Origin of the sequence: Ensifer sp. ENS02, assembly GCF_014851885.1 — a bacterium.
In the GTDB taxonomy this organism is placed as follows: domain Bacteria; phylum Pseudomonadota; class Alphaproteobacteria; order Rhizobiales; family Rhizobiaceae; genus Ensifer; species Ensifer adhaerens.
The window spans coordinates 334,884-391,519 of sequence record NZ_JACVAO010000009.1; the positions used below are offsets into that span (position 1 = coordinate 334,884).

52 protein-coding genes and 1 tRNA gene (2 of these 53 cut by a window edge) are annotated in these 56,636 nt (G+C 61.8%); 24 read left to right on the forward strand and 29 right to left on the reverse strand.

Annotated features, from left to right (window positions below):
- Nucleotides 1–287, forward strand: the final stretch of a protein-coding gene (locus IB262_RS21235; RefSeq protein ID WP_192493758.1) for a phage tail length tape measure family protein. It extends 1,897 nt beyond the left edge of the window; only the last 287 of its 2,184 coding nucleotides appear in the window; its start codon lies beyond the left edge, outside the window; it ends in the stop codon at nt 285–287.
- A 54-nt stretch (nt 288–341) separates the two neighbouring features.
- Here IB262_RS21235 and IB262_RS21240 read toward each other — a convergent pair whose 3' ends face one another.
- From IB262_RS21240 to IB262_RS21250, 3 genes are all read right to left on the reverse strand, one after another.
- Nucleotides 342–557, reverse strand: coding sequence for a hypothetical protein (locus IB262_RS21240; RefSeq protein ID WP_192493759.1), 216 nt, complete (start codon nt 555–557; stop codon nt 342–344).
- Nucleotides 554–745 carry a hypothetical protein gene (locus IB262_RS21245; RefSeq protein ID WP_192493760.1) on the reverse strand — a complete coding sequence of 64 codons (192 nt, stop codon included), beginning with the start codon at nt 743–745 and terminating at the stop codon, nt 554–556. Before IB262_RS21245 ends, IB262_RS21240 begins: the two co-directional genes overlap by 4 nt.
- A 382-nt stretch (nt 746–1,127) precedes the next feature.
- Nucleotides 1,128–1,203: transfer RNA gene (locus tag IB262_RS21250), tRNA-Ala, on the reverse strand.
- A gap of 377 nt (nt 1,204–1,580) precedes the next feature.
- Here IB262_RS21250 and adhP point away from each other — a divergent pair.
- The gene (gene adhP / locus IB262_RS21255) at nt 1,581–2,606 is read left to right on the forward strand and encodes an alcohol dehydrogenase AdhP (protein WP_034791206.1); all 1,026 of its coding nucleotides are present in this window, start codon (nt 1,581–1,583) and stop codon (nt 2,604–2,606) included.
- A 161-nt stretch (nt 2,607–2,767) separates the two neighbouring features.
- Nucleotides 2,768–5,116 (forward strand): ethanolamine ammonia-lyase, encoded by a 2,349-nt coding sequence (locus IB262_RS21260; protein WP_060517121.1) that lies wholly within the window; start codon nt 2,768–2,770, stop codon nt 5,114–5,116.
- 237 nt (nt 5,117–5,353) lie between these two features.
- Here IB262_RS21260 and IB262_RS21265 read toward each other — a convergent pair whose 3' ends face one another.
- From IB262_RS21265 to uvrA, 5 genes are all read right to left on the reverse strand, one after another.
- Nucleotides 5,354–6,016, reverse strand: a complete 663-nt coding sequence (locus tag IB262_RS21265; protein ID WP_112975398.1) for a hypothetical protein — start codon at nt 6,014–6,016, stop codon at nt 5,354–5,356.
- A 367-nt stretch (nt 6,017–6,383) separates the two neighbouring features.
- Nucleotides 6,384–10,181 carry a vitamin B12-dependent ribonucleotide reductase gene (locus IB262_RS21270; protein ID WP_112975397.1) on the reverse strand — a complete coding sequence of 1,266 codons (3,798 nt, stop codon included), beginning with the start codon at nt 10,179–10,181 and terminating at the stop codon, nt 6,384–6,386.
- Nucleotides 10,182–10,967: 786 nt separating this feature from the next.
- Nucleotides 10,968–11,771, reverse strand: a complete 804-nt coding sequence (locus IB262_RS21275) for a DUF72 domain-containing protein (RefSeq protein ID WP_034791394.1) — start codon at nt 11,769–11,771, stop codon at nt 10,968–10,970.
- 42 nt (nt 11,772–11,813) lie between these two features.
- A complete protein-coding gene (locus tag IB262_RS21280) occupies nt 11,814–12,266 on the reverse strand; it encodes a GNAT family N-acetyltransferase (protein WP_112975428.1) in 453 nt (150 codons plus the stop codon).
- Nucleotides 12,267–12,310: 44 nt separating this feature from the next.
- Nucleotides 12,311–15,232: an excinuclease ABC subunit UvrA gene (gene uvrA, locus IB262_RS21285; RefSeq protein WP_034791261.1), complete on the reverse strand. Its 2,922-nt coding sequence runs from the start codon at nt 15,230–15,232 to the stop codon at nt 12,311–12,313.
- 279 nt (nt 15,233–15,511) lie between these two features.
- On the opposite strand from uvrA, the gene IB262_RS21290 reads away from it, so the two are divergent.
- Entirely contained in the window at nt 15,512–16,072 is a 561-nt protein-coding gene (locus IB262_RS21290; protein WP_034791264.1) for a single-stranded DNA-binding protein, read from the forward strand.
- 113 nt (nt 16,073–16,185) lie between these two features.
- Here the strand turns inward: IB262_RS21290 and IB262_RS21295 are convergent, their stop codons facing one another.
- Entirely contained in the window at nt 16,186–16,815 is a 630-nt protein-coding gene (locus IB262_RS21295) for a MarC family protein (protein ID WP_034791266.1), read from the reverse strand.
- Nucleotides 16,816–17,237: 422 nt separating this feature from the next.
- Between IB262_RS21295 and gyrA the strand changes: the two genes are divergently transcribed.
- The gene (gene gyrA / locus IB262_RS21300) at nt 17,238–20,018 is read left to right on the forward strand and encodes a DNA gyrase subunit A (protein WP_034791267.1); all 2,781 of its coding nucleotides are present in this window, start codon (nt 17,238–17,240) and stop codon (nt 20,016–20,018) included.
- Nucleotides 20,019–20,118: 100 nt separating this feature from the next.
- Here the strand turns inward: gyrA and IB262_RS21305 are convergent, their stop codons facing one another.
- Entirely contained in the window at nt 20,119–21,042 is a 924-nt protein-coding gene (locus IB262_RS21305) for a LysR family transcriptional regulator (protein ID WP_112975396.1), read from the reverse strand.
- A gap of 92 nt (nt 21,043–21,134) precedes the next feature.
- Here IB262_RS21305 and IB262_RS21310 point away from each other — a divergent pair, with 92 nt between their 5' ends.
- Nucleotides 21,135–22,142, forward strand: a complete 1,008-nt coding sequence (locus tag IB262_RS21310; protein ID WP_192493761.1) for an NAD-dependent epimerase/dehydratase family protein — start codon at nt 21,135–21,137, stop codon at nt 22,140–22,142.
- A gap of 44 nt (nt 22,143–22,186) precedes the next feature.
- On the opposite strand, the gene IB262_RS21315 is transcribed toward IB262_RS21310, so the two are convergent.
- Both IB262_RS21315 and IB262_RS21320 read right to left on the reverse strand, forming a co-directional pair.
- Nucleotides 22,187–23,059 carry a lytic transglycosylase domain-containing protein gene (locus IB262_RS21315; protein WP_112975394.1) on the reverse strand — a complete coding sequence of 291 codons (873 nt, stop codon included), beginning with the start codon at nt 23,057–23,059 and terminating at the stop codon, nt 22,187–22,189.
- Between the two features lie 178 nt (nt 23,060–23,237).
- Nucleotides 23,238–23,747 carry a GNAT family N-acetyltransferase gene (locus IB262_RS21320; RefSeq protein ID WP_112975393.1) on the reverse strand — a complete coding sequence of 170 codons (510 nt, stop codon included), beginning with the start codon at nt 23,745–23,747 and terminating at the stop codon, nt 23,238–23,240.
- 37 nt (nt 23,748–23,784) lie between these two features.
- Between IB262_RS21320 and IB262_RS21325 the strand changes: the two genes are divergently transcribed.
- A complete protein-coding gene (locus tag IB262_RS21325) occupies nt 23,785–24,354 on the forward strand; it encodes an XRE family transcriptional regulator (protein WP_112975392.1) in 570 nt (189 codons plus the stop codon).
- A gap of 2 nt (nt 24,355–24,356) precedes the next feature.
- Here the strand turns inward: IB262_RS21325 and IB262_RS21330 are convergent, their stop codons facing one another.
- The 5 genes from IB262_RS21330 to trxB form a co-directional block, all read right to left on the reverse strand.
- On the reverse strand, nt 24,357–25,160 hold the full coding sequence (locus tag IB262_RS21330) for an aminoglycoside phosphotransferase family protein (RefSeq protein WP_112975391.1): 804 nt from the start codon (nt 25,158–25,160) through the stop codon (nt 24,357–24,359).
- A 63-nt stretch (nt 25,161–25,223) separates the two neighbouring features.
- Entirely contained in the window at nt 25,224–26,345 is a 1,122-nt protein-coding gene (locus tag IB262_RS21335; RefSeq protein WP_112975390.1) for an alkene reductase, read from the reverse strand.
- A gap of 44 nt (nt 26,346–26,389) precedes the next feature.
- Nucleotides 26,390–26,680, reverse strand: a complete 291-nt coding sequence (locus IB262_RS21340; RefSeq protein ID WP_034791288.1) for a metalloregulator ArsR/SmtB family transcription factor — start codon at nt 26,678–26,680, stop codon at nt 26,390–26,392.
- 614 nt (nt 26,681–27,294) lie between these two features.
- On the reverse strand, nt 27,295–28,191 hold the full coding sequence (locus tag IB262_RS21345) for a LysR family transcriptional regulator VtlR (RefSeq protein ID WP_034791460.1): 897 nt from the start codon (nt 28,189–28,191) through the stop codon (nt 27,295–27,297).
- A 116-nt stretch (nt 28,192–28,307) separates the two neighbouring features.
- Nucleotides 28,308–29,282, reverse strand: a complete 975-nt coding sequence (gene trxB, locus IB262_RS21350; protein ID WP_112975389.1) for a thioredoxin-disulfide reductase — start codon at nt 29,280–29,282, stop codon at nt 28,308–28,310.
- Between the two features lie 375 nt (nt 29,283–29,657).
- Between trxB and IB262_RS21355 the strand changes: the two genes are divergently transcribed.
- From IB262_RS21355 to IB262_RS21370, 4 genes are all read left to right on the forward strand, one after another.
- Complete coding sequence (locus IB262_RS21355; protein WP_162744842.1) at nt 29,658–29,798, forward strand: hypothetical protein; 141 nt, start codon at nt 29,658–29,660, stop codon at nt 29,796–29,798.
- 108 nt (nt 29,799–29,906) lie between these two features.
- Nucleotides 29,907–30,377: an Lrp/AsnC family transcriptional regulator gene (locus tag IB262_RS21360; RefSeq protein WP_034791292.1), complete on the forward strand. Its 471-nt coding sequence runs from the start codon at nt 29,907–29,909 to the stop codon at nt 30,375–30,377.
- 9 nt (nt 30,378–30,386) lie between these two features.
- Entirely contained in the window at nt 30,387–31,208 is an 822-nt protein-coding gene (locus tag IB262_RS21365; protein WP_034791294.1) for a glycosyltransferase family 2 protein, read from the forward strand.
- 7 nt (nt 31,209–31,215) lie between these two features.
- Nucleotides 31,216–32,238 (forward strand): glycosyltransferase, encoded by a 1,023-nt coding sequence (locus IB262_RS21370; RefSeq protein WP_112975427.1) that lies wholly within the window; start codon nt 31,216–31,218, stop codon nt 32,236–32,238.
- A 38-nt stretch (nt 32,239–32,276) separates the two neighbouring features.
- Here the strand turns inward: IB262_RS21370 and IB262_RS21375 are convergent, their stop codons facing one another.
- Both IB262_RS21375 and greA read right to left on the reverse strand, forming a co-directional pair.
- A complete protein-coding gene (locus tag IB262_RS21375) occupies nt 32,277–33,335 on the reverse strand; it encodes a glycosyltransferase family 4 protein (protein WP_112975388.1) in 1,059 nt (352 codons plus the stop codon).
- 87 nt (nt 33,336–33,422) lie between these two features.
- Nucleotides 33,423–33,899 carry a transcription elongation factor GreA gene (gene greA, locus IB262_RS21380; protein ID WP_034791305.1) on the reverse strand — a complete coding sequence of 159 codons (477 nt, stop codon included), beginning with the start codon at nt 33,897–33,899 and terminating at the stop codon, nt 33,423–33,425.
- A 293-nt stretch (nt 33,900–34,192) separates the two neighbouring features.
- On the opposite strand from greA, the gene IB262_RS21385 reads away from it, so the two are divergent.
- Nucleotides 34,193–35,686 carry an MFS transporter gene (locus IB262_RS21385; RefSeq protein ID WP_192357261.1) on the forward strand — a complete coding sequence of 498 codons (1,494 nt, stop codon included), beginning with the start codon at nt 34,193–34,195 and terminating at the stop codon, nt 35,684–35,686.
- A gap of 53 nt (nt 35,687–35,739) precedes the next feature.
- On the opposite strand, the gene IB262_RS21390 is transcribed toward IB262_RS21385, so the two are convergent.
- From IB262_RS21390 to IB262_RS21400, 3 genes are all read right to left on the reverse strand, one after another.
- The gene (locus IB262_RS21390) at nt 35,740–36,075 is read right to left on the reverse strand and encodes a hypothetical protein (protein WP_051659217.1); all 336 of its coding nucleotides are present in this window, start codon (nt 36,073–36,075) and stop codon (nt 35,740–35,742) included.
- Nucleotides 36,076–36,209: 134 nt separating this feature from the next.
- A complete protein-coding gene (gene carB / locus IB262_RS21395) occupies nt 36,210–39,701 on the reverse strand; it encodes a carbamoyl-phosphate synthase large subunit (RefSeq protein ID WP_034791307.1) in 3,492 nt (1,163 codons plus the stop codon).
- A gap of 218 nt (nt 39,702–39,919) precedes the next feature.
- A complete protein-coding gene (locus IB262_RS21400; protein ID WP_192493762.1) occupies nt 39,920–40,948 on the reverse strand; it encodes a zinc-dependent alcohol dehydrogenase family protein in 1,029 nt (342 codons plus the stop codon).
- 263 nt (nt 40,949–41,211) lie between these two features.
- Between IB262_RS21400 and IB262_RS21405 the strand changes: the two genes are divergently transcribed.
- Nucleotides 41,212–42,150 (forward strand): neutral zinc metallopeptidase, encoded by a 939-nt coding sequence (locus IB262_RS21405; RefSeq protein ID WP_034791344.1) that lies wholly within the window; start codon nt 41,212–41,214, stop codon nt 42,148–42,150.
- Between the two features lie 61 nt (nt 42,151–42,211).
- Here the strand turns inward: IB262_RS21405 and IB262_RS21410 are convergent, their stop codons facing one another.
- Nucleotides 42,212–43,204, reverse strand: a complete 993-nt coding sequence (locus tag IB262_RS21410; RefSeq protein WP_112975385.1) for an aldo/keto reductase — start codon at nt 43,202–43,204, stop codon at nt 42,212–42,214.
- Between the two features lie 121 nt (nt 43,205–43,325).
- Here IB262_RS21410 and IB262_RS21415 point away from each other — a divergent pair, with 121 nt between their 5' ends.
- The 3 genes from IB262_RS21415 to IB262_RS21425 all read left to right on the forward strand — a co-directional run bounded on the left by IB262_RS21415 (nt 43,326) and on the right by IB262_RS21425 (nt 47,263).
- Nucleotides 43,326–44,234 (forward strand): LysR family transcriptional regulator, encoded by a 909-nt coding sequence (locus IB262_RS21415; RefSeq protein ID WP_112975384.1) that lies wholly within the window; start codon nt 43,326–43,328, stop codon nt 44,232–44,234.
- Between the two features lie 163 nt (nt 44,235–44,397).
- On the forward strand, nt 44,398–45,711 hold the full coding sequence (locus tag IB262_RS21420; protein ID WP_112975383.1) for a TCR/Tet family MFS transporter: 1,314 nt from the start codon (nt 44,398–44,400) through the stop codon (nt 45,709–45,711).
- 142 nt (nt 45,712–45,853) lie between these two features.
- The gene (locus IB262_RS21425; RefSeq protein ID WP_112975382.1) at nt 45,854–47,263 is read left to right on the forward strand and encodes an MATE family efflux transporter; all 1,410 of its coding nucleotides are present in this window, start codon (nt 45,854–45,856) and stop codon (nt 47,261–47,263) included.
- Nucleotides 47,264–47,396: 133 nt separating this feature from the next.
- On the opposite strand, the gene IB262_RS36490 is transcribed toward IB262_RS21425, so the two are convergent.
- The gene (locus tag IB262_RS36490; protein WP_255380878.1) at nt 47,397–47,525 is read right to left on the reverse strand and encodes a hypothetical protein; all 129 of its coding nucleotides are present in this window, start codon (nt 47,523–47,525) and stop codon (nt 47,397–47,399) included.
- 11 nt (nt 47,526–47,536) lie between these two features.
- The gene (locus IB262_RS36495) at nt 47,537–47,659 is read right to left on the reverse strand and encodes a hypothetical protein (RefSeq protein WP_255380879.1); all 123 of its coding nucleotides are present in this window, start codon (nt 47,657–47,659) and stop codon (nt 47,537–47,539) included.
- Between the two features lie 226 nt (nt 47,660–47,885).
- On the opposite strand from IB262_RS36495, the gene coaD reads away from it, so the two are divergent.
- The 5 genes from coaD to tgt all read left to right on the forward strand — a co-directional run bounded on the left by coaD (nt 47,886) and on the right by tgt (nt 51,807).
- Nucleotides 47,886–48,380, forward strand: a complete 495-nt coding sequence (coaD, locus tag IB262_RS21430; RefSeq protein ID WP_060517145.1) for a pantetheine-phosphate adenylyltransferase — start codon at nt 47,886–47,888, stop codon at nt 48,378–48,380.
- Between the two features lie 35 nt (nt 48,381–48,415).
- Nucleotides 48,416–48,988: a peptidylprolyl isomerase gene (locus IB262_RS21435; protein ID WP_034791360.1), complete on the forward strand. Its 573-nt coding sequence runs from the start codon at nt 48,416–48,418 to the stop codon at nt 48,986–48,988.
- A 22-nt stretch (nt 48,989–49,010) separates the two neighbouring features.
- On the forward strand, nt 49,011–49,520 hold the full coding sequence (locus tag IB262_RS21440) for a peptidylprolyl isomerase (protein WP_034791362.1): 510 nt from the start codon (nt 49,011–49,013) through the stop codon (nt 49,518–49,520).
- A 73-nt stretch (nt 49,521–49,593) separates the two neighbouring features.
- On the forward strand, nt 49,594–50,676 hold the full coding sequence (gene queA / locus IB262_RS21445; protein WP_113294533.1) for a tRNA preQ1(34) S-adenosylmethionine ribosyltransferase-isomerase QueA: 1,083 nt from the start codon (nt 49,594–49,596) through the stop codon (nt 50,674–50,676).
- Nucleotides 50,677–51,807, forward strand: a complete 1,131-nt coding sequence (tgt, locus tag IB262_RS21450; RefSeq protein WP_034791366.1) for a tRNA guanosine(34) transglycosylase Tgt — start codon at nt 50,677–50,679, stop codon at nt 51,805–51,807.
- Nucleotides 51,808–51,829: 22 nt separating this feature from the next.
- Here tgt and IB262_RS21455 read toward each other — a convergent pair whose 3' ends face one another.
- From IB262_RS21455 to IB262_RS21465, 3 genes are all read right to left on the reverse strand, one after another.
- Nucleotides 51,830–52,252, reverse strand: a complete 423-nt coding sequence (locus IB262_RS21455) for a DUF4864 domain-containing protein (protein ID WP_034791369.1) — start codon at nt 52,250–52,252, stop codon at nt 51,830–51,832.
- Nucleotides 52,253–52,461: 209 nt separating this feature from the next.
- Nucleotides 52,462–53,259 (reverse strand): SRPBCC domain-containing protein, encoded by a 798-nt coding sequence (locus IB262_RS21460; RefSeq protein ID WP_192493763.1) that lies wholly within the window; start codon nt 53,257–53,259, stop codon nt 52,462–52,464.
- 11 nt (nt 53,260–53,270) lie between these two features.
- Nucleotides 53,271–53,891, reverse strand: a complete 621-nt coding sequence (locus tag IB262_RS21465; protein ID WP_112975378.1) for a helix-turn-helix domain-containing protein — start codon at nt 53,889–53,891, stop codon at nt 53,271–53,273.
- 298 nt (nt 53,892–54,189) lie between these two features.
- Here IB262_RS21465 and IB262_RS35710 point away from each other — a divergent pair, with 298 nt between their 5' ends.
- From IB262_RS35710 to IB262_RS21475, 3 genes are all read left to right on the forward strand, one after another.
- Nucleotides 54,190–54,345: a hypothetical protein gene (locus tag IB262_RS35710; protein WP_210337649.1), complete on the forward strand. Its 156-nt coding sequence runs from the start codon at nt 54,190–54,192 to the stop codon at nt 54,343–54,345.
- An 18-nt stretch (nt 54,346–54,363) separates the two neighbouring features.
- Nucleotides 54,364–54,660, forward strand: a complete 297-nt coding sequence (locus tag IB262_RS35715; protein ID WP_210209364.1) for a hypothetical protein — start codon at nt 54,364–54,366, stop codon at nt 54,658–54,660.
- A gap of 250 nt (nt 54,661–54,910) precedes the next feature.
- On the forward strand, nt 54,911–55,858 hold the full coding sequence (locus tag IB262_RS21475; RefSeq protein ID WP_192493768.1) for a phosphoribosylaminoimidazolesuccinocarboxamide synthase: 948 nt from the start codon (nt 54,911–54,913) through the stop codon (nt 55,856–55,858).
- 32 nt (nt 55,859–55,890) lie between these two features.
- Here IB262_RS21475 and IB262_RS21480 read toward each other — a convergent pair whose 3' ends face one another.
- Nucleotides 55,891–56,636: the 3' portion of an MBL fold metallo-hydrolase gene (locus IB262_RS21480; protein WP_192493764.1), read on the reverse strand. Its footprint extends 88 nt past the window's final position; 746 of the gene's 834 nt are visible here — the last part of the coding sequence; its start codon lies off the right edge, out of view; its stop codon occupies nt 55,891–55,893.

Here is a 56,636-nt window from a genome sequence, read left to right on the forward strand (position 1 = left end):
TTTTCGCTGGCGCGCCGCGTTTGCACAGCGGCTTACAGCCCGGCGAGTTCCCGGCGATCCTTCAAAAGGGTGAGGCGGTCATTCCGCGCTCGACCGTGCGGCGTGGCGGGGCTGGGGCTGGTAACACCTACAACCAGAACGGCGACGTCCACGTCGATGTCTCGACCGGGCTCGTGACGGCCAGCAACGAGGATGCGCGCGATCTCGGCAACCGGATCAACGTCGCGGTGCAAGCGGTTCTTGTGCAGGAGAGCCGACCGGGCGGTCTGCTCCGGCAGCGAGGGTGAGACCTGACTGGCTTATTAGCGTATCCACCAGTCAGAAGGGGATGGCCGGACGATTTATGGCTTGCGTCCGGCCATCGCCCTTTCATGGAAGTTCTTGAGGCGGGAATAGGTATTCCAGAGCGGATGCGTCGCCATCCCGCTCGACGCGCGCCAGATCGTCGAATGCGCAACACCGCTTTGCTTCGCGATCTCCCGGCAGGAATAGCCCAGCTTCTGAAGGTCACCGACCAGAGATTCCATCAGTTCTTGCGGACTCGGTTCGCGGCTCATGCGAGATTCCTGACCGTCAGCGCCCAGCTGACGAGGCGCACCCGGCGCGATGGGCTGGCAAGGATCATGTCGAGCGTGTTGCGATTGGTGAGACCTAACCGGCGCTGAATGTCGGCGGCGCTGTAGTAATTCTTCAGCAATTCATAAGCCTCTTGGGCTTCGGCGACGGATGGGGCGTGGTCGGACATGCGGCAAAGATACCGCTTTTGCTCATGACGTGCAAAAGGGCGGGCGGCATGGCGAGCGCGTCGGTCTACAGCCACTCGCAAAGCATGGCGGCGCAAGGCAAGTTGATAATATCAACTTGAAAGTCGATGGCGGAACCGGGGCCGCATACACCGTCCGACGCCTGATGCGGGCAAGCAAAAGGCCGGGCTGTTGGGAAACCCGGCCTTCTCTGCATCCACCACCATCAACCCACTCAACAAGAGGATGATGACGAAGTATTCCATGGATCGAACGGGCGGGCAATGATGGGGAATCGAACTTCGGTCGACAATATGGCAATGCCCATGGCATTGATTTAGTTATTTCCTATCTATTTGATTTTATTGCATAAATTTGACGATTTGGTGGAGCCGAAGGGAGTCGAACCCTCGACCTCCGCAGTGCGATTGCGGCGCTCTCCCAACTGAGCTACGGCCCCGTAGCATTCAGTCAACACGACCGGCGCCGATCCTGTCAATACGCGCGCCAGCGCGCCCGCTCGAACGCCGTTGCACGATATGCGTTGTTCGATCCGGCCGGGCGCCGAAGGCGGTCGGTCTCTGAACCGCTTCTGCACTCCACCCATTGTCGAACTCTGCCGGCGGGTTTACGCTGCAACCTGACGATGGCGCTACGTGAACCACGTTGAAGTGTTGGCGGTATACGCCAAGCAGGAAATGACGTCCGGGCACTGGCTGTGAGCGCCATGATGCTCGAGCCAATTACACGATTTTCGTATGTGAGATAGGCCCCTGCCGGCCCACTGTTCCCATAAGAAACCTCTCCGTGGCCCGGCGATTGGAGGAGGATTGGCAAATGGCTCAGGCGATGAAGGCAGCCGTCGTTCGGCAATTCGGCGCGCCCCTGACGATCGAAGAAGTGGCGGTGCCCACGCCGCAGCCGGGACAGATCCTCGTGAAGTACGAAGCAACGGGCGTTTGCCATACCGATCTCCATGCTGCAAATGGCGACTGGCCGGTGAAGCCCAGCCCACCGTTCATTCCCGGGCACGAGGGGGTCGGCTATGTCTCGGCGGTCGGCGCCGGTGTCAAAAGAGTGAAAGAGGGCGACAGGGTCGGCGTTCCCTGGCTTCACAGCGCCTGCGGCTACTGTCCGCATTGCCGCACCGGTTGGGAGACGTTGTGTGCGGCCCAGTCGAACACGGGATACTCGGTCAACGGGACGTTCGCCGAATATGGCCTGGCGGATCCTGATTTCGTCGGCAGCCTGCCCAATGGGCTGGAGTTCGGTCCTGCCGCGCCGGTTCTGTGTGCCGGGGTCACCGTTTACAAGGGGTTGAAGGAAACGGAAGTCCGTCCCGGTGAATGGGTTGCCATCTCCGGCATCGGGGGGCTTGGCCACATGGCCGTGCAGTACGCAAAGGCGATGGGCATGCATGTCGTCGCGGCGGACATCTTCGACGACAAGCTGGCACTTGCAAAGCAATTGGGCGCCGACCTGACAGTCAACGGCAAGGCCAAGGATGCGGTCGAGCAGGTGATCAAGGCCACCGGCGGCGTGCATGGAGCGCTTGTGACTGCAGTCTCGCCCGCTGCGATGGAACAGGCGTTCGGTTTCCTGCGTTCGCGCGGCACCATGGCGCTCGTCGGCCTGCCCCCAGGTATGATCTCAGTGCCGGTCTTTGAGACTGTTCTTAAGCGCATCACCGTGCGTGGATCGATCGTCGGCACCCGCCAGGACCTGGAAGAGTCGCTCCAGTTCGCCGCTGAAGGCAAAGTCGCGCCGCATTTCTCGTGGGATAGCCTCGAGAATATCAATGAGATCTTCCGCCGCATGGAAGCCGGGAAGATCGACGGTCGCATCGTGATGAGCCTGCAGTAATCGACTTTGACAGGCCCGGCTGGTCGAGGCTCGCCGGGTCCGTGTCGATGCCCAAGGGACACGTGTCGAGCATTTACTCTTATGCGCCTTCCTTAGATCGCCGGTCACCAGAGGGCCGTCGGGCGAGATGCCGATAGACCTTTTGCAGAAAGGAAATGGCAATGAGCAAAGGCATGTTCTCAGACCAGCATGCACTGTCCAGGCGCGATCTCCTGCTGGTGGCGGGAACTGCGGCGGCCACGCTTACAGCCTACAGTCATGCTGCCCGTGCCGCGCCAGGCCCAAGCAACCTCGTGATCGACGACGTGAAGCAGGATGAGGACATCTTTGCCTATATCAGCAGGATCAAGGGCGGCTTTGACGAGACGACCTATCGGCAAGTTCTGGGATGCGCGAATGCGTTCAAGGAAGGAGACCAGACGATCGCTGTGGCTGCGGAAAATGATACGTCCCGAACGAACGCCCGAGCCCTCCTGGCAAGAACGAAGATCGCAGACCTCGATCAGCACCCGCTGTTTGAGGATGATCTGCAACGACTGATTTGGCAGACCACCGACAGGGCTCAACAAGAAAAGCTGAAAGACTGGACGATGGGCCAGCTGAAGGAATTTCTTCTGACCAAATCGGAAGATGAGATCAAAGGCGTCATGCATGGCCTGACCAGCGATACCATCGGCTGCGTGCCGAAGCTGATGAGCAATGAAGAGTTGATCGCCGTCAGCCAGAAGATTTTCAATGTCATGCCCGGCACCAAGTTGGGGGCCAAGGGATACATGGGCGCACGTATCCAGCCGAATTCGCCGACCGACCACCCCGACGACATCATGTGGCAGGTCTTCGATGCGTTTTCCTATGCGACCGGCGACATCGTCATCGGCACCAACCCGGTGGACAGCACCGTCGACAGCGTCGTCACGGTGGAGCGGGCGCTCAAGGACATCGTGGATACGTTCAAGCTGGTCGACGTCATTCCGTGGTGCGTGCTTGCTCACATCGACGTCCAAGGTGAGGTAAGCGAAGACTTCCCCGGCACAGTTTCCACCGTGTTCCAGAGCCTTGCCGGTACGGATGATTGCAACAAGATCTTCGACATCACCAATGAGAAGATCCTGAAGTACGCACGCGCCAAGGCAGGGGAGCGGTACGGCCTTTACTTCGAAACCGGACAGGGCTCGGAATTCACCAACGGCGCGGCAAACGGCGTCGACATGATGGTGCTTGAGTCCCGGAAGTACGGGTTCAGCCGGGCTGTCGGCATGGAGCTTGCGAAAGTGCAGCCGAAAGGCGCATGGCTGCATGTCAACGATGTTGCCGGCTTCATTGGGCCGGAGGTCTTCAAGAGCCGAGAACAACTCGTTCGGTGCTGCCTCGAGGACATGGTCATGGGCAAGCTCCATGGGCTGACCATCGGTCTCGATATATGCACGACCCTGCACATGACCGTCAGCCTGGACGATCTGGATTGGTGCCAGGATCAGATCATGCCGGCCAATCCGGCCTATCTGATTGCTCTGCCGACCAAGAACGACCCGATGTTGAGCTATCTCACGACCGCATTTCAGGACCACGTACGCGTGAGGGATAAGTTCGGCTTCAAGGTCAACGATGCGATGTGGGATTTCTACAAACGCCTTGGAATTGTCGGCAAAGACAACAGCTACACGTCAAAATACGGCGATCCTCTTTGGGTCTATTATCAGTACCGCCTCGCCAAGGGGGACAAGCGCTCCAAGGACGCCGTTTACGCCGAGGGCAGGCGGATGATGACGGAGGTCGAGGCAAGAGGCGTCGACCTGGCCACGGGCCACGGTGAGAAGATATGGGATCTCAACCCGACGCTCGCGACGAAAGTGAGGGGTCTTTATGACGACGCCAAACTCTCTCTTTGGGCCGAGCTTACGCCGGAGTTCATAGCGGCGGTGCCCAGCGTCGTTCCGGTTCGCACCCTGTCCAAGGACCGGAACGACTACATCGCGCATCCGACGACCGGTGAAACGCTGAGCCCGGACTCAATCAGGGCGATTGACGCGATCAGGACGTCCTGGAAAGGCGATATGCCCAAGGGCCAGATTGTCATCTCAGATGGTCTGAACGCCAAGGCCATCATGGATGACGGCCATCTTTCGCCCTATCTGGAGGAGATGCGCAGGCTGCTCGGCGATGCCGGCGTGTCGGTGAGCGACAAGAATATCCTGGTCACCAGCGGCAGAGTGCGGGCCGGCTACCGGATTGGCGAGATGCTGTTTGCCGACGCCGATCCCAATACGTTTCGCGGAATTCTCCACATCATCGGCGAGCGGCCCGGAACCATGCACCACGCCTACTCGGTCTACATCACGGTTGCGAAGGGCAAGCGTTGGGCTGAGAAGGATATCGATCACGATATGACGAAGCTGGTAAGCAACGTCGCCGATACCGCACTCGCACCCAAGGAGGCGGCGAAGGAAACCCTGACCATTATCCGGGAGATCATCGGCAAGGACGTAAACGGCAGCCGGCGATTCGGGTGAGCGCCCGATGGCGAGCATCAACCGCCGTTCGTTCCGCATTAAAGGCCTCTCGGAACGAAGTGCATCGAAACGCCATCAGTAAATGGCCCTGGCGCAAACATCCACGCCAGGGAAATATGTTGCCCTAAAATCTACCTAGCGGTCCGCAGATAAGCGGCCTACCGGCAGAGTCGTGACAATAAGGTTCATCTCCCTTGTGCGTTGCGAGCAATTGCAGGGCTGAGGAGGCATTGCCACCTATGGACGGGGCCTCGGAGTCTCAGTGCCCGTGGCTGCCGGAAGACCGAGCTCAAAGCGAGCGAGCTCGCATTGCCTGTCGATAAGCTCAAGCAACTTCTCGCCTAAGGCAGCGGTAGGCTTGTCGGAGTCTGACCAACGATACATGGAACCGTCTTGTAGGGATAAAACAGCGAAATCGTCAGGGCGGTTTTCGACCGGATAACGCGTCGCAACGGTGGACAGAGCCGCGAGCACTAGTGTTGCTGTGAGCGAATGCTTCGTATTCCAGACATGTACCGCAGTGCGTCGCCCGTTGATTTCTAACAGAAAGTCCGGAGTAAAGTTGACCTTAAACAAGCCTCTTGGGCTGTTGTAAATCAACCCATCGCAAGCGCTTAGGGGGCCTGGATTAACGTCGCGCCATTGGAAGAAGCGCAGCAGGCCGCGCTTCGCCGACTCGCGTTCAGACGATTTTTTGATCTGTGTGACGGAAGCCAACGCCGCCGTCGGCGAAATTCCCTCAAAGGCGATTTGACGAATACGTTGCCTCAAGCTCTTGTGGTAGTCATAGCCACCTTCGCTCGGAACATACCGTTCACGAACTATGCGTTTTTGAGGCTTCGGGTTGGAGTTGATGATTTTCAGGAAGGCCGAGAAGCCGATCGTCGGAGTCTGAGACATTGCTCATCCTTTTCGTTGATAACCTCTGAAGCCCAACTCGACTTTTAGATCCGACTCTCCGTATAATGCCTTTGCTACAGGGTGGAGAGCTTCTCGTCTTCGCCCCACGAGGGCCTCAGTGCTTGTTCGTGGTATCAAAAGCCGAACCCTGACAGGGGTTCGGCTTTTGTATTTCAAATTTGTCTACCAGTCGGTTGTCATCGAGGACGGAGTTAGTTTCCTATTTGTTCCTCAACAACTTTCCGGGCAGTTGCCTGCCCGGAAGTGCTCTGGGAGCGATTGTTTCGAGCCGTACACCCAACCTGCCCGTGAGCAGCGTTCGGATGGACAGGACAACAAACTCACCAACTCGGTGGTGGAGAGCCGCTTAGCTGCAGCCGCTCGTCGCGCCGCAGGTGTCGCACTTCTCGCAGGTACCGTTGCGCACCATCGTGAAGTTTTGGCATTCGGTGCACATGTTGCCGGTGTAGCCCTGCATGATCGAGCGGGCGCGGCGCTCAGCTTCCACCTTCTTGGCGTCCGACTTGGCCGATGCCGCTTCGGCGGCCGCCTTGTCAGAGAAGAGGGCGGTTACTTCCTGCTCGACTTCGTCGGCGATCTCTTCTGCCAGTTCAGCAGCGCGCTCTTCATAGTCGCGCTTGAAGGCGACGATTTCGGAGGTTGCGATCGCCGTCGTCGTCTCGATCTTGCGCACCGTGTTTCCGGCGATCGCCGTTACGGTTGCGCCAGAGGAGGCGCGGGCAGGGGCTGCCGTCGACGAGCCCTTCGGCTCGCTGGAGGCCCGGTCACCGGTGCCGCCGACGATCGTCGGCTTGTAGCCGCGGGTCCAGCCGGTCGAGATCAGGTTGGTCTTGCCTTCCTGAATGCCCTTGCCGAGCGCGGTGTTGCCGAAGTCTGACGTGTCGACATGGGCGAGGTCGTGACGGCCGAGATAGGAAACCGCCAGTTCGCGGAAGACGTAGTCGAGGATCGACGTCGCGTTCTTGATCGCGTCGTTGCCCTGGACCATGCCGGCCGGCTCGAACTTGGTGAAGGTGAAGGCCTCCACATATTCTTCGAGCGGCACGCCGTACTGGAGGCCGAGCGAGATGGCGATGGCGAAGTTGTTCATCATCGCCCGGAAGGCGGCCCCTTCCTTGTGCATGTCGATGAAGATCTCGCCGAGGCGGCCGTCACCGAATTCGCCGGTGCGCAGGTAGACCTTGTGACCACCGACGACGGCCTTCTGGGTGTAGCCCTGGCGGCGGTTCGGCAGCTTTTCGCGGGCGCGGATCACCTTCTCGATGACGCGCTCGACGATCTTCTCGGTGATGGTGACAGCCTGGGCGGCGGCGGGCGCCTGGATCAGATCCTCCAGTGCATCCTCGTCCTTGTCGTCCTCGATCAGCGAGGCGTTCAGCGGCTGCGACAGCTTGGAGCCGTCACGGTAGAGCGCGTTTGCCTTCAGCGCCAGCTTCCACGAAAGCATGTAGGCGTTCTTGCAGTCCTCGACGGTCGCCTCGTTCGGCATGTTGATCGTCTTGGAGATCGCGCCCGAGATGAACGGCTGGGCGGCCGCCATCATGCGGATGTGGCTTTCGACCGAGAGATAACGCTTGCCGATCTTGCCGCAGGGGTTGGCGCAATCGAAGACGGGCAGGTGCTCGTTCTTCAGGAACGGTGCACCTTCGAGTGTCATCGCGCCGCAGACGTGAATGTTCGCCGCTTCGATGTCCTTCTTGGAGAAGCCCATGTGGTCGAGCAGGTTGAAGTCCATCGCAGCGAGCTGTTCGTCGGAGACCTTCAGCGTGCCCTTGAGGAAGTCGGCGCCGAGCGTCCACTGGTTGAAGACGAACTTGATGTCGAAAGCGGACTTCAGGGCGGCGTTGACGGCTTCCACCTTCTCGTCGGTGAAGCCCTTGGCCTTCAGCGTCGACGGGTTGATCGCCGGAGCCTGGTTCAGGTTGCCGTGACCGACTGCGTAAGCTTCGATTTCGGCGATCTGGCTTTCGCTGTAGCCGAGAGAGCGCAGCGCTTCCGGAACGGCGCGGTTGATGATCTTGAAGTAGCCGCCGCCGGCGAGCTTCTTGAACTTGACCAGCGCGAAGTCAGGTTCGATGCCGGTCGTGTCGCAGTCCATGACGAGGCCGATCGTGCCGGTCGGCGCGATAACCGTTGCCTGGGCGTTGCGATAGCCGTGCTTTTCGCCGAGTTCCAGTGCCTTGTCCCAGGCGCTCATGGCGTGGATGACGAGGTCCTGGTCCGGATTGTCGGCATGGATGAGCGCGACCGGGTTGACCGAAAGCGCTTCGTAACCGGTCGTCTCGCCATAGGCGGCGCGGCGATGGTTGCGGATGACGCGCAGCATGTTGTCGCGGTTTGGCGCAAAGCCCGGGAACGGACCCAGCTTTTCGGCCATCTCGGCCGAGGTGGCATAGGAGACACCGGTCATGATCGCCGTCAGCGCACCGGCGATGGCGCGGCCTTCGGTCGAGTCATAGGGAATGCCCGAGGACATCAAGAGGCCGCCGATGTTGGCGTAGCCAAGGCCGAGCGTGCGGTATTCGTAGGAAAGCTCGGCAATCTCGCGGGACGGGAACTGCGCCATCATGACCGAGACTTCGAGAACGATCGTCCACAGGCGGACGGCGTGCTCGTAGTCTGCGATGTTGATGCGCTTGGTCGCCGCATCCTTGAACATCATCAGGTTCAGGGAGGCGAGGTTGCAGGCGGTGTCGTCGAGGAACATGTATTCCGAGCACGGGTTCGATGCGCGGATCGGGCCGGCAGCGGGGCTCGTGTGCCAGTCGTTCATCGTCGTGTTGAAGTGCAGGCCCGGATCGGCCGACGCCCAGGCGGCGTAGGAGATCGATTCCCAGAGGTCGCGTGCCTTCAGCGTCTTCATGACGCGGCCGTCCTTGCGGGCGGTCAGGTGCCAGTCGCCATCGGTTTCGACGGCGCGCAGGAAGTCGTCCTTGATCGAGACCGAGTTGTTGGAGTTCTGGCCCGAAACCGTGAGGTAAGCTTCCGAATCCCAGTCGGTGTCGTAGGTCTTGAACTCAAGGTCCTTGTAGCCTTGCTTCGCGAACTGGATAACGCGCTGGACATAGTTTTCCGGAACCAGCGCCTGCTTGGCGGCGCGGATCTCGCGCTTCAGCGCCGGGTTCTGCTTCGGGTCATAGCAGGCGTCGTCGGTGCCTTCGCAGTTGACGCAGGCCTTCATGATCGCCTTCAGATGCTTGGCGACGACCTTGGAACCGGTGACGAGGGCGGCAACCTTCTGCTCCTCCTTGACCTTCCAGTTGATGTATTCCTCGATATCCGGATGGTCGATGTCGACAACGACCATCTTGGCGGCGCGGCGGGTGGTGCCGCCCGACTTGATGGCACCGGCAGCACGGTCGCCGATCTTCAGGAACGACATCAGGCCGGAGGACTTGCCGCCGCCCGAGAGCTTTTCGCCTTCGCTGCGCAGATAAGAGAAGTTGGAGCCGGTGCCAGAACCGTACTTGAACAGGCGCGCTTCACGCACCCAGAGATCCATGATGCCGCCTTCGTTGACGAGATCGTCACCGACCGACTGGATGAAGCAAGCATGCGGTTGCGGATGCTCATAGGCCGACTTGGACTTGGTCAGCTTGCCGGTAAAGGGGTCGACATAGAAGTGGCCCTGGCCGGGGCCGTCGATGCCATAGGCCCAGTGGAGGCCGGTGTTGAACCATTGCGGCGAGTTCGGCGCGACGCGCTGGGTCGCGAGCATGTAAGCAAGTTCGTCCTGGAAGGCCGAAGCGTCTTCCTCGGTGTCGAAGTAGCCGCCCTTCCAGCCCCAATAGGCCCAGGTGCCGGCCAGGCGATCGAAGACCTGACGGGCATCGGTTTCGGAACCGTACTGCTCATCCTTCGGCAGCGCCTTCAGCGCATCCGTGTCGGGAACCGCGCGCCAGAGGAAGGAGGGGACATCGTTCTCCTCGACGCGCTTCATCTTGGCGGGAACGCCGGCCTTGCGGAAATACTTCTGGGCGAGAATGTCGGCGGCAACCTGGCTGAACTGAGCCGGCACGTCGATATCGGCAAGGCGGAAAACGATCGAACCATCGGGGTTCTTGATTTCACTCGTAGCCTTGCGGAATTCGATCTCCGCATAGGCGGATTGCCCGGCTTTTGTGAAACGACGTTCGATCTTCATTGTCCCTGGTCCTTCGTGTTGCCTAGCGCCCGCCACAGGCGCAATTGTCCCCGCCCGGCCGCGAGGGCATCCCGCAGCCAGTCTCAGCTTCCGTCCTTGGAGAGAAACCCATAACTGGGTGACCCTGTATCTTGTGAGATAGGCTGTCTGCAAATACTAAATATAGTATCAACAACTTCTTGATGCCAGCCAAATATCGCCCCGGTGGACCCGAAAAATCGCACAGAAATCCTCAGGGCGACCCCATGGTGAAATCCATGACCGCCGCCTTTCAGAACCGCCGATTTGGGGAGAGGAACCGGGACTTGAACAATCCGGTCCGCCGCCGTTGCAACGTGAAATCCATTAACCGTGAATCGTCCGGAGGCGTCAAGGGGTGGTTTGTGACGGAAGTTTGAGCCCTAGATGTTGTGTGGACCGGCTGTGGAAAACGGGGACATCGGTCAACGCCATGAAAATCAGGCACTTCCGGAGGTTGCCTGTGAGACTGACGCAACGGTCGGCACGCAATCGAAATTTTGACGGGTAAAAACCCGCATAAAAAGTGTCCCTTACGGCAGGCTCGGTTGCATCGGTGAAAGCGATATGGGGTGGGGCAGTGATTCGTTTTTTGGCGGTCCCGTAAGCACCGGCATTTGGTACGCAGCCGACGTCGGCGCGGCCTCGGCACGCCTGAACATCAACGCCTTGCGACAGGCCCGAGACTCCAAGCGTGGTGGGGCTCTCGGGCGCGGATGCGCCCTAGGCGGGCCAGACGCGTCTGCGCGCGGTCTGGCCCTGCTGATCTCAATCGACGCGCTTTTGCAGCTCGCGTGCGCCGTTCGGCGCATTCACCTTGCCCTCGGTGATGAAGTACGCAAACACGTCACGCGGCTCCTTCTTGGCCGTGCGATCAGGCGCGCTTTTTTCAAGCCCACTCGGCTCGTCGCCCGCCGCAAACGCCTTGGCGCGCTCGGCCCAGAGGTCGAGCTTGTCGGCAGCATAGCAAGTCTTGATGTCGTCGCTGCCCTTTTGCAGGCGCAGATAGACAAAATCGGCTGTGACATCGGCGATCATCGGATAGTCCGCATGCTCGGCGAGCACCACGGCGACGCCGTATTTCTCCAACAGGGAGACAAAATCCGGAGACTGAAAGGTCGGGTTGCGGACCTCGACCACATGGCGCAGCGGCAAGCCGTCCTGCTTATCCGGCAGAAGCTTCAAAAAGCCCTCGAAATCGTCGGGCTCGAACTTCTTCGTCGGCGCGAACTGCCAGAGGATGGGGCCGAGATGGGGCCCAAGCTCGGTCAGTCCCTGCGTCAGGAATCGCTCCATGGATTCACCGGCTTCCGAGAGAACCTTGCGGTTGGTGACGAAGCGGCTCGCCTTCAGGGAAAAGATGAAATCATCGGGCACTTCCGACGCCCACTTGGCGAAGGTCTCCGGCTTCTGCGACGAATAGTAGGTGCCGTTCACCTCGATTGCCCGCAACTGCTTGCCGGCATATTCGAGCTGCCGCTTCTTTGCCAGCGTGTCGGGATAGAAGGTGCCTTCCCAGGGCTCGAAGGTCCAGCCGCCGATACCAACGCGGATCTTTCCGGATTTTGCCATGCCATCCTCCTCAACAACGGCCATCGCTTGACCGCGTGCTTTTCAGTCTTTGATCGATTTCGTCATGTCCACGAGTGTCCACCCTGGACGATAGGGATTGGGTCGGCGACCCGTTTCTTGAAATCCATAGGCGCGATAGAGCGCGATGTTTCGCTCCATGCGTGAATTGGTGTAGAGCCGCACCTCCGGCAAGCCCCACTCGGCTGCTTTGGCATCCACGAAGCGCAGCAATTCGATGCCGAACCCCTGGCGCTGATAGGCCGGGGCAACCGCAAGGCTGAAGATCATAAGGTGATCGGCGTGCCGTTCGAAAACGGCAAGCGCCGAGACAACCTCATTTCGCTCCCGAAGCCAGACCTCGTCGCGAAGGATGCGAGGCGCGTAGTCCTCGGTGACCGGGAGCGGCGGCCCACCAAAGAGCGCCCGATAGGGCTCATAGGCCGCCTCCGTCACGCTTTGCACGGCGGCCAGATCTTCCAGACGAGCAGGCCGCATCATGCCGTGATCACTCCTAAAGCGCGCCGACCAGATCGGCAGAGTTACTCTGCTGCTTCGACCTTCTTCATCGGCCGGCGCTCCAGCAGCTCCTTCAGGAACTGGCCGGTATAGGACCGCTTTTCCTTGACCACGTCTTCCGGCGTGCCCTTGGCGATGACTTCGCCGCCGCCGTCGCCGCCTTCAGGGCCGAAGTCGATCACCCAGTCGGCCGTCTTGATGACTTCGAGATTGTGCTCGATGACGACGACCGAATTGCCCTGGTTGACGAGCTCATGCAGAACTTCAAGAAGCTTGGCGACATCGTGGAAATGCAAGCCGGTGGTCGGCTCGTCGAGAATGTAGAGCGTGCGACCGGTCGAGCGCTTCGACAGTTCCTTGGCGAGCTTGACGCGCTGGGCCTCACCGCCCGAGAGCGTGTTGGCCTGCTGGCCGACCTTGATATAGCCTAGGCCGACCTGGTTGAGCGTGACGAGCTTGTCGCGCACCGAGGGAACGGCGGCGAAAAAGTCGACGCCTTCCTCGACGGTCATGTCGAGCACGTCGGCGATCGACTTGCCCTTGAAATGCACGTCGAGCGTTTCGCGGTTGTAGCGCTTGCCGTGGCAGACGTCGCAGGTGACGTAGACATCCGGCAGGAAGTGCATCTCGATCTTGATGACGCCGTCGCCTTGGCAGGCCTCGCAGCGGCCGCCCTTGACGTTGAAGGAGAATCGGCCCGGCTGATATCCGCGTGCCTTGGCTTCCGGCAGGCCGGCGAACCAGTCACGGATCGGCGTGAAGGCGCCGGTATAGGTTGCCGGGTTCGAGCGCGGGGTACGACCGATCGGCGACTGGTCGATGTCGATCACCTTGTCGATATGCTCGAAGCCATCGATGCGGTCGTGCTCGGCCGGGTTTTCGCGCGCGCCCATGATGCGGCGGGCGGCGGCCTTGTAGAGCGTCTCGATCAGGAAGGTCGACTTGCCGCCGCCGGAGACACCGGTAACGGCGGTGAAGACGCCGAGCGGGATCGAGGCGGTGACGTTCTTCAGGTTGTTGGCGCGGGCGCCGACGACGGTGATTTCCTTTTTCTTCTTCGGCTTGCGGCGTTCGGAGGGAACGGCAACGGAAAGCTCGCCGGACAGATACTTGCCGGTCAGCGATTTCGGATTGGCCATGATGTCCGACGGCGACCCTTGCGCGATGACTTCGCCGCCATGGATGCCGGCAGCCGGGCCGATATCGACGACATAGTCGGACGTCAGGATCGCGTCTTCGTCATGTTCGACGACGATCACCGTGTTGCCGATGTCGCGCAGATGCCGAAGCGTGTCCAGCAGGCGGGCGTTGTCGCGCTGGTGCAAGCCGATCGACGGCTCGTCGAGCACGTAGAGAACGCCGGTGAGGCCGGAGCCGATCTGCGAGGCCAGCCGAATGCGCTGGCTTTCACCGCCTGAGAGCGTTCCGGAATTGCGCGACAGGCTCAGATATTCGAGACCGACGTCGTTGAGGAAGCGCAGTCGGTCACGGATTTCCTTCAGGATGCGGACGGCGATTTCGTTCTGCTTGGCATTCAGATGCTCCGGCAGGACCTCGAACCAGTCGCGTGCAACGCGGATCGACATTTCGGTCACCTGACCGATATGCAGCTTGTCGATCTTGACCGCCAGCGCTTCCGGCTTCAGGCGGAAACCGGCGCAAGCCGGGCAGGGCGCAGCCGACATGTAGCGCTCGATCTCCTCGCGCGCCCAGGCGCTGTCGGTTTCCTTCCAGCGGCGCTCGAGGTTGGGCACGATGCCCTCGAAGTTCTTGGTGGTGTTGTAGGAGCGGGCACCGTCCTCGTAATGGAAGACGATCTTCTCTTCCGTTCCGTGCAGGATCGCGTTCTGCGCCGCAGTCGACAGCTCGTTCCAGCGGCTGCCGAGTTTGAAGCCAAAGACCTTGCCGAGCGCTTCCAGCGTCTGGTTGTAGTATGGAGAGGAGGATTTCGCCCAGGGCGCAATTGCGCCGTCGCGCAGCGTCCGGTGCTCTTCCGGCACGATCAGCGCCGTGTCGATCTTCTGCTGGCTGCCGAGACCGTCGCAGGTCGGGCACGCGCCGAAGGGGTTGTTGAACGAGAACAGCCGCGGCTCGATCTCGGAAATGGTGAAGCCGGAAACCGGGCAGGCGAACTTTTCCGAAAACAGCACGCGCTCGTGGGTTTCGTTCAGCGACTTGTTGGCCGAGCCGCCGGCAGCGGTCTCCTCGGGTGGCAGCGGCTTGTCGGCGAATTCGGCGACTGCGAGGCCATCGGCGAGCGTCAGGCAGGTCTCAAGGCTGTCGGCAAGGCGCGAGGCGAGGTCGGGCCGCACCACCACGCGGTCGACGACGACGTCGATGTCATGCTTGTACTTCTTGTCGAGTGCGGGCACCTCGGCGATCTCGTAGAAGGTGCCGTCGACCTTGACGCGCTGAAAGCCCTTCTTCATCAGCTCGGCGAGTTCTTTCTTGTACTCGCCCTTGCGGCCGCGCACGAGCGGCGCAAGAATATAGAGGCGCGTGCCTTCGCCGAATTCGAGCACCCGGTCGACCATCTGGCTCACCGTCTGGCTTTCGATCGGCAGACCCGTCGCCGGCGAATAGGGCACGCCGACGCGCGCAAAGAGCAGGCGCATATAGTCGTAGATTTCGGTGACGGTACCGACCGTCGAGCGCGGATTGCGCGACGTCGTCTTCTGCTCGATCGAGATCGCCGGAGACAGGCCGTCGATCTGGTCGACGTCCGGCTTCTGCATCATTTCGAGGAACTGGCGCGCATAGGCCGAAAGGCTTTCGACATAGCGGCGCTGGCCTTCGGCATAGATCGTATCGAAAGCAAGCGACGACTTGCCCGACCCGGAAAGGCCGGTCATCACGATCAGCTTGTTGCGCGGCAGATCGAGGTCGATGCCTTTCAGATTGTGCTCGCGCGCACCACGAATGGAGATGGTCTTGAGTTCACTCATCGGAAGCCAGCTTTTGCATGTCGGTTGAAAGCCCCCTATGTAATGACGCTAACGCCCATGTCGAGGCGCAATCGGCAAAACAGGCGGCCAATTCGAGTCGGTTGACAGGATCATAGCCAAATACTAGAACAAATAAAGAACAAATCGCTCATAAAACGACCAAAACTGTTGTGGATTATGTGCGAGGCGGGGCGTATCGGCGGCATCAGGCCGCTAAGATGCGCGCTCTTGAAATTCCAAGCCGGGTCCATGGCCCGGTGAAACCACGGGAAAAGCAACATGGCTGGAAGCGTCAACAAGGTGATCTTGATCGGAAATGTCGGGGCAGACCCGGAAATCCGGCGCACGCAGGACGGCCGGCCGATCGCCAACCTGCGCATTGCAACGTCGGAGACCTGGCGCGACCGCAACAGCGGTGAGCGCAAGGAAAAGACCGAATGGCACACGGTCGTGGTCTTCAACGAAGGCCTCTGCAAGGTTGTCGAGCAATATGTGAAGAAGGGCGCCAAGCTCTACATCGAAGGCGCGCTGCAGACCCGCAAGTGGCAGGACCAGAACGGCAACGACCGTTACTCGACCGAAGTCGTGCTGCAGGGCTTCAACTCGACGCTCACCATGCTTGACGGCCGCGGCGAAGGCGGCGGCTCCGGTGTCAGCCGTGGCGGCGGCGGTGGAGCGGGTGACTTCGGCGGCGGCGGCAACTATGGCGGCGGCGGTTACGACGATTACGACCAGCCGCGCCAGTCCTCTGGCGGCGGTCGCTCGGGCGGTGGCCAGGGCGGTCAAGGCGGCCAGGGCGGCGGCTTCTCGCGCGACATGGACGACGATATCCCGTTCTGATCGCTAGCGGATCCTATTTACAGAAGAAAACGCCACGTCCCGAGGACGTGGCGTTTTTCGTTTCCGGTCTACTCCGACTGCATCGGGCGAAGGATGCGCCCAGCCATCCGACCTCAGGTCGTCATCGCGGATTTGACGCCGTCGACGACGAACTGCACCGCGAGTGCTGCCAGGATTACGCCGAGCAGTCGGGTGAGGATGGCGCGGCCGGTGACGCCGAGAAAGCGATCGACGCGTTCAGCGATGACCAGCGCCAGAAACAGGCTGAGCATCGACAGCGCGATGACGATCAGGAGCTGAGTGCGCTCGACCGCGGTCGGGAACGAGCCGGCAAGCAGGATCGTTGCCGAAATCGCGCCCGGCCCGGCAATGAGCGGCAGGGCCAGCGGGAAGACCGCGATGTTGTGAATGTGGTCCTTGACCGTCGCATTCTCGCCGGTCTTTTCCTTGCGCTCCTGGCGCTTCTCGAAAATCATCTCGAAGGCGATCCAGAAGAGCAGCAGGCCGCCGGCGATGCGGAAGGCGCCGATCGAGATGCCGAGCAGGCCGAGGATGCTGTTTCCGAAGAGCGCAAAGGCCGCCAGGATGAAGAAGGCGATCAGCGAGCCACGCGTGGCCACCTGAAAGCGCTCCTGCCGGCTGAGGCCGACCGTGAGGCTCAGGAAGATCGGCGCGAGGCCAGGCGGATCGAGCGTGACGAGAAGAGTCGTCAGCGCATTGACCAGGAGGTCGACATTGAACATCCGTTTCCCCTTCCGGATTTTAGCCCCGGGTTTTCCCGGTGGCATGTCTACATTGTTAGGCAAGCGGCCGGGCATTGGGAAGGGGCAGACAAACAAAGTCTCAGCAATGACTTAATCAGCAATCGCTGCGAGCGTAGAGGCCGGAAATCCGCGGCGCGTCGGGCTTTGACGGACAGGCTCTTCCGATTTCCGGCGCGATGCCCTAGAAAAGCCTGCTCCGGCGGCAAAAGACTGTTCACAACTGCTGTGCGGCTCACCGGTCCCGATTGGGATAACTGGGTGAATCGTACAGCGAATCAAGGCATTACAAGGACATCTTCACAGTCTGGCGGGCAAGTGGCGCCAAAGGCCGCAAATTGGCGCTTCCGATGGCAATCCGCTATAAATATCCGACTGATTCTGAACAAAGATCGTGATCACCATTGACTGAGCAAAGCACCCCCGGCGGCGGAAAAACTCCGCCAGGCATCGAGCCGATTTCCATCATCGAGGAAATGCAGCGGTCCTATCTCGATTACGCGATGAGCGTTATCGTCAGCCGCGCGCTTCCCGACGTGCGTGACGGTCTGAAACCCGTGCACCGCCGCATCCTCTACGGGATGAGCGAGCTCGGCATCGACTGGAACAAGAAATACGTCAAATGCGCCCGTGTGACCGGGGACGTGATGGGTAAGTACCACCCGCACGGCAACGCCGCGATCTACGACGCGCTGGCGCGCATGGCGCAGGACTGGTCGCTCCGCCTGCCGCTGATCGACGGCCAGGGCAACTTCGGTTCGGTCGACGGCGACCCGCCGGCGGCCGAGCGCTACACCGAATGCCGCCTGCAGAAGGCCGCGCATTCGCTTCTCGACGATCTCGACAAGGAAACGGTCGACTTCCGCGACAACTATGACGGCACCCTGCAGGAGCCGGCGGTCGTTCCCGCGAAGTTCCCGAACCTGCTCGTCAACGGCGCCGGCGGTATTGCCGTCGGCATGGCGACGAACATTCCGCCGCACAACCTGGTCGAAGTCATCAACGGCTGCATGGCGCTGATCGACAATCCGGCGATCGAACTGCCGGAACTGATGGAAATCATCCCCGGCCCCGATTTCCCGACTGGCGCGCTGATCCTTGGCCGCTCGGGCATCCGCTCGGCCTACGAGACCGGCCGCGGCTCCGTCATCATGCGCGGCCGCGCCCATATCGAGCCGATGCGCGGCGACCGCGAGCAGATCATCATCACCGAGATCCCGTTCCAGGTGAACAAGGCGACGATGATCGAGAAGATGGCCGAGCTGGTCCGCGAGAAGCGTATCGAAGGCATCTCGGACCTGCGTGACGAATCGGACCGCCAGGGCTACCGCGTCGTCATCGAACTGAAGCGCGATGCCAATGCCGACGTCATCCTGAACCAGCTTTATCGCTACACGCCGCTGCAGACCTCGTTTGGCTGCAACATGGTGGCATTGAACGGCGGCAAGCCCGAGCACATGACGCTGCTCGACATGCTGCGCGCCTTTGTCTCGTTCCGCGAGGAAGTTGTTAGCCGGCGTACGAAATACCTGCTGCGCAAGGCGCGTGACCGTGCCCATGTGCTCGTCGGTCTTGCCATCGCGGTTGCCAACATCGACGAAATCATCAAGCTCATCCGCCATGCGCCCGACCCGCAGACGGCGCGCGAGCAGTTGATGGAGCGCCGCTGGCCGGCCCATGACGTCGAGAGCCTCATCCGCCTCATCGACGACCCGCGCCACCGCATCAACGAGGACGGCACCTACAACCTCTCGGAAGAGCAGGCCCGCGCCATCCTCGACCTGCGCCTGCAGCGCCTGACAGCGCTCGGCCGCGACGAAATCGGCGACGAACTCAACAAGATCGGCGAGGAAATCAAGGATTACCTCGACATCCTGTCGTCGCGCCTGCGTATCATGAGCATCGTCAAGGACGAACTCGTCGCCATCCGCGACGAGTTCGGCACCCCGCGCCGGTCCGAGATCATGGAAGGCGGCCCCGACATGGACGATGAGGATCTCATCGCCCGTGAAGACATGGTCGTGACCGTCTCGCATCTCGGCTACATCAAGCGCGTGCCGCTGACGACCTACCGCGCGCAGCGCCGTGGCGGTAAGGGCCGTTCGGGCATGGCGACCCGGGACGAGGATTTCGTTACCCGGCTATTCGTTGCTAATACCCATACGCCGGTCCTGTTCTTCTCCTCGCGTGGCATCGTCTACAAGGAGAAGGTCTGGCGCCTGCCGATCGGCACGCCGCAATCGCGCGGCAAGGCTCTGATCAACATGCTGCCTCTGGAACCCGGCGAACGCATCACGACAATCATGCCGCTGCCCGAGGATGAGGCAACCTGGGAAAACCTCGACGTCATGTTCTCGACGACCCGCGGCACGGTTCGCCGCAACAAGCTGTCGGACTTCGTCCAGGTCAACCGCAACGGCAAGATCGCGATGAAGCTCGAGGAAGAGGGCGACGAGATCCTTTCCGTCGACACCTGTACGGAGCATGACGACGTCATGCTGACGACAGCGCTCGGCCAGTGCATCCGCTTCCCGGTCGACGACGTGCGCGTCTTTGCCGGCCGCAACTCGATCGGCGTTCGTGGCATCAATCTCGGCGACGGCGACCGCATCATCTCGATGGCGATCCTTGGCCATGTCGAGGCCGAACCGTGGGAGCGTGCCGCCTATCTCAAGCGCGCTGCGGCGGAACGTCGGGCGACGAACGGCGACGAGGAAGAAATCGCTCTGGTCGGCGAGGAAGTCGCTGACGGCGGAGAACTGTCGAACGAACGCTTCGAGGAACTGAAGGCACGCGAACAGTTCGTGCTGACGGTCTCGGAGAAGGGCTTCGGCAAGCGCTCGTCGTCCTACGATTTCCGGACTTCGGGCCGTGGCGGCAAGGGCATCCGCGCCACCGACACCTCGAAGACGACGGAAATTGGCGTGCTCGTCGCGGCCTTCCCGATCGAAGACAACGACCAGATCATGCTTGTATCCGACGGCGGCCAATTGATCCGCGTGCCGATCAATGGCGTCCGGCTTGCGAGCCGCGCGACCAAGGGCGTTACCATCTTCTCGACCGCCAAGGACGAGAAGGTCGTTTCGGTCGAGCGCATCAGCGAACCGGAAAGCGACGAAGAGGAAGGCGAAGAGGCGGCCGTCGAGAACGGCGCAGCGGAAACGCCTGCCGAATCCGAGGATTAAGCGCTCGACTTGAAGTGCCAAGGAAACTGAAAGCCCGCCATTTTGGCGGGCTTTTTCGTGCGTAGGACTAGTATCGAGCAGCAGCGGGAGGCGTCTGAAATCAGATCTCGGTATTCGCGTCTGCAAGCGCAGTGCCACGAATATAGGCCCGCAGTCCCGCGGCAAGTGCGTCGAACGCGACGCGACAGCGGGGAGCCGTCTTCAGGTTCTCATGCATCACCAGCCAGGTATCGAGCTTCATCTCGAACAGGCCGGGCAGCACTGGGAGGAGGTCGGGATCGCGTGCCGCAAGTCCGTTCTGGCAGATGCCTATGCCGAAGCCGGCGCGGATTGCGGCCAATTGGGCAAGATTGCTGTCGGCCCTCAGCGCAAAGCGTGTGGCCGGCAGTTCGGGCGAGCGGGCGATGATCGCCCGGATCGCAGCGGTCTCTCGGTCGTAACCGATCAGGCTGTGATTGCTAAGGTCTGCCAGTGTCTGCGGCATGCCGCGTCGCTCGATGTAGCGGCGATGGGCGTGAAACCCTAAGGGAACCGCGCCGAGATGGCGGGCGATCAGCGCATCCTGTGCGGGCGCCACCATGCGCACCGCGATATCGGCCTCCTGGCGCAAGAGGTCCTCGACCGTGTCCGAGGCGGAGAGCTCGATCGTCAATGCAGGATAGGCGGCGTGCAGTTCTGAGAGGATCGGCGGCAGGACCTCGATGCCGATGACTTCGCTGGCGCTGATGCGCACAGTGCCGCTGACCGTATCGCGCTGGCCCGACGCGGCGCGCAAAAGCGCAGCCGACGTCGCGGCGAGCGTCTCGGCATAGGGCTTGAGTGCCAACGCGGCGTCGGTCGGCAACAGACCGTGCGGCGAGCGCACGAACAGCGGATAGCCGAGTGTCGCTTCCATGGCGTCCACGTGCCGGCCAACGGTCGGTTGCGTCAGGCCAAGCTCGCGGGCGGCGGCTGACAACGATCCCTCCTTAAGCACGGCGAGGAATGTTCGGTAGAAATCCCAGCTCAAATCCATCTTGCTCATGGATTTCAGTATAGCCGCGCAAGATTTTTCGGCAATTCCGTTTAGCTCGTGAATGCGTGATCCTGCCTTCATCGAAACGGACGGAGTGTGACATGACCGAGATGCAGCAGAGAGCAAGACGTGTGCTGGTGCTCGGCGCGACGGGCGGTATCGGCAGCGCCGTCGCCCGTGGGCTCCGCTGGCGCGGCTGGCAGGTGCGTGCCTTGAACCGAAACGCCGCGACGACGGCGCAGGCCGAGCCGGCGTTCGACTGGCGGCAAGGCGATGCCATGAACGCGGACGACGTTCGCACTGCTGCCGAAGGGGTGGATCTGATCGTGCACGCGGTCAATCCGCCGGGTTACCGCAATTGGGGCACCTTGGTGCTGCCGATGCTGGACAATACGATCGCCGCGGCCAAGTCCACCGGTGCACGCATCCTCTTACCGGGAACGATCTACAATTTCGGCCGCGACGCCTTTCCCGTCCTGACGGAGGACGCGCCGCAGAACCCGGATACCGACAAGGGTCTGATCCGCAGGGAGATGGAGCGCTGTCTGCAGGACGCCTCGGAGGCAGGTGTCGGCGTCATCATCGTGAGGGCAGGCGACTTCTTCGGTCCCGGTGCGGCCAATAATTGGTTTTCGCAAGGGCTGGTAAAGCCGGGCAGAGCGTTGGGCGCGATTTCCTACCCGGGCCGCGAGGGGATCGGCCACCAATGGGCCTATCTGCCCGATGTCGCCGAAACCATGATCCGCCTCGTCGAGCGCGCCGAGGACCTGCCGCCTTTCGCCGTTTACCACATGCGCGGCTTCCTCGACCGCAATGGAACCGAGATGATCGCGGCGATCCGCCGGGTTGTCGGCAAGCCGGCGCTTCCCGTCCGGGCCTTCCCGTGGTGGCTGATCGACTTGGCTTCGCCCTTCGTTCCGCTCTTCAGGGAGTTGCGCAAGATGCGCTATCTCTGGCGCGAACCGTTGAGAATGCCGAACGAGCGGCTGCTTGCCGTGCTCGGCGAAGAGCCGCACACGCCGATCGACGAGGCGGTTGCAACGACGCTCGTCGGACTTGGCTGCCTGAATGCCCCGCGGGCGCTTCCGCAAGGGATTGCCGCAGGCTAGCGCGCTCATGTCCAGGATCAATTTCGGACAGGCCTGGATAGCTGTCAGTTCCGGAAGACGAGGCAAGCGCCGCCGCTCTTGCGGATGGTGGCGCAAAGCTTGTTCGCGTCCGCCTGGGTCTCGCGGCCGATGCGTGCAGCGTAGCGGATTCGCAGGCCGAAGCTGGCATTGCGCTCGCGCAGGAGAAGCGCCTTCTCGCTGCGGATCGGCTCCGGCAGGCGCTTGACGGCGCTGACGAACAGTTGCTGCGCCACTGATTTCTGGAAATGTGCGGCAAGCTGTACGCCCCAGGGCGCCCATTCGGCTTCGTCGATCACCTCGATGTCGCGGAGGTTGCGGGTGCTGGCGAGCGCCACGCAGCCGTCGATGAAGCTCTTGTTCTTGTCGAGCGTCAGGTCGAGGATCTTCGGCGGATTGTCGCGCCAGTCCTCGACGCTGTAGGCGGTGATCGCGAGCACGTAGTTGCGCGTTTCCGCCGGCAGCCAATCGACCTCGAGAAAACGCTCCAGCCCGTTCTCGCCGGCATTATAGGCGGCAGCCGCATAGCCGAGATTGCCGTAGCGCGACTTCAGTTCGTTCAGATACTCTGCCGACTTGCCGAGCGCCTCGACGACATCGAAGCTGTTGTTGAGCCCTCGCATCTTCGCCGTTCCCGGCATGAATTGCGCGATGCCTTCGGCACCCTTGGGGCTGACGGCATTGGGCCGGAACAGGCTTTCGCGCCAGATGAGCCGGGCGAAGAAGGCCGCGGGCAGGTCGTTGACCGTCGCATAGTGGTCGATCACGCCGCAGATATCGCGGGCGAAGTTTTCCTTGCTGATGCAGAGCGACTTGGCGGAGTCGGTGGCCGACGGGCCGGAATAGACGCACTTGGGCTGCGCGGCGAAGTCGTCGATACGAGCCTCTGCCTCGCTCATGTTTAATGCAGGAATGCTGACAGCCAACGCCAGTGCCGCTCTCGCGACACGTGCCCAGGCGCCCGATCTGACCTTCCGCCGAAGACCCACGTCAAAACATTTCCAGAAACAGTCCTTGAAGGTTCATAGCATCTCCCGCCGCCTCGACAAACGGCCATTGTCGAGGCGCCGCCGCGGGTTAGCGCGGCGAGCCCGTCGCAAGCACCAGTTGCATGAATGTCAGATCGAGCCAGCGGCCGAACTTCGTGCCGACCTCACGCAGCCGGCCGGTATCCTCGAAACCCAGTTGGGCATGAAGACGGATCGAGGCTGCGTTCTCCGATTCGATGCCGGCGATCATCACATGTTTGCCAAGCCGTTCGGCCTCGGCGATCAACGCGACCATGAGTTTCCGGCCGATGCCGCCACCGCGCCGATCCTTGTGAACATAGACGGAGTGCTCGACCGTATGGCGATAGCCATCGAAGGCGCGCCAATCGCCGAAGGACGCATAGCCGATGACATCGCCTTCCTCGGAGACCGCCACCAGCACAGGATAGCCCACGTCCGTGCGCGCCTTCAGCCAGGCCACGCGATTGGCGACATCGACCAGAGTCTCGTTCCAGATCGCCGTGGTGTTCGCCACGGCGTCGTTGTAGATCTCGCAGATGACTGGCATATCGTTTTGGATGGCCGCCCGGATCAGCATACTTGCTCCTCGCATTTGTTCACTATATGACTACGATATGAATACTAAAGTAGACAGTCTGGATCAACGGCTCAGTGAACGAATTCGTCTGGAAAGAGAGGCGCGGGGCTGGTCGCTGAGCGAGCTTTCGGAGCGATCAGCTGTCTCGCGCGCGATGATCCACAAGGTAGAGCGGGGCGATAGCAGCCCGACGGCGACGCTGCTGGCAAAGCTCGCCGGCGCGTTCGGGCTCACCATGTCCACTCTGATCGCTCGTGCGGAGATGAGCCAGGGCAGGCTGTCGCGGCGCCAGGATCAGGCGGTGTGGCGCGATCCGCAGACCGGATATCTTCGGCGCCATGTCTCGCCGATGTCGGACCTGCCGCTCGAGCTTGTCGAGGTTGAACTTCCGGCCGGCGCCGAGGTGCCGATCCCGGCATCCGCCTATGCGCTCCATCGCCGGTGGATATGGGTGACTGCGGGGCGCCTGACCTTCGTGGAAGGACTGGAGACCCATACGCTCGGCATCGGGGATTGCCTGGAGCTCGGCCCGCCGCAGGATTGCGTCTTCCGCAATGTCGGCGGAGAGACCTGTATCTACGCCGTCGTCCTGTTGCGGACGGGTTGAGCCTAGCTGCCGAGCTCGGCGATTGCGATCCGCGCCATCGTAAGGTCGTTCTCGACGCCGAAATCGTCATGGTCTTCCAGGAACCAGGCTGCGGAAAGCCCGGCATAGGCCAGCACCCAGTTGAGAATGCGGTGCGGGTGAAGGCCGGTCTCCTTCGCGACGATCGGCAGATGCCGCTGCAGCCGGCCCGGAGCGGTGACCAGGGGCAGTTCCGGATTGCAGAACAGGTTGGCGTAGTCGTATCCGCGATCGCCGAGGACGCGTTTCGGATCGATCGCCAGCCAGCCGCGGTCGCCAAAATCGAGGATGTTGGCGTGGTGGACGTCGGCATGCAGCACGACCGGCGGTTCGGGATCTGCAAAAAGGCTTTTCGCCGCCTCGAGCGCGCGGGCAAAGAGACCGCCTTGAGCGGGAGCAGCCGTCTCCAGGGAAGCGAACCATTTGTCGAGTGGCACGAGACCGCCGGGAACCGGTGTTGAGCGCGGCGCATGGAGCTCGGCGACGGTGCGGCAGATGATGCGCGTCACTTCCTCGTCGCTTCCGGTCATCGCCATGTGGAAAAGGTTGCGCTGGCTGTCCGTGCGCTCCATCAGCACCGCGTCGCCATCGGCTTCATAGACCTTTGCAGCGCCATCCCCGTTCCAGTAGAGCAGGGGCAGGCGACCATACTTCTCTTCCGGGTCCTCGGCGACCTTGAGCATCGCCTGCTGGCCGCGATAGCGGACGGGGTAAAGACGGCTGGAGGGGGTTACGATGACGTCGCCGTCAGGATGCAATGACCATTTTTCTGAATATAGCGAAAACATAAGCTCTTCATTCCCAAAGACAAATGCCCCGCCGAAGAGGCGGAGCATTGCCATGTGGGAGTGTCAGGCGACCTGTTCAAGGGCTGGATAGTCGGTATAGCCCTTGGCGCCACCGCCGTAGAAGGTTGCCTGATCCGGCGTGTTGAGCGGCGCATCGCGCTTCAACCGTTCGACGAGATCGGGGTTGGCGATGAACGGCTTGCCGAAAGCCACGAGGTCGGCTTCGCCGTCCTTGACCGTCTTCACCGCGAGCGCCCTGTCATAGCCATTATTGGTCATCCAGGCAGCCTTGCCGCCGGCAGCGACATAGGTCGAACGCAGGGCATCGTAGTCGAATGGCTGGTCGCCCTGCTGGTGGTCGCGCGGGCCGCCGGTCGCGCCTTCGATGATGTGGATATAGGCGAGGGGATAGCGGGCGAGGTTCTTGACCACATGGCCGAACACCTCCTGCGGCTGCGGATCAAAGGCATCGTTGGCGGGAGTGACGGGCGAAAGGCGGATACCGACCCGGCCGGCGCCGATTTCATTCGTCACGGCATCCATGACCTCGAACAGGAAGCGGGCGCGGTTTTCGATCGAACCGCCGTAGGTATCGGTGCGGTGGTTCGAACCCGAACGCAGGAACTGGTCGATGAGATAGCCGTTGGCCGCATGGATCTCGATGCCATCGAAGCCGGCATCGATCGCGGCGCGGGCAGCCTTGCGATAGTCCTCAACGATTGCTTCGATCTCGGCGGTCTCCAGTGCATGCGGTTCGGAGGTTTCGGCAAAGGAGCCAGTACCGTCCGAATTGACCAGATAGGTCTTGGACTTGGCGCGAACGGCCGACGGTGCAACAGGCTTGCCGCCACCCGGCTGCAGAGAATCATGCGAAATGCGGCCGACATGCCACATCTGGACGACGATGCGGCCGCCCTTGGCGTGCACCGCGTCCGTCACCTTGCGCCAGCCTTCAAGCGCTTTCGGCGTATAGAGGCCCGGAACGTCGGCATAGCCCTGGCCCTGCTGGGTGATCGCCGTTCCCTCCGAGATCAGCAGGCCTGCCGTCGCGCGCTGCTCGTAGTAGGTCACATTCAGGGTGTTCGGAACGGCGCCGGGGGATCGGTTGCGGGTGAGCGGCGCCATCACGATGCGGTTTTTCAGCGCGATGTCACCAATGGTGATGGGGTCGAAAAGCGAGGCCATGGGAGGTCCTTTCAGGGGGGGCTGCTTGGGAGAAGGTGGTTGATTCAGAGATCGCCGATGCTCTCGAGGAAGGCGGCGATCGTCTCTTCATCGCGGCGGTAGAAGATCCATTGGCCAACCTTGCGGGTTGTCACGAGGCCGGCGCGCTGAAGCACAGCGAGATGCGAGGAAACGGTCGACTGCGACAGGCCGCAGCGTTCGAACTGGCCGGCACATACGCCGAGATCGAGCGGATGCTCCTGAGTCGGAAAATGGCGCTGCGGCTCCTTCAGCCAGGCGAGGATGTTCACCCGCACGGGATGGGCAAGCGCCTTGAGGATTTCGTCTCGGTCCATGGTATATCGCCATATCGTGTTTTAACGATAAATGTATCGCTAAAACACGATATTCAAATCACAAGACCGTGAGCGTGCTGCAGGCAAAAAAAGAGGGCCTCAAGAAAACTTGGGCCCTTGTAGTTGTGAAGGTAATAAGAACCTCCAGAGGGGAACAGCTAATGCGGTGGCGGGGAGGAGAAGCCACCAAGAATGCATCAGCTGCATTTTAATATGGGAAGCGAAGTATCGGCTTTCAATAGCCGGCTGTGATTTTCGTCACGTTTCGCCTGTATCTAACAGTAGACAAAAAAAGAGGGCCACAAGATGACTTGGGCCCTTATAAGTTGTGAAGGTAATTAAACCTCCAGAGGGGAACAGCTGCTGCGGTGGCACTGGGAGGAGAAGCCACCAAAGATGCATCAGCTGAGTTTGGTATGCTGCTTTTTTGGGCGCGCAACAATCATTTTCTGTGCATGACAGCCATGTCATGCGCGCATCCCTGCCTATTTCTGCGGCGAACAATAAAAATGCGCCGCACAATATAGACGGCGCATCCGTAATATCGATGTAAAAACAGATGGTTGGCGGCCTCTTGAGGAAATGCTCGGAAAATGAGCATTCGCCGAAGCGTCTTAAAAGTTCCAGTTGCGGGCCTTGGCGACGATGTAGTCGCGGAAGACCTTGAGCTTGGCTGCGTTCTTCATCTCGTCCGGATAGCAGAAATAGGTATCGAAGGACGGGATGTCGGCGCTGATCGGCAGCTGGATGAGGCCAGGATCGCGGCCGACGATATAGTCGGGCAGCATGGCGACGCCGATGCCGAGCAGGCAGGCGCGCTTGATCGAGGTCTGGCTGTTGATCTGCAGGTGCGACACGCGTGGATTGTCGGAATCGCGGCCGGCGATCTCGAGCCAGTTCACGTCGAGCAGATAGTTCGGCGCCGGCTCGCCGAATGTGATGATGCGGTGGTTGTCGAGGTCCTCGACCGACTGCGGCTCGCCATACTTGTTGATGTAGGAGGGGGCGGCGTAAACGTGCATGTGCACGGTGAAGAGCTTGCGCTGGATGAGGTCCGACTGCTGCGGCTGACGCAGGCGGATGGCACAGTCCGCGTGGCGCATGTTCACGTCCAGCTCCTCATTGTCGAGGATGAGCTGAACCTGCACGTCCGGGTGCAGCGACATGAACTCCTGGATCTTGTCGGTGAGCCAGCCCTGGCCGAGCCCGACCGTGGTGGTGATGCGCAGCTTGCCGCTCGGCTTGTCCGTGGTTTCGCTCAGCTGGACCTTGACACTCTCGAGCTTCATCAGCACTTCATGCGCGGTGCGATAGAGGATCTCGCCCTGTTCGGTGAGGATCAGGCCGCGCGCATGGCGGTGGAACAGCTTGATGCCGACATCCTGCTCCAGCGAACTCACCTGCCGGCTGATCGCGGACTGCGAAAGATGAAGCTTGTCTGCCGCATGGGTGAACGACCCAGCCTCGGCCGCCGCGTGAAAAATGCGCAGTTTGTCCCAGTCCAGCGACATGTAGTCCCCCATAAGAAACCACTCCGGAAGACGGGGTCCTGTCTTCCGGGCGTGGCTGATGCATCTGTTCCCACACGGGCGAGGTGCCTCAGCGGCACCACCCCGATTCGCAGCTTCTATTCGGCTGCAATTGCGACGGGCATATGACCCGCCAGGTATTTCTCGGCCTCAAGCGCTGCCATGCAGCCCATGCCGGCCGCCGTAACCGCTTGACGGTAAATGTCGTCCGTCACGTCGCCTGCGGCAAAAACGCCGGGCACGTCGGTCGCCGTCGAATCGGCCGCGGTCCAAAGATAGCCGTTGGACTTCTGCCGAAGCTTGCCTTTGAAAAGTTCGACTGCCGGCGCGTGGCCGATCGCGACGAACACGCCGTCGGTGATCATGTCGGAGGTTTCGCCGGTCTTGGTGTTGCGCAGCTTCACGCCGTTGACGGAAGCGGGCATCGGCGGCTTGGCCGGCGCACCCAGATACTCGATGACCTCGTGATCCCAGATGACCTTGACGTTCGGCTTGGCGAACAGGCGCTCTTGCAGGATCTTCTCGGCGCGGAAGGAATCGCGGCGGTGAACGACAGTGACCGTCTTGGCGAGACTCGAGAGATAGAGCGCTTCCTCAACGGCCGAGTTGCCGCCGCCGACGACGATCACGTCCTTGTTGCGATAGAAGAAGCCGTCACAGGTGGCGCAGGCCGAGACGCCGAAGCCCATGAAGGTCGGTTCGGTCTCGATGCCGAGCCACTTGGCCTTGGCGCCGGTTGCGATGATCAGCGCGTCCGCCGTCCAGTCGTTACCGCTGTCGGTCTTGATGCGGAACGGGCGCACCGACAGATCGACATCGGTCACGAGATCGTTGACGATCTCGGCGCCGACATGGGTCGCCTGCTTCAGCATCTGTTCCATCATCCACGGGCCTTGGACCGGATCGGCATAGCCCGGGTAGTTTTCGACGTCAGTCGTGATCATCAACTGGCCGCCCTGTTCCATACCGGCGATCAGTACGGGCTCGAGCATGGCGCGCGCCGTATAGATGGCGGCGGTATAGCCAGCCGGGCCGGAGCCGATGATCAGCACTTTCACGTGACGGGCAGTCATAATCTTGTCCTTCGCTCATCGGAGAGGATTGCCTCCACATCCGATTCCATTGCGTCAATGGGAAATCGTCCCATACTTTAGGTATTCCCCACCATGACTTTCAAGAGCGCGCAGCCTGATACACACAAGTGCTTGAGCCCCAAGCCCGCTTTTGCCACCAGATGACGCGCTTAGGGCACAGGCGTCGGCCCGGCATCGATCCGCGCCGCGCCCCGACAATGAAGCGCTCTTTGCGTCGCTCCTGAAGATGTCCACCTCTATTTGCGCATCTACCGGGATCGCCAACGCCATTTTCCCGCGAATAGTCGGCCGGGCTGCTTGTTGTCCAGCGGGTTTGACGATATTTCACGCGGATTCACTTTGCTGGAGAAGCATATGGGGTTGAATGCCGGCCGTGCATGGTTGCACTGCGAAAGCGCTGCGCTCGGCCACGCACCGACTCGAGACGACCTTGCCCTTGACGAGCGCGCCTTGCTGAAAATCTCGACCGAGATGATCGCGGCAGCGCCGGGATAGGCAGACATCAGTCGACGTCGCCCGCCATCGGGGCAACCTCACCATCGGCAGACACAAGTTTTCGACTTTGCCTCGCGCTCAAAGTCACCACGAAAAGGACGAACGTTCATGACGAAACAAGTCGAGCTCGACGCTATCGATCTCAAGATCCTTCGCGAGCTCCAGCGTGATGGCCGGATGACCAATGTCGATCTCGCGCAAAGGGTCGGCATCTCCGCGCCGCCCTGCCTCCGGCGCGTGCGCAAGCTCGAAGAGACCGGCGTCATCAAGGGCTATCACGCACTGCTGAACGCACCGGCGCTCGGCTTCGATCTCGTCGCTTTCTGCATGGTCGGCCTGAAGCGTCAGTCGGAGGCCGACCTCAAGGCGTTCTCGGCCGCTACTGCAGAATGGCAGATCGTCCGGCAGGCCTGGACGGTTTCCGGCGAAAGCGACTTCCTGCTGCATTGTGTCGCCGAAAACCTCACGACTTTCCAGGATTTCGTCATCGAAGTGCTGACGGCCAATGAACGGGTCGACACGGTGCGCACGATGCTGACCATTCGCCAGGTCAAGGATATCGGCCTCGTCCAGATCTAAGGCCCGCCCATGAACAAGCTTCCGCTGTCCGCCTTCATCATCTGCCAGAACGAAGAAGCCTATCTCGGCAACTGCATCGAGAGCCTCGAGCAGTGCTCAGAAATCGTCATCGTCGATTCCGGCTCGACCGACGGAACGGCAGCACTCGTACAGTCCTACATCGACAAGGGTTGGCCGATCCGTTTCCTGCATGAGCCGTGGCGGGGCTATGCCGGCCAGAAGCAGTTCGCGCTCGACCAATGCACGCAGCCCTGGTGCTTCAACATCGATTCCGATGAACGCCTGGACGAACCGCTGAAGGCACTGCTGCCCTCGCTGCTCGATGCGCCGCCGGAGACGGTCGGCTGGCGCGTCGCGCGCAGGCCCTACCTCATCGGCTACGGCTACACGCCGGAGCGGGCGCACGAGCGGCGAAACCTGCGGCTGATCCGCCAGGGCAGGGGACGATACGATCTCAATCAGAAAGTCCACGAGGGGATCGTGCCGGATGGCGCGGTCGGCGCCGCTGCCAAGGGCAGCCTGCTGCACTATCGGCCGCTGATCATCGACGAGCAGATCCTCAAGGAAAACAAGTATTCGACGCTCAAGGCCGATCAGCAGTTCGCCGCCGGTAAGTCGGCGCGCCCTTACAAAATGCTGTTCAGCCCGCCACTCTATTTCCTTAGGCTCTATTTCCGCAACGGTCTGTGGCGCTGCGGTTTTCCAGGCTTCATTGAGGCGATGACGGGAGCGGTGTACGCTTTCCTGACCGCCGCCAAGATCTATCAGAGGCACGCGCTCAAGCGGCACCCGAACCATGACGACATGGATCGGCGCGCCAGCAAGCGGTGAGGTTTTCATGAAAGTCATGCATTTTCACTTCGGCAAGGATGGCGGCGCTGAGCGTTTCTTCGTCCACCTGGTCAACGCGCTCGCCGAACGTGGCGTCGAGCAGACCTCGGTCATCCGCCATGGTCGTATCTGGAAGAAGGACATCGAGGGTGCGACGCGCATCATCGAAAGCAACTTCCGCAACCTGTCGCTCGACCGGATCCTCCTGCCGATGAAGGTCAGCAGCATGGCACGCCGCGAAAAGCCGGATGCGCTGTTTGCCTGGATGCCGCGCGCCAGCCGCCTGATGCCCAACTACAAGGGCTGCATCAAGATCTCGCGTCTCGGCGACTATCCGCTGCGGCTCGACTATTTCCGCAACACCGATTGCCTCGTCTGCAACACGCCGGGCATTGCCGAGCATGTGCGCAAGATCGGCTGGAAGCGCGACGTCGAAGTCATCTCCAACTTCACCGGAACCGAGCGGGTCGCGCCCATCAGCCGCGCCACGCTCGACACGCCTGAGAACGTGCCTGTGGTCATGTCAATGGGGCGCTTCGTTCCGCGCAAGGGCTTCCACACGCTGATCCAGGCGATCGCCAAGGTGCCGGACGCCTATCTGTGGCTTGTCGGCGATGGCGAAGAACGTGCAAATTTGGAGAAACTGGCCGCCGACCTCGGCGTAGCAAAGCGCGTGCGTTTCGCCGGCTGGCAGAAGGACACGCGGCCTTTCCTTGCCGCTTCCGACATCTTCGTGATGGCGTCGAGCCACGAGCCGCTCGGCAACGTAATCCTCGAATCCTGGGCGCAAGGGACACCGGTTGTTTCCAGCCGTTCGGAAGGGCCGCAATGGTTCATGCGCGATGGCGAAAACGGCTTGATGGTCGATATCGGTGACGCCGTCGGCTTTGCCCAGGCAATCGACCGCATCGCGGGCGATACGTCGCTCGGTGAACGGCTTGCCGAACGTGGGCACGAGACCCTGATGAACCAGTTCTCGAAGCAGGCGATTACCGACGCCTATCTGAAGCTCTTCGCTTCGAAGCGCTGAGAGAGTCTAGTGCGAGGCTGCCACGCGGTGGCAGCCTGTCAGGGACGCATCAAGCGTTCATAGACCGCGTTGATCGCGCGGGCCTCGCCCTCTATCGCAAAGGATGCGCGGGTCAGCCCCAGACCGTTCGCGCCAGCCAAGGTCCGGCGATGATCATCGTCCATAAAGCCAGCCGTTGCCTCGACCATGGCCTGTAGATCGTTGGCGGCGATCACGGCGCCGGTTTCCTGCTCTCCGACGACGACCAGTTCCGAAAACGCGCCGACGTCGCTTGCGATAACGGGCACGCCTGTCGCCATCGCTTCGAGCGGCGTCAGCCCGAAACCTTCCCAGCGCTGCGGCGCGATGAAGAGATCGAGCCCACGATACCAGTCCGGAATGTTGGTGTGTTCGCCAACGAAACGGATGCGGTCGGTGAGCCCGGCCTTTGCGACCCGCTCTTTCAATTCGTTCTCGAAGGCGACGTGCGGGCCGGTGGCGCGACCGGCGACGATGGCACTCCAGCCGGGCCGGCACGGCAGAAGCGCAATCATGCTGTCGACGAAGAGATCCGTGCCCTTCTGCTTACGCACCCGCCCGAAGCAGCCGACATATTTTTGGTTGGGGTCGAGCCCGAGCGCAGCTTTGGCTGCCGCTGTGTCAACCGGCGGCTGGAAGCGCTTGGTATCTATGCCGTGCAGGATCACTGTGTTCGGCACTTGCAGATAGGCGGCGGTCTTGCCGCTGGTCGCGATTACCGCGTCCATGCGCGAAATCAGAAACTTGCTCCAGCCGGTGTGGCCGCGCTGCGATGCGGAGGTGAAGACGATCCTCAGCTTCATGCCGAGCAGGTCGCGCAGCACGATCGCCGGCAGCATTTCGACATTGCGGCGCGCATGCCAGACCCGGCAGGGCCGTCCGTCCGGTGCGCTCCACAGGCGCAATAGATCGCGGAAGCGGATCGAGGGCAGGGTGTCAGGCAAACCCGGGCCAAGCACGGCGATCTTTTCGCCGAGCGCGCGCTGGATCGGAATTAACTGGATGATGGTGGACGTCACGCCCGAGAGGCGGCGCTTGAAATTGGGAGCGATGACCTCGACGTTCCGGATATCGGCCACGAAAGCGCACTCCTTGCGCGAGCAACGATCGTCTTTTGAAAAGGAGAAACGGGGCGAAGGCAGGCTTCGCCCCTTGGCTAGGGCTGATCAGCCCCAGTTGACGGCGAGAATTTCGTAGGCCTTGGAACCGCCAGGCGCGTTCACTTCGATGGAATCGCCGACTTCCTTGCCGATGAGCGCGCGCGCGATCGGCGACGAGATCGAAATGCGGCCAGCCTTCACGTCGGCTTCCTGGTCGCCAACGATCTGGTAGGTCTTTTCTTCTTCAGTGTCTTCGTCGACGAGTTTGACCTTGGCGCCGAACTTGATCTTGGAGCCGGACATCTTCGAGAGATCAATGACTTCCGCGCGGGCGATCAAGTCTTCGAGCTCGGTGATCCGACCCTCGTTGTGGCTCTGCGCTTCCTTGGCAGCGTGGTACTCGGCATTTTCCGACAGGTCGCCATGTGCACGGGCTTCGGCAATCGCCTCGATGATTCGCGGTCGTTCTTCCTGCTGGCGCCAGCGCAGCTCCTCCTGCAGGTTGACGAATCCGCCCTGTGTCATCGGCACTTTTTCGACCATTTCAATGTCCTTCATCAAGCACGAGGCGCCGCCCTTAGGGCGGCGCCAACGCAAAAGAAAACGGTCTCCGGCGCGTAAACGCCGGAACCGTCCGAAACTTCGAACCTTGGTTATAGCAGAAACGGAAGCGCGAAAGCCAGATATTTCGCCATCATCCACCGAACCCTGAAAGGCCACTGCAACTTGTGGGGGAAGCGATGGGGTGGCAAGCTACGCAGAAAGCGCTTTACCTCAACCGCGGTTGAGGTCGTAACAAAGGTGTTCCGAAGAGATAGCAGCGAGGAACGTTGGGCATGGTTCTGGCGAGGGACGAAACCAAGGCAGGCGAAGGCAATACCGCACTTCAGGAGGACGGCCGCTGGAGCGAACTGTTGCGGCCGGACTATCTGGCGACGACGGCTGCCCTTTGCCTCGGGGTCGCGTTGTTCGCATTCAACGAGTTTTTCGTAGCAACCGCGCTGCCAACAGCCGTCGAAGAGATCGGCGGCGCGACGCTGTTGTCCTGGGCCGTCACGCTTTATCTCGTCTTTGCCATTCTCGGCGGCGCTGTTGCCGCCACGCTCAAGTCAAGGTTCGGCGCACGCGGGACGCTGATTACGGCCGCGCTCATCTTTGTCGTCGGCACCCTCGTCGCGACCGCCGCCGGCAGCATGCCGCAGGTCCTCGCCGGTCGCGTGTTTCAGGGATTCGGTGAGGGGATCATTGCCGCGGTCTGCTACGCGCTGATTCCCGAACTCTTCCCGCCGCGCCTGGTCCCAAAGGTATTCGGAGCCGAGGCCATCGTCTGGGCAACGGCGGCCTTTGGCGGGCCACTCGTGTCCGGATTCCTGACGGAACACTGGTCATGGCGGGTGGCTTTCGCCGTCAACGTTCCCGCAACCGTCATCTTCGTTGCGCTCGTTCTGCTGATCGTACCGGCACGCAAGGTGCCATCGACCGACACGCCTCGTCCAATCCCGCTGCTGCGGCTGACCGTCGTCGGTTCCGGCATATTGCTGATATCGGTCTCAAATACGGCGAGCAGCGTCCCATTGATGGCGGCGGCGCTGGCGACGGCGCTGACCATCCTCTGGGCGGCCGTCGCAACCGACCGTCGGGCGGAGCATCCGATCCTGCCCGCGGGCGCCTTTCAGCTCACAAAACCGCTCGGCACCGGACTTTGGGTCGTGCTGCTGATGCCCCTCGCTCAGGCGTCCGGCTCGGTGTACCTCATTTATGGCCTGCAACATGTCTGGAATTTCAGCCCCACGGCCGCCGGTTTTTCCGCGGCATTGATGGCGATCTCCTGGAGTGTGACCGCTATCGCCGTCGCAAGCCTGCACTCGCACGCTCTGCGCGTGAAGCTCATCCCTGCGGGACCTGCGCTTCTCAGCCTCGGGCTTGCCGGTCTGATGATCGCCTTCGCGATCGACGATTACCGGCTGGTCTTCCCGAGCCAGATCGCGGTCGGGTCCGGGTTCGGCATGTCGTGGGGCACGCTCAGCCAGCTGATGATGGACGTCTCCTTGCGAGGAGAGCGGGACAAGACCTCAGCGTTTCTGCCGACGTTGCAGTCGGCCGGTTATGCGGTCGGCGCGGCGATCTGCGGGCTGACGGCCAATCTTCGCGGTTTCGACGAGAAGGCAAACGTTGCCACGATGCACGCCGCCTTGTTCACGGTTTTCGTCGTCGCGTTCCTGATCTCCACGGCTTCTCTGTATCTGGGCGTCAGAACCGTGCGGCTCGCAGCGAGCCACGCGCGTCTTGATCGGGGCAGAACTGCTGCCGAGGCCCTGGCGGCAGACTGACAGTGTGATCAAGCGCAGGATGGATGTTCCTGCGCTTTGCTCGTGGCGCTGCTTCAGGCTGCAGCGTAGAGAGAGGCGCCGACCTGGCGGCGGGCAAGCAGAGCCCGCTGTTCGGCGCCGCGGCCGATGGAGGGCACGATTGTTGCAAGCAGCCTGCGGTTGCTGGAACGGACCTGGACCTTCAGCGAACCATAATCGGCGTCGCGGCCGATCTTGTCTGCGATCCGCTGGCCGTAATAGAGGGCCGATCCCTCGTCGAAATGGCTGATACCGTCTTCATCGACGAAGTGCTCGTCGCCCCACAGCAAATCAAAGAAATAGAGTTGCACGATCTTGCCCCATGTCGCGCCCACCGGCGAAGCCGCCGATCTCTCAGTGCGCAGGGTCATAGAAACATGTGCCGGGGGAATGCAGGCTGAACCGGTCGTTCATGCGGCGTTCAGCGGAGGGGCGGGCTGTTGAAGCGCATCACACCCTCGGGGATGGCGGCGGCGCGCGAGGGTTTCGCGCGCCGCGGTCTTTCTTAGGCCTTGAAGTAGCTCTGCAGCGGGCGCACTTCGAGGCTGCCTGCCTTCAGAGCCTTGATTGCGTGCGCAGCCGCTTCAGCACCGGACATGGTGGTGTAGTAGGGCACCTTTTGCATCAGCGTGGCGCGGCGCAGCGACTTGGAGTCCGAGATCGCCTTGTTGCCGTCCGTCGTGTTGATGACGAGCTGAACGTGACGGTTGCGGATCGCATCCTCGACGTGCGGACGACCTTCCTGAACCTTGTTGATCTTGGTGGCGGCAATGCCGTGTTCACCGAGGAATCGAGCCGTGCCGCTGGTCGCCATGACCTTGAAGCCGATGTCGACGAGGATGCGGATTGCCGGCAACACCCGGGTCTTGTCCTCGTCGCGCACCGAAACGAACACTGTTCCATCGCGCGGCAGGTCGACGCCGGCGCCGAGCTGCGACTTGGCAAAGGCCAGTGCATAGTCGGTGTCGAGACCGATGACTTCGCCGGTCGAGCGCATTTCCGGGCCAAGCAGCGTATCGACGCCGGGGAAACGTGCGAACGGGAAGACTGCTTCCTTGACCGCGATGTGCTTGAGGTTGCGCGGATCCGGCTTTTCGCCATAGGCGGCGATCGCGACATCGAGCGCTTCGCCGGTCATGACGCGGGCCGCGATCTTCGCGATCGGTGCACCGATCGTCTTGGCGACGAAGGGTACGGTGCGCGAAGCGCGCGGGTTGACTTCGAGCACGTAGATCGTGCCGTCCTTGATCGCGAACTGCACGTTCATCAGGCCGCCGACATTGAGCGCCTTGGCAAGGGCTGCCGTCTGGCGTTCGAGTTCGTCGACCATGTCCTTGTCGAGCGTGTGCACCGGCAGCGAGCAGGCGCTGTCGCCCGAGTGGATGCCGGCTTCCTCGATGTGCTCCATGATGCCCGAGACGAAGACATCCTTGCCGTCGCACAGGCAGTCGACGTCGACTTCCGTCGCGTTGGTCAGGTAGCTGTCGAACAGCAGCGGGTTCTTGCCGAGCAGCGTGTTGATCTGGCCGGTCTTGTCGTTCGGATAGCGCTGCTTGATGTCCTCAGGAACGAGGCCCGGGACCGTGTCGAGCAGGTAACTCTGCAGCATGCTTTCCGAATGGATGATCTGCATGGCGCGGCCGCCGAGAACGTAGGACGGGCGCACGACCAGCGGGAAGCCGATCTCGGCAGCGACAAGGCGGGCCTGCTCGACCGAGTAGGCAATGCCATTGTTCGGCTGGTTGAGGTCGAGCTTCATCAGAAGCTTCTGGAAGCGGTCGCGGTCTTCGGCCAGGTCGATCGCGTCAGGTGCCGTGCCGAGGATCGGGATGCCGTTCTTTTCCAGCGCTTCGGCGAGCTTCAGCGGCGTCTGGCCACCGAACTGGACGATGACGCCGACGAGTTCGCCCTTTTCCTGCTCGGCGCGCATGATCTCGATCACATCTTCTGCCGTCAGCGGCTCGAAGTAGAGGCGGTCGGAGGTGTCGTAGTCGGTCGAGACCGTTTCCGGGTTGCAGTTGATCATGATCGCTTCGTAGCCGGCATCCTTCAGCGCGAAGGCGGCGTGGCAGCAGCAATAGTCGAACTCGATGCCCTGACCGATGCGGTTCGGACCGCCGCCGAGAATGACGACCTTCTTGCGGTCAGACACTTCAGCTTCCGAGCGGGCGGCACCGACGAAAGGCGTTTCGTAGGTCGAGTACATGTAGGCGGTCGGCGAGGCGAATTCGGCAGCGCAGGTGTCGATGCGCTTGTAGACCGGGCGGACATTAAGCGCATTGCGCAGTTCCGCGACTTCCTTCGGGCGCTTGCCGCCGAGCGTTGCGAGGCGGGCGTCGGAGAAGCCCATCGCCTTCAGCATGCGCAGGTTCTCGGCATCGGCAGGCAGGCCGTGCTCGCGGATGCGTGCTTCCATGTCGACGATCGCCTTGAACTGGGCGATGAACCACGGGTCGATCTTGCTCGCCTCGTGAACCTCGGCTTCGCTCATGCCAAAGCGCAGCGCCTGCGCAACCATGCGCAGTCGGTCCGGCGTCGGCGTGCCGATCGCCGCACGAATGGCGTTACGGCCATCGCCGTTCTCGTCCATGTCGGGGATTTCGATTTCGTCGAGGCCGGTAAGGCCGGTCTCGAGGCCGCGCAGCGCCTTCTGCAGCGATTCGGCAAAGGTACGGCCGATCGCCATGACTTCGCCGACCGACTTCATGGCGGTGGTCAGAACCGGCGATGCGCCCGGGAATTTTTCAAAGGCGAAGCGCGGGATCTTGGTGACGACGTAGTCGATCGACGGTTCGAACGAGGCCGGGGTCGCGCCGCCGGTGATGTCGTTGTCGAGTTCGTCGAGGGTGTAACCGATCGCAAGCTTCGCCGCGATCTTGGCAATCGGGAAGCCGGTCGCCTTGGAGGCGAGGGCCGACGAGCGCGACACGCGCGGGTTCATTTCGATGACGACGAGACGGCCGTCCTTCGGATTGACGGCGAACTGCACGTTCGAGCCGCCGGTCTCGACGCCGATCTCGCGCAGAACCGCGATCGAGGCGTTGCGCATGATCTGATATTCTTTATCGGTCAGCGTCAGCGCCGGCGCAACGGTGATCGAATCACCGGTGTGCACGCCCATGGGGTCGATGTTTTCGATCGAGCAGATGATGATGCAGTTGTCCGCCGTGTCGCGGACCACTTCCATCTCGTACTCCTTCCAGCCGAGCACCGATTCTTCGATCAGCACTTCGGTGGTCGGCGACGCATCGAGACCGCTGCCGACGATGTCGAAGAATTCCGTGCGGTTATAGGCAATGCCGCCGCCGGTACCGCCGAGCGTGAAGGACGGACGGATGATGGCGGGCAGGCCGACATCGTCAAGCGCCTGCGCGGCAATCGCCATCGCGTGGTTCATGTAGCGCTGCTTGCGGTCGCCTTCGCCAAGGTTCCACTGGTTCTCGAGGTCATCGAGCGCCTTGTCGAGCTCGGCGCCGGAAAGCCGGCTCTTCAGTTCGGCGCGCTCGGCCTCGTGCGTCTTGCGGTCATGGTCCTTGATGTCGGTGGCATTCGCCAGCCGCGACTTCGGCGTTTCGAGGCCGATCTTCGCCATGGCTTCGCGGAAGAGGGCGCGGTCTTCGGCCTTGTCGATGGCGTCCGGCTTGGCGCCGATCATCTCGACATTGTAGCGGTCGAGAACGCCCATGCGGCGCAGCGAGAGCGCCGTGTTGAGCGCAGTCTGGCCGCCCATGGTCGGCAGCAGCGCGTCCGGGCGCTCCTTGGCGATGATCTTGGCGACGACTTCCGGGGTGATCGGCTCGACATAGGTTGCGTCCGCCAGACCCGGATCGGTCATGATCGTCGCCGGGTTGGAGTTGACGAGGATGACGCGGTAGCCTTCCTCCTTCAGCGCCTTACAGGCCTGGGTGCCGGAATAGTCGAATTCGCAAGCCTGACCGATGACGATCGGCCCCGCGCCGATGATAAGAATGGACTTGATATCTTGGCGCTTCGGCATGGTCGATCATCCGTTTCTAGCTGCGCGAAAAACCGGCCGAGGTGGGAGGTCACCGGCCGGGCACGCATTGATGGGTCTTTTCAGGCTAGAAGCGGCTTATAGGCAAATGTTTCTGCAAGCGAAACCCCGAAAATTCCGGAATCGACAGGAACCAGCCATATTTGCGCACCTCCGGCCATGCAGCGCGCTTCGCGCGCGGCGAAACAGCGCCGGGAATGTCAGGGGCGGCCGGGGATGACGAGAACCTTGACCTCTCCGGCCGCCGGCGGATGCGCAATGATGTCGGCTGCTTCGCCGAGCGTCACTTGCCGCGAGATCAGCTTGTCGATCTCGATGGCGCCTGAGGCGACGAGGTCTGCTGCACGGCGGTGGACGAAGGGGTTTATGAAGGATCCGAGCACCCGCAGTTCGCGAAAGAGAATGTCGAACGGTTCGATTTCCACGGTCTCGCCCTTCGGCATGACGCCGAGGATCACGACGGTGCCACCGGACCTGGCAAGGCGAGTCGACTGCATGACGGTTTCGGCAACGCCGGCGCATTCGATGACGACATCGACCCCGCCGGGAACGAGCCCGGTGTCACCGGCGATCTGTTCGATGATATCGGTAGAGGAAGGATCGACCGTCGCCGTTGCGCCGACCTCTTCGGCAAGACGGCGCTTTGCCGCCTGTCGTGTGGAAAGAATGACCGTCGTTGCGCCGGCGAGGCGGACGAGCTGTACGACCAGTAGGCCGATCACACCGCCGCCAAGGACGACGACGGAGGAGCCGGCGCGAATGCCCGCCATATCCACGCCATGCAGACAGCAGGCGAGCGGCTCGCAGAAGGCGCCATGAACGGGGTCGAGGCTCAGTGGTATGTCATGGGCCTGCTTGCGGTGCATAACCACGTATTCTGCAAAACCACCGTCACGATGGATGCCGATCGCCCGGAGATTGCGGCAGAGATTGATGCGCCCGGCGGTACATTGCGGACAGGTACCGCAAGCGATGTTGGGGTCGCCGGTGATTCTCGCGCCGATTGCGATATCGGAGACCCTGCTTCCCACCGCCTCGACGATGCCGCAGAATTCGTGGCCGAGCGTCACCGGCGGGGGCGAGGGGAATTCGCCGTGCAGCAGATGCCGGTCCGTGCCGCAGATGCCGCAGGCTTCGACCCGCACCAGCAGATCGTCCGGGCCGGGTAGGGGCTTTGGCACTTCTGCGACCCGCAGCTGACCGATACCTTCGAGCCGCAATGCCTTCATCGCCCTGCCTCCTCGTCCTATCCGCACGGGCATAGGAGCCTCAAAGCAGGTTTGCGTCAAGGCGAGCGCGGCTGTTCAAGAGAGGGCGGCCGGTCGGGCCGGCGGCCCGGCTGCCGGCAGCGCCTTGGCGAAGTGGTCGCCTTGTCAAAAAGATTGGTGAGATCGCGAACTTACGGGGCGCGATTGCGTTTTACAACGACGTTAGGGCCGTCTTATAAAAGAGCAGACCGACAACGCCTTTCAGAGGCCGGGGAGGACAGATCATGGAATGGAAGGGCCGCCGCCAATCCGACAATATCGAAGACCAGCGCGGCGCGAGCCCCGGTGGCGGCAACCCGTTTGGGCGGGGGGGCGGTTTCCGCATGCCAGGCGGTGGCGGCGGCATGCGGCGCGCCGGAGGCGGTATGAGCTTCGGTACGATTATCTTCCTCGTCGTGCTCTATTTCATCCTCAAGGCCATGGGCATCGACATGCTGCAGGTGCTGGAAGGCGGCGGCGGCCAGGTGCAGATGCCGGGCTTCGAGCAGAGCGATGGTTCGCCGGCACCGCGCGGATCCGCTCAGGAAGAGGAAATGAAGCAGTTCATGGCGACGGTGCTCGCCGAGACTGAAGACACCTGGAACGGCATCTTCCAGGCAAACGGCCAGCAGTATGAAGAGCCGAAGATGGTGCTCTTCCGTGGCCAGGTGCGTTCTGCCTGCGGCTTTGCTTCGGCTGCCTCCGGGCCGTTCTATTGCCCGGGCGACCGCAAGGTCTATCTCGACATGAGCTTCTTCGACGAACTCGCGCAGAAGTTCGATGCGGCCGGCGATTTCGCCCAGGCCTATGTCGTCGCGCATGAGGTCGGCCATCATGTCCAGAACCTGATCGGCGTTCTGCCGAAGTTCAACCAGATGCGCCAGTCGATGAGCGAGACCGAAGCCAACCAGATGTCGGTGCGCGTCGAACTGCAGGCCGATTGCTTCGCCGGTGTCTGGGGCAAGTATACCCAGCAGAAGGGCCTGCTCGAACAGGGCGACCTTGAAGAGGCGCTGAACGCGGCCACCCAGATCGGCGATGATACGCTGCAGAAGCGCATGCAGGGCTATGTCGTTCCCGAGAGCTTCAATCACGGGACCTCCGAGCAGCGCATGCGCTGGTTCAAGCGCGGCTTCGACAGCGGCAAGATGACGGCCTGTGATACTTTCTCGGGCGCGGCCTGATTTCTTTGAACCAGAATCATTCGAAAGGGCCGGCTTGTCTGCCGGCCCTTTCGTTTGTGGCTTAGCGCTCGCTGTCCATGTGGGCGAGCTGGGCTTCTGGATACCGCGCGCCGGCTGCCGCATTCTTCGGCACTGACTGTTCGATCACCGCCAGATCGTCTGCGCTGAGATGGACGTCGCGCGACGACAGGGCCTCTGCCAGTCGATCGCGCCGCCGCGCGCCGACGAGCGGTACGATGTCCTTGCCCTTGGCCGCAACCCAAGCGATCGCGATCTGTGCCACCGACACGCCCTTGCCTTCGGCGATTCGTCTCAAAGCCTCGACGAGGGCGAGGTTTCGATCGATGTTGTCTTCCTGAAACCGCGGGCTCATGGCGCGGAAATCGCCCTTGCCGGCCGCGCCTTTCTGCCAATGGCCGCTTATCAGCCCGCGTGAAAGGACGCCGTAGGCGGTGATGCCGATACCGAGTTCGCGGCAGGTCGGCAGGATTTCATCCTCGATGCCGCGCGAAATCAGCGAATACTCGATCTGCAGGTCGACGATCGGATGCACGGCCGCCGCACGCCGGATGGTTTCTGATCCGACTTCCGAGAGGCCGACATGCCTGACGTAACCCGCCTTCACCAGATCGGCGATTGCGCCAATGGTGTCCTCGATCGGCACATCCGGGTCGAGCCGGGCGGGACGATAGATGTCGATATGGTCGACGCCGAGCCTCTGCAGCGTGTAGGCGAGAAAATTGCGAACGGCCTTGGGCCGGCAATCGTAGCCCAACCAGTTGCCGGCGGCATCGCGCAGGGCGCCGAACTTCACGCTCAGCAGCGCCCTGTCGCGCCTTCCGCCCTTCAACGCTTCGCCGATCAGCATCTCGTTGTGACCCATGCCGTAGAAATCGCCGGTGTCGAGCAGCGTGATGCCGGCTTCCAGCGCTGCATGGATCGTGGCGATGCTTTCGGCCCGGTCCGCAGGGCCGTACATGCCGGACATGCCCATGCAACCGAGGCCGAGCGCCGAAACCGAGGGACCGGACTTTCCGAGTGAAACGTAATCCATCTTCGTTCTCCTTCGACAAGGCCGAAAACCAGCCGGCCGTTTGCTCGGTCTCCTGTTTACTTCGTCCGATGCCGTGCGATAATCCGATCTCAATCGAACGACTTGTACGAAATTCCGCACAATGGACGACTTGCCGCTTGCCGATCTCGATGCCTTCACCGCAGTGGCCGCGGCGCGGAGTTTCCGCGCGGCTGCGAAGAAGCGCGGCGTTTCCGCGTCGGCGCTGAGCGAGGCGCTCCGCCGCCTTGAAGCGAAGCTGCAGGTGCGCCTGCTCAACCGCACGACCCGCAGCGTCACCCTGACGGAGGCGGGCACGCGGCTGCTCGATCGGCTGACGCCGGCCCTCGGCGAGATCGCCGGTGCGCTCGATCAGGTCAACGAGATGCGCGACAGTCCGGCGGGAACGCTAAAACTGAACGTTCCGACCATCGTCGCGCGCGAAATTCTACCACCGATCATCGGCCGGTTCTTGCGCGAGCACCCGGCAATTTCCCTGGAGGTGACGGCGGAGGACGGTTTCGTCGATGTCCTCGCTGCCGGTTTCGATGCGGGCGTCCGCTACGAGGAACGCGTCGAGCGCGACATGATCGCGATCCCGATCGGGCCGAGCCGCCAGCGTTATGTCACCGCCGCGGCGCCGGATTATCTCGCAAGGCGCGGCGTGCCCGGCCATCCGCGCGACCTGCTTGAACACGCCTGCATTCGCCACCGCTTCGCCAGCGGCTTCTCGCTTCCCTGGGAGTTCGGCGAGGGCGAGGCGGCGCTGACGATCGCGCCGCCAGCCGTCGTCACCGCCAACACGATCGATCTCGAACTCGGGGCGGCCATCGACGGCCTTGGCGTGATCCGGACCTTCGAGGAATTCATCGCGCCCGCGGTCGCCGCAGGGCGCCTGGTGCTCATCCTTGAGGCGTGGACGACGAGCTTCTCCGGTCCGCTTCTCTATTATGCAAGCCGCAAGCATATGCCGGCGGCGTTGCGTGCCTTCGTGGACTTCCTGAAGCGCGAACAGCGGCGGGACCACCGCTGAGGCATGGGCTAGCGGCCCGACCTATCAACCATTGCGATAGTCCCATCAGAAAATTTGGGACGTTCACGGATTGTTTCGTGCGAAATGATCCGTTACACCTAAATTGGTAGCGTTGTTCACGTTCTGTCTCTTTTCCCGGGGCAGGCCGCCGGGGAGGGATCGCATGCGCGACGAGAAATTTGTGCGACGCGGCCTGTTCCTCGTCTTCCTCATCCTGTTTCTCGATATCATTGGCATCGCAATCATCGTGCCGGTGCTGCCGGCCTATCTCGAGGAATTGACCGGCGCCAATGTCAGCGAGGCGGCGATCGACGGTGGATGGCTGCTGCTCGTATATGCCGCGATGCAGTTTCTCTTTGCGCCGCTGATCGGCAATCTCAGCGATCGATTCGGCCGCCGCCCGGTGCTGCTCGCATCCGTCTTCACCTTCGCGCTCGACAACCTGATCTGCGCGCTCGCCACCAGCTACTGGATGCTGTTCATCGGTCGTGTACTCGCCGGCGTCAGCGGCGCCAGCTTCGGCACGGCATCGGCCTACATCGCCGACATCAGTCATGACGGGAACCGAGCCAAGAATTTCGGGCTGATCGGCATTGCCTTTGGTACCGGCTTCGCGCTCGGGCCGGTGCTTGGCGGTCTGCTTGGCGAACTCGGCCCGCGGGTCCCGTTCTACGGCGCGGCAGCGCTGTCCTTCGTCAACTTTATCCTTGGCGTATTCCTGCTACCCGAAACGCTCGACAGCGCCAACCGCCGCCGGTTCGAGTGGAAACGCGCCAACCCGCTGGGCGCCCTCAAGCAGATGCGCAATTACCCCGGCATCGGCTGGGTGGGGCTGGTGTTCTTTCTCTTTTGGCTTGCCCATTCGGTCTATCCGGCCGTCTGGTCCTTCGTTTCCAGCTACCGCTACGGCTGGAGCGAGGGGCAGATCGGACTTTCGCTCGGGATCTTCGGTATCGGCGGTGCCTTCGTCATGGCCGTCATCCTGCCGCGCGTGGTGCCGCGGCTTGGGGAGTGGCGCACGGCCGTGCTCGGCCTGACCTTCACCACGCTCGGAGCCATCGGCTATGCCGGCGCCTGGCAGGGGTGGATGATCTATGCGGTGATCATCGCGACCGCGCTCGAAAGCCTCGCCGATCCGCCGCTGCGCAGTATCGCCGCGGCCCACGTGCCGTCGTCGGCACAAGGCGAGCTTCAGGGCGCGCTGACCAGCATCGGCAGCATCACCACGATCATCGGTCCGTTGATCTTCACCCAGGCCTTCGGTTATTTCACCAGCCCTGCCGCGCCCGTCGCCTTTGCCGGCGCGCCCTATGCACTCGCCAGTTGCTTCCTCGTCGGCGCGCTTATCGTGTTCTTCCTGAAGATACCGAGAAGCAGGGCGGTCGGACCGGAAGGCGCGGAGAATGTCGGGCCGGCCGACGCCGTAGCGCCGGACGAGCCAGAGGCGATGGGGCGGCCACGATTGCATGGAAATTGATCAATTTTCGTGATCTATCGATGAAACTTTGAGCAACCTCGCCCTTGCGGCTGGCTCTTTGCCCGACGGTATTCTATTTCCGGATTCCTCCCCCCGATCTTCGGTTGCGGCCCGGAGCCGCATTGACTGCCAGGAATCTGCCATGCTGACCGCGAATGCGAGCCCGATACCGTTGACGATCGACAATTCCTGGCGGACGCACTATCGCGCGAGCTTCTATCTGGGCGTGCCGTTCATCGGCGCGCAGCTTGCGCAGCTCGCGATCAACACGACGGACGTCCTGATGGTCGGTAAGCTCGGCGCCACCGAGCTCGCGGCGATCATCCTCGCGACCCAGATGTATTTCACCGTCTATGTTTTCGGCAATGGATTTGCCAATGCGGTGGTGCCGATGGCAGCACAGGCCGTCGGCCGTGGCGACAAGGTTTCGGTGCGCCGCTCGGTGCGCATGGGCATGTGGGTGGTGATGCTCTACGGCCTGTTGACCGCGCCGATCCTCTGGATGGCCGAGCCGATCCTGCTATTTGCCGGCCAGCAGCCCAAGGTCGCAGCCCTTGCAGGAGAATATGTCCGCATCGCGCAATGGGCGATCTTCCCCGGCCTCATCTTCATGGTGCTGAGGGCCTTCCTGAGCGGCCTGGAGAGGGCAGGGATCATTCTCTATGTCACGCTGGCGACGCTCGTGCTCAATGCCGCGCTCTGCTACGTGCTGATCTTCGGCCACTTCGGCTTCCCGAAACTCGGCATCTTCGGTGCGGCGGTCGCAGCGCTTGGCGTTGCCGTACTCGGCGCGGCGTTGACGATCGGCTATATCAAGAGCAAGCCGGAGCTCAACCAGTACGAACTCTTCGTCCGCTTCTGGCGGCCCGACTGGGTCGCCTTCCGCGAAGTCGTTTTTCTCGGAATTCCGATTTCGCTGACGATCCTTGCCGAGGTCAGCCTGTTCACCGTCGCCTCGCTGCTGATGGGCACGATCGGCACGGTCGAGCTTGCGGCGCACGGCATCGCGCTGCAATTCGCCTCGATGGCCTTCATGATCCCGCTCGGGCTTGCGCAGGCCGCCACGGTGCGGGTCGGGCTTGCCTATGGCCGCGGTGATCTCCTGGGCGTTCGGCGCGCGGCGATCGCTTCGCTGGTGCTCGGCGCCGGCTTTGCCATTGTCGGCAGCGCCATCTTCGCATTCTTCCCCAGCCAACTGGCTGCCCTTTATCTCGACACAGCCCGTCCGGACGCTGCGGCGGTGCTTGCCTTCGCGGCTCCGCTCATTGTGATTGCCGGTGCGTTTCAGCTCGTCGATGGCATGCAGGCGATCGCCGCCGGCATGCTGCGCGGCCTGAAGGACACCAAGGTGCCGATGCTGCTGGCGATGGTTTCTTATTGGCCGATCGGCTTCGTCTGCGCCTGGCTCTTTGCCTTTCCCTTCAATTTCGGCGGGATCGGCGTGTGGTTCGGCTTCGTCCTCGGGCTTGCAGCCGCCGCGGTGCTGTTGAACTGGCGCTTCTTCCGGATGCTCGGCGAGATCACGGCGAAGGCTGCCGCCAAGGGCGCCTGACTTGGGGCGAAGAAGAGCAAAGAAAAAGCCGGACGGGCAGGGGATGCCGTCCGGCTTACAATGGCGGTCGCCTCAGGGGAAGGGAACGACGGCCGCTTACTACCACGCTTCGTTTTACGAAGCTTTGGAACTGCTAGACGTTAAAGCCGTCGAGCCGTTCCGAACCCTGGCGATCGCGCTGGAGGTCGCGTATCGTCCGGGCAAAGTCGATCAAGAATACGAGACTGATGACCGCTGCCGCGATCATGAATAGGGTGGCCATAGTGCCCTCCATCAACGGAAGATTTTCTGGGTCGCGTAGCGCTCGCGCCGGTCACGGGACTCGTTGCGCAGTCCATGTATCGTCGCAAAGATCATCGCGAAAAACATCGCCATCGAAAACAGAGCAAGTCCCATAGCCGTAATCCTTTCGCATCCTAAACGGCAGTACGTTCAAAAAAGTTCCGTTGTTACTGGCACTACACTTAACGTCTTTGCTGTGAAGCACCGTTGAACATGACATTCATCTAGCATTCATTCTTTCTGTCCCGCTGTTTCCCAGGGAACAGGGTCAAGCGCCGTACAACTCTTGCGATCTGTCGCCGTCCGTGACAAAAGGCTTCACCAAACGGAAACAGGTGCGATGACCACGGCATTTTATCCCGGCTCCTTCGATCCGATGACGAACGGGCATCTCGATGTGCTCGTGCAGGCGCTGAACGTGGCGGCGAAAGTCATCGTCGCGATCGGCATCCACCCCGGCAAAGCACCACTCTTCTCCTTCGACGAACGCGCCGAGCTCATCCGCCGCTCGCTCCAGGAATTTCTGCCGGACAGGGCAGGCGACATCGATGTCGTTTCCTTCGACAATCTGGTCGTCGATGCGGCGCGGGAGCGCGGCGCAAAGCTGCTTGTGCGCGGCCTTCGCGATGGCACCGACCTCGACTACGAGATGCAGATGGCCGGGATGAACCGGCAGATGGCGCCGGATATCCAGACCTTGTTCTTGCCGGCGGGCACGGCATCACGGCCCATTACGGCCACATTGGTCCGCCAGATCGCGGCCATGGGCGGCGACGTCAGTGCCTTCGTGCCCAAGTCCGTCTACGAAGCACTGCAGGCCAAACGCCGTACCTGACGGGCGGCCCCAAATTCACCACGCAGGGAGAAACCATGAAAATCCTCCACCTCGCATTTGCCGGCGCCATCGCGCTTGCCTCCTTCACGGGCACGGCGCTTGCGCAAGCGGCCGACAACTTCATCACCATCACGCTCAAGGATGGTCCGGTCGTCGTCGAACTCAGGCCTGACATCGCGCCGAAGCATGTCGAGCAGATCAAGGCGCTGGCCGCGGCCGGTGAATACGACAACGTCGCTTTCCACCGCGTGATCAAGGGCTTCATGGCCCAGACCGGCGACGTGCAGTATGGCGACATGGAAAACGGCTACCAGCCGCAGGCTGCCGGCACCGGCGGTTCGTCGCGTCCGGACGTCCCGGCAGAGTTCTCCGACGTCCCGTTTGAACGCGGCACGGTCGGCATGGCCCGCTCGCAGGACCCGAACAGCGCGAATTCGCAGTTCTTCATCATGTTCGCCCCGGGCGACTTCCTCAACGGCCAGTACACGGTCGTCGGCAAGGTCGTCTCCGGCATGGAGAATGTCGACAAGATCAAGCTCGGCGACGACGCCAACAACGGCTCCGTCACCGATCCCGACCGCATGATCAGCGTCAAGGTCGGCAAGTAAAATCAACAGAAGGAGAAAACCCATGGCCGAGATCAAGGATCCGGAAAACACGATCATCCTGGAGACCACCAAGGGCAAAGTCGTCATCGAGCTTCTGCCCGACGTCGCTCCGGGGCATGTCGCCCGCATCAAGGAACTGGCCCGCGAAGGCGCCTATGACGGCGTGGTATTCCACCGCGTGATCGAGGACTTCATGGCCCAGACCGGCGACGTGCAGTACGGCAAGACCGGCGGCGAGCACTTCAACCCGGCCCGCGCCGGCATGGGCGGCTCCTCAAAGCCGGACCTGAAGGCCGAATTCTCGAACGTCAGCCACGTTCGCGGCACGTGCTCGATGGCCCGTAGCCAGATGCCGAACTCGGCCAACTCGCAGTTCTTCATCTGCTTCACCGACGCGCCGTGGCTCAACAAGCAGTACTCTGTCTGGGGCCAGGTCATCGAAGGCATGGACAACATCGACAAGATCAAGCGCGGCGAGCCGGTGCGCGATCCCGATACGATCGTCACGATGCGGGTTGCCGCAGACGCCTGATTTGCGCTAATGCACGAACCCGCCCCGGTCGCCAACTGCGCCGGGGCGGGTTTGCTTTTGTCTGAAGATAACAATGCGCGTAGACCTGTTCGACTTCGACCTCCCGGAAACTTCGATTGCGCTTCGGCCCGCAAGCCCGCGCGACAGCGCCCGTATGCTCGTGGTGCGCCCCGATGGCGCCGACGTTCTTGCGGACAGGGGCGTGCTCGACCTGCCGTCGTTCCTGAGGGAAGGCGACGCGCTTGTCTTCAACGACACCAAGGTGATCCCGGCGCAGCTCGAAGGCATCCGCCGCCGCGGCGAGGAGATCGCGACGCAAGTTTCGCTGACGCTGCATATGCGGGTCGCACCCGACCGCTGGAAGGCTTTCGCCCGCCCGGCACGACGCCTCAAGGTCGACGACCGCATTGCCTTCGGCCACGGTGGCTCAAGCTGCTTTCTCGGAACGCTCGACGCGACCGTCGAGGAAAAGGGCGATGCCGGCGAAGTGACGCTGCGCTTCGATCTCTCGGGTCCCTCGCTTGACGAGGCGATCATGGCGGTCGGCCACATTCCCTTGCCGCCTTACATCGCCTCCAAGCGCGCCGAGGATGCGCAGGACCGCGCCGACTACCAGACCATGTATGCCCGAGAGGAGGGCGCCGTTGCGGCGCCGACCGCCGGTCTGCATTTCACCGACCGTCTTTTCGCCAAGCTCGACGAGGCCGGCATCGAGCGCCACTTCGTGACGCTGCATGTGGGTGCGGGCACGTTCCTGCCGGTCAAGGCTGATGATACCGACGACCACGTGATGCACCAGGAGATCGGCCACGTCGATGCCCGGACCGCCGAGAGGCTGAACGCCGTCAAGGCGAGGGGCGGGCGCATCGTCTGCGTCGGCACGACCTCGCTGCGGTTGATCGAAAGCGCCACCTCGGAAGACGGCACGGTCAAGTCATGGTCCGGTCCGACGGGTATCTTCATCACGCCCGGCTACCGCTTCCGCGCGGTGGACATGCTGATGACCAATTTCCATCTGCCGAAATCAACGCTGTTCATGCTGGTTTCGGCCTTCAGCGGCCTGGACACGATGCGCGCGGCCTACGCGCACGCGATCGAAACCGGGTACCGCTTCTATTCCTATGGCGACGCCAGCCTGCTTTTCCGGAAAGACTAAATGACCGAGACCTTCCAGTTCAAGCTACACAAGACCGACGGCAAGGCCCGTCGCGGCGAAGTGTCCATGCCGCGCGGCACGATCCGCACACCGGCCTTCATGCCCGTCGGTACCGTCGGCACGGTCAAGGCGATGTATCTCGACCAGGTGAAGGATCTTGGCGCCGACATCATTCTCGGCAATACCTACCACCTGATGCTGCGCCCAGGCGCCGAACGCGTCGCGCGGCTCGGCGGTCTGCATGGCCTGATCCGCTGGCAGGGCCCGATCCTGACGGATTCGGGCGGCTTCCAGGTCATGTCGCTGGCGGGCCTTCGCAAGCTCGACGAGCAGGGCGTCACCTTCAAGAGCCACGTCGATGGCGCGCTCTTCCATATGTCGCCGGAGCGCTCGATCGAGATTCAAGGCTTGCTCGACAGCGACATCCAGATGCAGCTCGACGAATGCGTGGCGCTGCCGGCCGAGCCAAAGGAAATCGAGCGCGCGATGGAAATGTCGCTGCGTTGGGCCGAGCGCTGCAAGGTCGCCTTCGGCGACCAGCCGGGCAAGGCGATGTTCGGTATCGTGCAGGGCGGCGATATCCCGAAGCTGCGCGAACGCTCGGCTGAAGCGCTGAAGGGCCTCGATCTCAAGGGCTATGCAGTCGGTGGTCTCGCCGTCGGCGAGCCGCAGGAGGTAATGCTGCGCATGCTCGACATTACCTGCCCGATCATGCCGGTGGACAAGCCCCGTTACCTGATGGGCGTCGGTACGCCAGACGACATCCTGCGGTCGGTCGCCGAGGGCATCGACATGTTCGACTGCGTGATGCCGACCCGCTCGGGACGCCACGGCCTCGCGTTCACGCGCCACGGCCGCATCAACCTGCGCAATGCCCGCCACGCCGAAGACATGCGCCCGCTCGACGAGCAATCCTCTTGCCCTGCGACGCGCGACTATTCGCGTGCCTATCTGCACCATCTGATCCGCTCGAACGAATCGCTCGGCGGCATGCTGCTCAGCTGGAACAATCTGGCCTACTATCAGGAACTGATGGCCGGAATTCGCCTGGCGATCGAAGAAGGTCGCTTCGCTGACTTCATGGCCGAAACGCAGGAAACCTGGCGGCGAGGGGACCTTCCCCCGGTTTGACGGCCGCCAGCGGACCGGTGTCTCAGATGGCCGGTCCCGACGCCGACTGCAAAATCATCACGCCGTTGATCTTGTAGCTGCCATCCGGCTGTTTCACGAGTTCGTAAACTGCGGTCCAGTCCTTGCCGTCTGGCGCCGAGATCAGAACTTCCTGCAGCACCTGGTCGCCAACCACCTTCGATCGACCAAAAGCAAAGTTGCCAGGCCGGTAGACGGGCTGGTAGCCGCGCTTCACCATCTCGAAGAAGCTTGCCTTGTCGGGAAACTTGCTGCGGATCGCGGGTGAAGCGAAGGAGTAGGCGGTCTCGGCATCATCCTGCAGAAAGGCAGTGATCTGTTCCCGTATGATCGTTCGCGCCGTATCGACGGGTTCCTCCGCACAAGCGGCAGTCGCGGCTGCCAGTTGTGCCACCATACCGAGGGCAATCGCAAAGCTCCTGAACATCGTCGATCTCCATAGCCGCAATGAATGACCATAGGACAGTCGCGGCTTTTGGAAACAGGAGCTTTGGTGGCAGCTTCAGATAATGGCTCAGATCTGTCTATGTAAATCGTGTTAATTCAATTTGTTGTCTGGTGATATGAAAGTCAGATCTCAGATATCATAAGTTGGTGATGTCCGCGTAATGGTGTGCTCAGGCTGGCGGCGGCGATCTAGTTGAACGTTGTCGCCATCCATTCCTGCCATTTCGGCTCGCTGTCTTTCGCGCGCGCCTTGGCACCGTCTCCATAGTGATAGAGCGCGATGCTGGCATTGGTGCCTTCGCCGGTCGAGTAGCTTCCGAAGAGCGCGATGCCGGCGCCGGGTTCCTTCAGGCGCAGCAGCAGATAGCGTTGCTTGGTGTCCTGCTGTACCCGTTCGACGATGCCGGCAAGGCGTTCGGGCCGTGGTGGCGTGCTGCGCTCCTCGCCGACATTGGCGCCGAGAAGTCCCAGCGCTTCGGTCAGGCGTTCCCAGACTCTTGCCTGCGGTTCCCCGGTTGAAACCATGGCGAAGCTGCTGACCGCCTTCTCGCCGGCGAAATGTGCGAGATAGATCTTCAGGATCTCGAAGAACGCCGGCCATCCGCCCTCGAAGCCTTCCAACTGGTCGTCCCAGTCGTCGTTCGCTGTGAACAGCGAATGCACCATGCGCAGCACGCAGCGATCGCCGGAACGCGCCGTGACGGTGATTTCGGTTGCGACCGGCGGCGCGCCCTCGCTCCACTCGCGTTCCACATAGGCAAAGCGGGCAGCCGGCTCCCAATGCGTCACCTCGCCGGTCGAGTTGCCGTTCGGACCGAAGTCGAAGGCGATCTTGCCTCCGACCCGCTCATCGATTTCCGTCTTGGTGAACCAGGCATTGTTGCCGCTGCCGGTTGCGATCGCCTGCCAGACCTCTTCGGGCGAGCCGGGCACGATCAGTTCCATTTCTACCCAGCGCTTTCCACTGCCATCCTTCTTGATCGGCATGGGATATCCTTTCAGGAGTTGGTGTCGTCGGGTTCGCCCTTGGCTGCGCTCTCGTCGCTCGGCCCAGGGTAGGAGGCGATGATGAGCCGGTGCGGCCGGGCGTCCGGCGCGCCTTCATCGTGGTAGCGCGCGGCGAGCGCGCTCACCGCCTGGGCGAGATCGGCGGTAAAGGCGGCGCGCTCCGCAGGCGAACGAAAGTTGATCACGGTGTCGATCGACAGCGTCGCCAGGCGCTTGTCCTGCGTGCGGGCGCTGCGCAGCAGTCCGCCGACCTCACGGACCATGCGGGCCGCCAGTGCGACCAGAAAGCTCGCAGACAGGCGATCGCTGCTCCGCCCGGGGTCGGCAGCAATCGGCCCCAGCGCCGCCGGCGAAACTACATAGGACGTGGCGGTTGCAACCATCAGGCGCTCGGTCAACCCGCCCCAGCGGCGTTGCTCTGCCGGTTCTATCAGTTTGTGCTCTTCGAGCGCACGCAGATGGTAGTTGACCTTCTGGCGCGTCAGCCCCACCCGCACAGCCAGCGCCGCGGCCGATGCGGGCGCGGCAAGTTCCGCCAGCAAACGGGCCTTGATCGGCTCCAGGGCAAGTGCGGCGGCGGCCGGCGCGTCTATGACATCGAGATCGAGCATGGTGCAATCATCGCCTTGACAGATTTTTTTGTCAAGGCGATGATTGCACCTAATGCGGGTAGGGGAATGCCGAGTGCCCGCTGACATGCACGACCTCAGCTATGCGGAGCCTTCCAACCATTCAGGCTCGCCCAATGGAGCCAGCCATGCGGAAAGGCGCTGAGCCGGGTTAGGTTCCCGGTTGAGCTTCTCCACGCGACGCGACGCTAACGTTTGCCGACCGCTTGGCAGGTCGTCGTTTTCTCTGAATGTCACCACCCAAGGTAGCGGGAGGCAATGTATCGATGGAAGCGCGCCGATGAATACCGGAACGATCGAGATTTACCGCCCACGTGATGTTTCCACCCTGGGCGACTGGAACATCGGCGGTCTCAAGCTCAAAGCCTATGGCGTTGCCGCCGATGGCAGACACATCGATGACGCGATGGTTACGCTGGCTCAGTCATTCGTCTGACAGGACGTCATTCCGTGCGTGGCGGCTGGGGGCGATAGCAATGGCCTCGGCTTTGTCATCGTCCATCCCGGCAGCCTCGGCATCTCCATCTCGGCTCACTGGTGGATACAAGGTTCGGTTCTGTGTCAGCGCAACTATCGGAAGCTCTATACGGCTTCTGAGCCGATGGATGCTGCAAGGAGACCGGCCATTGCCTGTGTTTGGGAATTGGCGCTGATCAACGCCGAGCAGGAAGCCTGGCGAAAGACGATGATGAAAGACGAACCTGATCCATTGGCCTACATGGAAGAGCGTGCCGCGTTTGGGACGGCTTGAGAGCCAGGGGCGTGCCGCAAGTGACGAAGGCGCGCTTTGCGCAAACGTTGGAGAGAGGGTCGCATGTCATCCTTGAACCCGCCCGACCACATGCAAAGATCACATAAGATAGATTATGGAACTAACGTATATGCCGGAAAGCATGGATTGCGGCTGAACGTTGCCTTGGCGAGCTTGACCGGGCCTTTCCAGCCTGCTTAGCGTTCCCGAACCGAACACCTCATTTTCAAGGCCAGATGTGATGAGCGAATTGCGCGTTCTTTCAGATGCTTTCATTCCGGAACTGCCAAACCGCTACAAAGGCAAAGTTCGCGAAAACTACGACCTGCCCGATGGCAACCGCATCATAATCGCGACGGACCGCCTCAGCGCCTTCGACGTCATCCTGACGTCGATCCCGAACAAGGGTCACGTGCTGACGCAGACGGCGCGCTACTGGTTCGAGGAAACCACCGACATCTGCCCGAACCATGTGGTCAGCTATCCGGACCCCAATGTCGTCATCGGCAAGCGGCTCGACATCCTGCCGGTCGAGGTCGTCGTGCGCGGTTATCTCGCCGGAACGACCAGCACCTCGATTCTGACGAAATACCGCAACGGCGAGCGCGAGATGTACGGCATCACCCTGCCGGACGGAATGCGCGACAATGAGAAGCTTCCCCAGGCAATTATCACGCCCACCAGCAAGGCTTTCGACGGCGGCCATGACGAGCCGCTTTCGGTCGAAGCGATCCTCGAGCAAGGACTGCTGACAAAGGAACAGCTCGATACCGTCTGGCAATATGCGCTTGCGCTGTTTGCCCGCGGTCAAGAGCGCGCCGCCGAGCGCGGCCTGATCCTCGTCGACACCAAATACGAGTTCGGAACCGACGAAAACGGCACGATCATTCTCGCCGACGAGATCCACACACCCGACAGCAGCCGCTACTGGATCGCCGACAGCTACCAGGAAAGCTTCGAGCGCGGCGAACGTCCCAGGAGTTTCGACAAGGATTTCGTCCGTGCCTGGGTCACTGCGCGCTGCGATCCCTACAAGGATCCAATCCCGGAAATTCCACTTGATCTCATCGAGCAGACCTCGGCAGTCTATATCGAAGCCTTCGAAAAGATCACCGGCCAGCGCTTCGTTCCGGACCTGTCGGGTGCGACGGTTCTGGATCGCATTCGCGCCAACCTGACGCCATATTTCTCGAAATAAATCAGTATATTAGAGATTTATTCTGATCTGATTTAGGCGCTGAGCGTAGGATCATCGACATCGAATTCGAGCCGCATCAGGTCGTATGCCGGCTCGATATGATCAGGCGTCTCGCCTTGCACCGTGTCGTAATCCAGCGGCACGTGCATGTGTGTCAGCACCGCCCGCTTCGGCTTGAGGCGCTCGATCCAGCCGAGCGATTGCACCAGTGACAGATGGCTCGGGTGGAACTTGTACTGCAGCGTATCGATCACCAGCAGATCGAGGTTACCGAGCTTGGCAATGGTCTCGGCCGGAAAATCGCTGACATCGCTGCAATAGGCAAAGTCGCCGATGCGGAAGCCCAGAGAATGAATATTGCCGTGAAACTGCATCAGCGGCCGGAACGCGATCGGCCCGCCGGCGCCTGATATCACCACCGGCGACAGATCATCGGCAATGATGTGCGGCTCGACGATCGGTGGATAGCCGCTGCCTGGCGGTGATTCCAGGCAATAACCAAACCCCTCGCGAATACGGCCCATCGTATAGGCATCGGCCCAGATCGGCACCCGCCTGCGGTTTTCGATGACGTAACCGCGCAAGTCGTCGATCCCGTGCAGATGGTCGGCATGGGAATGGGTATAGATCACCGCATCGATGTGGCGCACGTTCGTTGCGACCATCTGCGCGCGAAAATCCGGCCCGGTGTCGATGACGACGGTCGTCTTGCCGCCGTCGGGCGCGATTTGCTCGACGAGCAAGGCCGCGCGCATGCGCCGGTTTTTCGGATTGTCAG

Bases quoted from the DNA above. Each gene is read 5' to 3' on its own strand.
- IB262_RS21240 (WP_192493759.1), bottom strand. From the start codon at position 557: ATGAGCCGCGAACCGAGTCCGCAAGAACTGATGGAATCTCTGGTCGGT.
- IB262_RS21245 (WP_192493760.1), bottom strand. From the start codon at position 745: ATGTCCGACCACGCCCCATCCGTCGCCGAAGCCCAAGAGGCTTATGAA.
- adhP (WP_034791206.1), top strand. From the start codon at position 1,581: ATGGCTCAGGCGATGAAGGCAGCCGTCGTTCGGCAATTCGGCGCGCCC.
- IB262_RS21260 (WP_060517121.1), top strand. From the start codon at position 2,768: ATGAGCAAAGGCATGTTCTCAGACCAGCATGCACTGTCCAGGCGCGAT.
- IB262_RS21265 (WP_112975398.1), bottom strand. From the start codon at position 6,016: ATGTCTCAGACTCCGACGATCGGCTTCTCGGCCTTCCTGAAAATCATC.
- IB262_RS21270 (WP_112975397.1), bottom strand. From the start codon at position 10,181: ATGAAGATCGAACGTCGTTTCACAAAAGCCGGGCAATCCGCCTATGCG.
- IB262_RS21275 (WP_034791394.1), bottom strand. From the start codon at position 11,771: ATGGCAAAATCCGGAAAGATCCGCGTTGGTATCGGCGGCTGGACCTTC.
- IB262_RS21280 (WP_112975428.1), bottom strand. From the start codon at position 12,266: ATGCGGCCTGCTCGTCTGGAAGATCTGGCCGCCGTGCAAAGCGTGACG.
- uvrA (WP_034791261.1), bottom strand. From the start codon at position 15,232: ATGAGTGAACTCAAGACCATCTCCATTCGTGGTGCGCGCGAGCACAAT.
- IB262_RS21290 (WP_034791264.1), top strand. From the start codon at position 15,512: ATGGCTGGAAGCGTCAACAAGGTGATCTTGATCGGAAATGTCGGGGCA.
- IB262_RS21295 (WP_034791266.1), bottom strand. From the start codon at position 16,815: ATGTTCAATGTCGACCTCCTGGTCAATGCGCTGACGACTCTTCTCGTC.
- IB262_RS21305 (WP_112975396.1), bottom strand. From the start codon at position 21,042: ATGAGCAAGATGGATTTGAGCTGGGATTTCTACCGAACATTCCTCGCC.
- IB262_RS21310 (WP_192493761.1), top strand. From the start codon at position 21,135: ATGACCGAGATGCAGCAGAGAGCAAGACGTGTGCTGGTGCTCGGCGCG.
- IB262_RS21315 (WP_112975394.1), bottom strand. From the start codon at position 23,059: ATGAGCGAGGCAGAGGCTCGTATCGACGACTTCGCCGCGCAGCCCAAG.
- IB262_RS21320 (WP_112975393.1), bottom strand. From the start codon at position 23,747: ATGCTGATCCGGGCGGCCATCCAAAACGATATGCCAGTCATCTGCGAG.
- IB262_RS21325 (WP_112975392.1), top strand. From the start codon at position 23,785: ATGAATACTAAAGTAGACAGTCTGGATCAACGGCTCAGTGAACGAATT.
- IB262_RS21330 (WP_112975391.1), bottom strand. From the start codon at position 25,160: ATGTTTTCGCTATATTCAGAAAAATGGTCATTGCATCCTGACGGCGAC.
- IB262_RS21335 (WP_112975390.1), bottom strand. From the start codon at position 26,345: ATGGCCTCGCTTTTCGACCCCATCACCATTGGTGACATCGCGCTGAAA.
- IB262_RS21340 (WP_034791288.1), bottom strand. From the start codon at position 26,680: ATGGACCGAGACGAAATCCTCAAGGCGCTTGCCCATCCCGTGCGGGTG.
- IB262_RS21345 (WP_034791460.1), bottom strand. From the start codon at position 28,191: ATGTCGCTGGACTGGGACAAACTGCGCATTTTTCACGCGGCGGCCGAG.
- trxB (WP_112975389.1), bottom strand. From the start codon at position 29,282: ATGACTGCCCGTCACGTGAAAGTGCTGATCATCGGCTCCGGCCCGGCT.
- IB262_RS21355 (WP_162744842.1), top strand. From the start codon at position 29,658: ATGGGGTTGAATGCCGGCCGTGCATGGTTGCACTGCGAAAGCGCTGCG.
- IB262_RS21360 (WP_034791292.1), top strand. From the start codon at position 29,907: ATGACGAAACAAGTCGAGCTCGACGCTATCGATCTCAAGATCCTTCGC.
- IB262_RS21365 (WP_034791294.1), top strand. From the start codon at position 30,387: ATGAACAAGCTTCCGCTGTCCGCCTTCATCATCTGCCAGAACGAAGAA.
- IB262_RS21370 (WP_112975427.1), top strand. From the start codon at position 31,216: ATGAAAGTCATGCATTTTCACTTCGGCAAGGATGGCGGCGCTGAGCGT.
- greA (WP_034791305.1), bottom strand. From the start codon at position 33,899: ATGGTCGAAAAAGTGCCGATGACACAGGGCGGATTCGTCAACCTGCAG.
- IB262_RS21385 (WP_192357261.1), top strand. From the start codon at position 34,193: ATGGTTCTGGCGAGGGACGAAACCAAGGCAGGCGAAGGCAATACCGCA.
- IB262_RS21390 (WP_051659217.1), bottom strand. From the start codon at position 36,075: ATGACCCTGCGCACTGAGAGATCGGCGGCTTCGCCGGTGGGCGCGACA.
- carB (WP_034791307.1), bottom strand. From the start codon at position 39,701: ATGCCGAAGCGCCAAGATATCAAGTCCATTCTTATCATCGGCGCGGGG.
- IB262_RS21400 (WP_192493762.1), bottom strand. From the start codon at position 40,948: ATGAAGGCATTGCGGCTCGAAGGTATCGGTCAGCTGCGGGTCGCAGAA.
- IB262_RS21405 (WP_034791344.1), top strand. From the start codon at position 41,212: ATGGAATGGAAGGGCCGCCGCCAATCCGACAATATCGAAGACCAGCGC.
- IB262_RS21410 (WP_112975385.1), bottom strand. From the start codon at position 43,204: ATGGATTACGTTTCACTCGGAAAGTCCGGTCCCTCGGTTTCGGCGCTC.
- IB262_RS21415 (WP_112975384.1), top strand. From the start codon at position 43,326: ATGGACGACTTGCCGCTTGCCGATCTCGATGCCTTCACCGCAGTGGCC.
- IB262_RS21420 (WP_112975383.1), top strand. From the start codon at position 44,398: ATGCGCGACGAGAAATTTGTGCGACGCGGCCTGTTCCTCGTCTTCCTC.
- IB262_RS21425 (WP_112975382.1), top strand. From the start codon at position 45,854: ATGCTGACCGCGAATGCGAGCCCGATACCGTTGACGATCGACAATTCC.
- IB262_RS36490 (WP_255380878.1), bottom strand. From the start codon at position 47,525: ATGGCCACCCTATTCATGATCGCGGCAGCGGTCATCAGTCTCGTATTC.
- IB262_RS36495 (WP_255380879.1), bottom strand. From the start codon at position 47,659: ATGGGACTTGCTCTGTTTTCGATGGCGATGTTTTTCGCGATGATCTTT.
- coaD (WP_060517145.1), top strand. From the start codon at position 47,886: ATGACCACGGCATTTTATCCCGGCTCCTTCGATCCGATGACGAACGGG.
- IB262_RS21435 (WP_034791360.1), top strand. From the start codon at position 48,416: ATGAAAATCCTCCACCTCGCATTTGCCGGCGCCATCGCGCTTGCCTCC.
- IB262_RS21440 (WP_034791362.1), top strand. From the start codon at position 49,011: ATGGCCGAGATCAAGGATCCGGAAAACACGATCATCCTGGAGACCACC.
- queA (WP_113294533.1), top strand. From the start codon at position 49,594: ATGCGCGTAGACCTGTTCGACTTCGACCTCCCGGAAACTTCGATTGCG.
- tgt (WP_034791366.1), top strand. From the start codon at position 50,677: ATGACCGAGACCTTCCAGTTCAAGCTACACAAGACCGACGGCAAGGCC.
- IB262_RS21455 (WP_034791369.1), bottom strand. From the start codon at position 52,252: ATGTTCAGGAGCTTTGCGATTGCCCTCGGTATGGTGGCACAACTGGCA.
- IB262_RS21460 (WP_192493763.1), bottom strand. From the start codon at position 53,259: ATGCCGATCAAGAAGGATGGCAGTGGAAAGCGCTGGGTAGAAATGGAA.
- IB262_RS21465 (WP_112975378.1), bottom strand. From the start codon at position 53,891: ATGCTCGATCTCGATGTCATAGACGCGCCGGCCGCCGCCGCACTTGCC.
- IB262_RS35710 (WP_210337649.1), top strand. From the start codon at position 54,190: ATGAATACCGGAACGATCGAGATTTACCGCCCACGTGATGTTTCCACC.